52 protein-coding genes and 2 tRNA genes (2 of these 54 cut by a window edge) are annotated in these 56,903 nt (G+C 69.7%); 32 read left to right on the top strand and 22 right to left on the bottom strand.

Features of this window, described 5'->3' with window-relative positions:
- The 3 genes in view from LW840_RS02370 to LW840_RS02380 are tightly spaced (at most 45 nt apart) and all read right to left on the bottom strand, a layout consistent with a single transcriptional unit that may run on beyond the window.
- Positions 1 to 494: the 5' portion of a cation-translocating P-type ATPase gene (locus LW840_RS02370; RefSeq protein ID WP_291269940.1), read on the bottom strand. The gene continues 2,176 nt to the left of window position 1, outside the view; only the first 494 of its 2,670 coding nucleotides appear in the window; its start codon is at positions 492 to 494; the stop codon falls past the left edge of the window.
- A 45-nt stretch (positions 495 to 539) separates the two neighbouring features.
- Positions 540 to 2,399, bottom strand: coding sequence for a hypothetical protein (locus LW840_RS02375; protein WP_343213838.1), 1,860 nt, complete (start codon positions 2,397 to 2,399; stop codon positions 540 to 542).
- Positions 2,359 to 3,642, bottom strand: a complete 1,284-nt coding sequence (locus LW840_RS02380) for a hypothetical protein (protein WP_291268443.1) — start codon at positions 3,640 to 3,642, stop codon at positions 2,359 to 2,361. The genes LW840_RS02375 and LW840_RS02380 overlap by 41 nt, the downstream gene beginning before the upstream one ends.
- Positions 3,643 to 3,884: 242 nt before the next feature.
- Between LW840_RS02380 and LW840_RS02385 the strand changes: the two genes are divergently transcribed.
- Positions 3,885 to 4,178, top strand: coding sequence for a 4a-hydroxytetrahydrobiopterin dehydratase (locus LW840_RS02385; protein WP_291263318.1), 294 nt, complete (start codon positions 3,885 to 3,887; stop codon positions 4,176 to 4,178).
- Positions 4,179 to 4,187: 9 nt separating this feature from the next.
- Here LW840_RS02385 and LW840_RS02390 read toward each other — a convergent pair whose 3' ends face one another.
- From LW840_RS02390 to LW840_RS02420, 7 genes are all read right to left on the bottom strand, one after another.
- Positions 4,188 to 5,054: a DUF4097 family beta strand repeat-containing protein gene (locus LW840_RS02390; RefSeq protein WP_291276340.1), complete on the bottom strand. Its 867-nt coding sequence runs from the start codon at positions 5,052 to 5,054 to the stop codon at positions 4,188 to 4,190.
- A gap of 7 nt (positions 5,055 to 5,061) precedes the next feature.
- Complete coding sequence (locus tag LW840_RS02395) at positions 5,062 to 5,970, bottom strand: DUF4097 family beta strand repeat-containing protein (protein WP_291276341.1); 909 nt, start codon at positions 5,968 to 5,970, stop codon at positions 5,062 to 5,064.
- Positions 5,970 to 6,815, bottom strand: coding sequence for a hypothetical protein (locus LW840_RS02400; RefSeq protein WP_291268446.1), 846 nt, complete (start codon positions 6,813 to 6,815; stop codon positions 5,970 to 5,972). Before LW840_RS02400 ends, LW840_RS02395 begins: the two co-directional genes overlap by 1 nt.
- 10 nt (positions 6,816 to 6,825) lie before the next feature.
- Positions 6,826 to 7,389: a sigma-70 family RNA polymerase sigma factor gene (locus LW840_RS02405; protein WP_291268447.1), complete on the bottom strand. Its 564-nt coding sequence runs from the start codon at positions 7,387 to 7,389 to the stop codon at positions 6,826 to 6,828.
- A 77-nt stretch (positions 7,390 to 7,466) separates the two neighbouring features.
- Positions 7,467 to 8,114 carry an HAD-IA family hydrolase gene (locus LW840_RS02410; RefSeq protein WP_291276342.1) on the bottom strand — a complete coding sequence of 216 codons (648 nt, stop codon included), beginning with the start codon at positions 8,112 to 8,114 and terminating at the stop codon, positions 7,467 to 7,469.
- Positions 8,115 to 8,122: 8 nt separating this feature from the next.
- The gene (locus LW840_RS02415) at positions 8,123 to 10,741 is read right to left on the bottom strand and encodes a DEAD/DEAH box helicase (RefSeq protein ID WP_291273682.1); all 2,619 of its coding nucleotides are present in this window, start codon (positions 10,739 to 10,741) and stop codon (positions 8,123 to 8,125) included.
- Positions 10,734 to 14,186 (bottom strand): DNA methyltransferase, encoded by a 3,453-nt coding sequence (locus LW840_RS02420; RefSeq protein ID WP_291276343.1) that lies wholly within the window; start codon positions 14,184 to 14,186, stop codon positions 10,734 to 10,736. Before LW840_RS02420 ends, LW840_RS02415 begins: the two co-directional genes overlap by 8 nt.
- A 96-nt stretch (positions 14,187 to 14,282) precedes the next feature.
- Here LW840_RS02420 and chrA point away from each other — a divergent pair, with 96 nt between their 5' ends.
- The 16 genes from chrA to LW840_RS02500 all read left to right on the top strand — a co-directional run bounded on the left by chrA (position 14,283) and on the right by LW840_RS02500 (position 31,207).
- Positions 14,283 to 15,494: a chromate efflux transporter gene (gene chrA, locus LW840_RS02425; protein WP_291268450.1), complete on the top strand. Its 1,212-nt coding sequence runs from the start codon at positions 14,283 to 14,285 to the stop codon at positions 15,492 to 15,494.
- Between the two features lie 19 nt (positions 15,495 to 15,513).
- Positions 15,514 to 16,365: a D-amino-acid transaminase gene (locus tag LW840_RS02430; RefSeq protein WP_291263309.1), complete on the top strand. Its 852-nt coding sequence runs from the start codon at positions 15,514 to 15,516 to the stop codon at positions 16,363 to 16,365.
- A 31-nt stretch (positions 16,366 to 16,396) separates the two neighbouring features.
- Positions 16,397 to 16,792 carry a rhodanese-like domain-containing protein gene (locus LW840_RS02435; protein ID WP_291276344.1) on the top strand — a complete coding sequence of 132 codons (396 nt, stop codon included), beginning with the start codon at positions 16,397 to 16,399 and terminating at the stop codon, positions 16,790 to 16,792.
- Positions 16,793 to 16,809: 17 nt separating this feature from the next.
- Entirely contained in the window at positions 16,810 to 17,457 is a 648-nt protein-coding gene (locus tag LW840_RS02440; RefSeq protein WP_291263307.1) for a CoA pyrophosphatase, read from the top strand.
- A complete protein-coding gene (locus LW840_RS02445; protein WP_291276345.1) occupies positions 17,454 to 19,241 on the top strand; it encodes a gamma-glutamyltransferase in 1,788 nt (595 codons plus the stop codon). The genes LW840_RS02440 and LW840_RS02445 overlap by 4 nt, the downstream gene beginning before the upstream one ends.
- Before the next feature lie 551 nt (positions 19,242 to 19,792).
- Positions 19,793 to 21,172, top strand: coding sequence for an Nramp family divalent metal transporter (locus tag LW840_RS02450; protein WP_291276346.1), 1,380 nt, complete (start codon positions 19,793 to 19,795; stop codon positions 21,170 to 21,172).
- Positions 21,172 to 21,612, top strand: a complete 441-nt coding sequence (locus LW840_RS02455) for a universal stress protein (RefSeq protein ID WP_291266142.1) — start codon at positions 21,172 to 21,174, stop codon at positions 21,610 to 21,612. Before LW840_RS02450 ends, LW840_RS02455 begins: the two co-directional genes overlap by 1 nt.
- Positions 21,613 to 21,623: 11 nt before the next feature.
- Positions 21,624 to 22,424, top strand: a complete 801-nt coding sequence (locus LW840_RS02460) for a metal-dependent transcriptional regulator (protein WP_291276347.1) — start codon at positions 21,624 to 21,626, stop codon at positions 22,422 to 22,424.
- A 31-nt stretch (positions 22,425 to 22,455) separates the two neighbouring features.
- Positions 22,456 to 23,346, top strand: coding sequence for an ABC transporter permease (locus tag LW840_RS02465; protein WP_291276348.1), 891 nt, complete (start codon positions 22,456 to 22,458; stop codon positions 23,344 to 23,346).
- Between the two features lie 22 nt (positions 23,347 to 23,368).
- Positions 23,369 to 24,265, top strand: a complete 897-nt coding sequence (locus LW840_RS02470) for an ABC transporter permease (protein ID WP_291276349.1) — start codon at positions 23,369 to 23,371, stop codon at positions 24,263 to 24,265.
- Entirely contained in the window at positions 24,234 to 24,596 is a 363-nt protein-coding gene (locus LW840_RS02475; RefSeq protein ID WP_291276350.1) for an FtsX-like permease family protein, read from the top strand. The genes LW840_RS02470 and LW840_RS02475 overlap by 32 nt, the downstream gene beginning before the upstream one ends.
- A 1-nt stretch (position 24,597) precedes the next feature.
- Positions 24,598 to 25,320, top strand: coding sequence for an ABC transporter ATP-binding protein (locus LW840_RS02480; protein WP_291261967.1), 723 nt, complete (start codon positions 24,598 to 24,600; stop codon positions 25,318 to 25,320).
- 10 nt (positions 25,321 to 25,330) lie between these two features.
- Positions 25,331 to 26,845 (top strand): hypothetical protein, encoded by a 1,515-nt coding sequence (locus tag LW840_RS02485; RefSeq protein ID WP_291276351.1) that lies wholly within the window; start codon positions 25,331 to 25,333, stop codon positions 26,843 to 26,845.
- Positions 26,846 to 26,998: 153 nt separating this feature from the next.
- Entirely contained in the window at positions 26,999 to 27,823 is an 825-nt protein-coding gene (locus tag LW840_RS02490) for a DUF72 domain-containing protein (protein ID WP_291266137.1), read from the top strand.
- A 47-nt stretch (positions 27,824 to 27,870) separates the two neighbouring features.
- A complete protein-coding gene (glgB, locus tag LW840_RS02495) occupies positions 27,871 to 30,498 on the top strand; it encodes a 1,4-alpha-glucan branching protein GlgB (protein ID WP_291276352.1) in 2,628 nt (875 codons plus the stop codon).
- A complete protein-coding gene (locus tag LW840_RS02500; RefSeq protein ID WP_291266135.1) occupies positions 30,488 to 31,207 on the top strand; it encodes an SURF1 family protein in 720 nt (239 codons plus the stop codon). Before glgB ends, LW840_RS02500 begins: the two co-directional genes overlap by 11 nt.
- A gap of 85 nt (positions 31,208 to 31,292) precedes the next feature.
- Here the strand turns inward: LW840_RS02500 and LW840_RS02505 are convergent, their stop codons facing one another.
- The 4 genes from LW840_RS02505 to LW840_RS02520 form a co-directional block, all read right to left on the bottom strand.
- Entirely contained in the window at positions 31,293 to 32,303 is a 1,011-nt protein-coding gene (locus LW840_RS02505; RefSeq protein ID WP_291266134.1) for an NAD-dependent epimerase, read from the bottom strand.
- Positions 32,304 to 32,310: 7 nt separating this feature from the next.
- A complete protein-coding gene (locus LW840_RS02510; RefSeq protein ID WP_291276353.1) occupies positions 32,311 to 33,225 on the bottom strand; it encodes a DMT family transporter in 915 nt (304 codons plus the stop codon).
- A complete protein-coding gene (gene mgtE, locus LW840_RS02515; protein WP_291261974.1) occupies positions 33,222 to 34,634 on the bottom strand; it encodes a magnesium transporter in 1,413 nt (470 codons plus the stop codon). The genes LW840_RS02510 and mgtE overlap by 4 nt, the downstream gene beginning before the upstream one ends.
- Before the next feature lie 73 nt (positions 34,635 to 34,707).
- Entirely contained in the window at positions 34,708 to 34,947 is a 240-nt protein-coding gene (locus LW840_RS02520; RefSeq protein ID WP_291266132.1) for a hypothetical protein, read from the bottom strand.
- 75 nt (positions 34,948 to 35,022) lie between these two features.
- On the opposite strand from LW840_RS02520, the gene LW840_RS02525 reads away from it, so the two are divergent.
- The 5 genes from LW840_RS02525 to LW840_RS02545 are packed head-to-tail and all read left to right on the top strand — an operon-like array spanning position 35,023 to position 40,312.
- The gene (locus LW840_RS02525) at positions 35,023 to 35,943 is read left to right on the top strand and encodes an NAD(P)-dependent oxidoreductase (protein WP_291261976.1); all 921 of its coding nucleotides are present in this window, start codon (positions 35,023 to 35,025) and stop codon (positions 35,941 to 35,943) included.
- Positions 35,940 to 37,217 (top strand): cysteine desulfurase-like protein, encoded by a 1,278-nt coding sequence (locus LW840_RS02530; protein ID WP_291276354.1) that lies wholly within the window; start codon positions 35,940 to 35,942, stop codon positions 37,215 to 37,217. Before LW840_RS02525 ends, LW840_RS02530 begins: the two co-directional genes overlap by 4 nt.
- A complete protein-coding gene (locus LW840_RS02535) occupies positions 37,218 to 38,501 on the top strand; it encodes a hypothetical protein (RefSeq protein WP_291269956.1) in 1,284 nt (427 codons plus the stop codon). It abuts the gene before it with no gap.
- A complete protein-coding gene (locus tag LW840_RS02540) occupies positions 38,498 to 38,992 on the top strand; it encodes an acyl-CoA thioesterase (RefSeq protein WP_291261979.1) in 495 nt (164 codons plus the stop codon). Before LW840_RS02535 ends, LW840_RS02540 begins: the two co-directional genes overlap by 4 nt.
- Positions 38,993 to 39,040: 48 nt before the next feature.
- Positions 39,041 to 40,312, top strand: a complete 1,272-nt coding sequence (locus LW840_RS02545) for an MFS transporter (protein WP_291261980.1) — start codon at positions 39,041 to 39,043, stop codon at positions 40,310 to 40,312.
- Between the two features lie 236 nt (positions 40,313 to 40,548).
- Here LW840_RS02545 and rnz read toward each other — a convergent pair whose 3' ends face one another.
- Entirely contained in the window at positions 40,549 to 41,487 is a 939-nt protein-coding gene (gene rnz, locus LW840_RS02550) for a ribonuclease Z (protein ID WP_291261981.1), read from the bottom strand.
- 245 nt (positions 41,488 to 41,732) lie between these two features.
- Here rnz and LW840_RS02555 point away from each other — a divergent pair, with 245 nt between their 5' ends.
- Positions 41,733 to 42,092: a KGG domain-containing protein gene (locus LW840_RS02555; RefSeq protein WP_291261982.1), complete on the top strand. Its 360-nt coding sequence runs from the start codon at positions 41,733 to 41,735 to the stop codon at positions 42,090 to 42,092.
- Between the two features lie 112 nt (positions 42,093 to 42,204).
- Here the strand turns inward: LW840_RS02555 and LW840_RS02560 are convergent, their stop codons facing one another.
- Both LW840_RS02560 and LW840_RS02565 read right to left on the bottom strand, forming a co-directional pair.
- Positions 42,205 to 43,188 (bottom strand): threonine/serine dehydratase, encoded by a 984-nt coding sequence (locus tag LW840_RS02560; protein WP_291261983.1) that lies wholly within the window; start codon positions 43,186 to 43,188, stop codon positions 42,205 to 42,207.
- A 39-nt stretch (positions 43,189 to 43,227) separates the two neighbouring features.
- Positions 43,228 to 44,745 carry a deoxyribodipyrimidine photo-lyase gene (locus tag LW840_RS02565; protein WP_291267618.1) on the bottom strand — a complete coding sequence of 506 codons (1,518 nt, stop codon included), beginning with the start codon at positions 44,743 to 44,745 and terminating at the stop codon, positions 43,228 to 43,230.
- 156 nt (positions 44,746 to 44,901) lie between these two features.
- Between LW840_RS02565 and LW840_RS02570 the strand changes: the two genes are divergently transcribed.
- Positions 44,902 to 44,974 (top strand) — tRNA-Ala (locus LW840_RS02570).
- Between the two features lie 732 nt (positions 44,975 to 45,706).
- Here the strand turns inward: LW840_RS02570 and LW840_RS02575 are convergent.
- Positions 45,707 to 46,999: a hypothetical protein gene (locus LW840_RS02575; protein ID WP_291269959.1), complete on the bottom strand. Its 1,293-nt coding sequence runs from the start codon at positions 46,997 to 46,999 to the stop codon at positions 45,707 to 45,709.
- Positions 47,000 to 47,125: 126 nt separating this feature from the next.
- On the opposite strand from LW840_RS02575, the gene LW840_RS02580 reads away from it, so the two are divergent.
- From LW840_RS02580 to LW840_RS02590, 3 genes are all read left to right on the top strand, one after another.
- Positions 47,126 to 48,832 (top strand): glutamine--tRNA ligase/YqeY domain fusion protein, encoded by a 1,707-nt coding sequence (locus tag LW840_RS02580; protein WP_291276355.1) that lies wholly within the window; start codon positions 47,126 to 47,128, stop codon positions 48,830 to 48,832.
- A gap of 129 nt (positions 48,833 to 48,961) precedes the next feature.
- Positions 48,962 to 49,528, top strand: coding sequence for a Uma2 family endonuclease (locus LW840_RS02585; RefSeq protein ID WP_291276356.1), 567 nt, complete (start codon positions 48,962 to 48,964; stop codon positions 49,526 to 49,528).
- Between the two features lie 87 nt (positions 49,529 to 49,615).
- Positions 49,616 to 49,688: transfer RNA gene (locus LW840_RS02590), tRNA-Gln, on the top strand.
- Between the two features lie 95 nt (positions 49,689 to 49,783).
- Here LW840_RS02590 and LW840_RS02595 read toward each other — a convergent pair.
- Genes LW840_RS02595 through merB form a run of 3 tightly spaced genes read right to left on the bottom strand, consistent with a single transcriptional unit; the run spans position 49,784 to position 50,955 of the window.
- Positions 49,784 to 50,020, bottom strand: coding sequence for a DUF2442 domain-containing protein (locus tag LW840_RS02595; protein ID WP_291276357.1), 237 nt, complete (start codon positions 50,018 to 50,020; stop codon positions 49,784 to 49,786).
- Positions 50,021 to 50,030: 10 nt separating this feature from the next.
- Entirely contained in the window at positions 50,031 to 50,270 is a 240-nt protein-coding gene (locus LW840_RS02600; protein ID WP_291269925.1) for a DUF4160 domain-containing protein, read from the bottom strand.
- A gap of 16 nt (positions 50,271 to 50,286) precedes the next feature.
- Entirely contained in the window at positions 50,287 to 50,955 is a 669-nt protein-coding gene (merB, locus tag LW840_RS02605; RefSeq protein ID WP_291269926.1) for an organomercurial lyase, read from the bottom strand.
- 137 nt (positions 50,956 to 51,092) lie between these two features.
- On the opposite strand from merB, the gene LW840_RS02610 reads away from it, so the two are divergent.
- From LW840_RS02610 to LW840_RS02620, 3 genes are all read left to right on the top strand, one after another.
- Positions 51,093 to 51,530 (top strand): MarR family transcriptional regulator, encoded by a 438-nt coding sequence (locus LW840_RS02610; protein WP_291276358.1) that lies wholly within the window; start codon positions 51,093 to 51,095, stop codon positions 51,528 to 51,530.
- A 425-nt stretch (positions 51,531 to 51,955) separates the two neighbouring features.
- Positions 51,956 to 52,462 (top strand): hypothetical protein, encoded by a 507-nt coding sequence (locus LW840_RS02615; protein WP_291276359.1) that lies wholly within the window; start codon positions 51,956 to 51,958, stop codon positions 52,460 to 52,462.
- Positions 52,459 to 53,172, top strand: a complete 714-nt coding sequence (locus tag LW840_RS02620) for a hypothetical protein (protein ID WP_291276360.1) — start codon at positions 52,459 to 52,461, stop codon at positions 53,170 to 53,172. Before LW840_RS02615 ends, LW840_RS02620 begins: the two co-directional genes overlap by 4 nt.
- 236 nt (positions 53,173 to 53,408) lie before the next feature.
- On the opposite strand, the gene LW840_RS02625 is transcribed toward LW840_RS02620, so the two are convergent.
- Positions 53,409 to 53,795 (bottom strand): hypothetical protein, encoded by a 387-nt coding sequence (locus LW840_RS02625; RefSeq protein ID WP_291276361.1) that lies wholly within the window; start codon positions 53,793 to 53,795, stop codon positions 53,409 to 53,411.
- A 364-nt stretch (positions 53,796 to 54,159) separates the two neighbouring features.
- Here LW840_RS02625 and LW840_RS02630 point away from each other — a divergent pair, with 364 nt between their 5' ends.
- Together LW840_RS02630 and LW840_RS02635 are read left to right on the top strand one after the other, a co-directional pair.
- Positions 54,160 to 55,542, top strand: a complete 1,383-nt coding sequence (locus LW840_RS02630) for a TolC family protein (protein ID WP_291267882.1) — start codon at positions 54,160 to 54,162, stop codon at positions 55,540 to 55,542.
- Positions 55,539 to 56,903 carry the 5' portion of an efflux RND transporter periplasmic adaptor subunit gene (locus LW840_RS02635; RefSeq protein WP_291276362.1) on the top strand. 135 nt of this gene lie beyond the right edge of the window, so 1,365 of the gene's 1,500 nt are visible here — the first part of the coding sequence; its start codon is at positions 55,539 to 55,541; the stop codon falls past the right edge of the window. The genes LW840_RS02630 and LW840_RS02635 overlap by 4 nt, the downstream gene beginning before the upstream one ends.

The following is a 56,903-nucleotide window of genomic DNA, read 5'->3' on the forward strand; positions in this document are numbered from 1 at the left end:
CGCGCGCTGTCGATGAGGCGGACATCGGCGGGAACCACATTGCCCGCTTCCAGCAGCACGAGGTCGCCCGGGACCAGGTCGTGCGAGGGGACGGTGCGCTCCTCCCCCGCGCGCCGCACCCGTGCACTCGGCGCGGCCATGGCGCCGAGGGCCGCGAGTGCCTGCTCGGCGCGGTATTCCTGCACGAAGCCGAGGAGCGCATTGAGGATGACGATGGCGACGATGGCCACCGTATCCTCCGGGTCGCCGACCACGGCGGCAATGATGGCGGCACCGATGAGCACCAGCACCATGACGTCGGCGAACTGCGCGAGCAGCATGCGCAGGGGCCCACGTCGGGTGGCGGCGCGCAGGTTGTTGCTGCCGTACTCCTGCCGGCGGCGCGCCAGCTCGTCGGTGGTGAGCCCGCGGGCAGGGTCGACGCCCAGCAGGTTGGCGACGGCAGCGGGTGTCATGGTGTGCCACGGCCGTTCGAGTGGGCCGGGTGGGGTCATGCAATTCCCGCGTTGGAGGGCTTTCGCAATGATGGGAGCCGTGGGTCAGTCGTACCACCCCTGCAGGTACCAGCCGGTCTCGGTGTGGTACACCAGCAAATCACCGTCGGTGGGGGCGGTGCAGCGCCAGTAGTCGCGGGCGTAGCCATCGCCGCGCCACCAGTCGCCGCTGAGCCGTTCCGGGCCGTGGGCGGCGGCGAGGTCGATGCGGCGGCCGCGCCACCAGACGGCGCCGGGTATGCCGTGCGGGGCTTCGATGTCGACGGGGTCGGGGGCGGGGAGGAGGCGGAGGACGGCGGCGGGCGCCGGGGCGTTGGCCTGGGCCGCCGCGGGGGCAGCGGGCAGGGGCGCGGCGGCGAGGGTGAGGGCGTCGGCGGGCGCCCAGCGACCGGCTTCCTCGGGGCGGTGCGTGTCTCGGGCCTCGGGGTGCACCACGACGTCGCCGCGGTTGTCGGGGTCGAGCACGGCGCGCAGGCGGGCGAACACCGCGTCGGCATTCATGGCCGCATCGCGCCACGAGGGAATGAGCAGGTCGCCCTGGTCGGCGGCCAGCGGCGCCGTGGCGGGGATGCTCAGGGTCACCCCGATGACCGGCGCGGGGATGGGCCAGCGCTCGAGCAGGGCACGGCACTGATCGAAGAGCGGCTCGAGCCGCGCGAGGGGGCGCGCGGGGCGCACTTCCCGGGTGATGGTGCGCTGGGGGATGCCGAGCACTGACGCGGCCGTGCGCGCGGCTGACGCCGCAGGAAGAGGGGGCAGGTGGCGGGGAGCCGGGAGCAGGGGGCAGGGGGGATCGGCATCGGCCTGCGTCGTGCCACCTGCTCCCCGCTTCCGGTCTCCTGCTCGCTGCTTCCTGGTGTGGTCGGAGTCATCACTCGTCTCCGGCACGTGCACATGCCCGCGCAGTTCACTGCCGATCTCCTCGATGGGGTACTGCCGCCCGGCATCGAGGACGAGCGTGATGGCCACGGCGGCCACGGCGCGACCGTCGTGCACGCACTCCTGCAGGAGCCGTTGCAGCTGGGCGCGCAGTACGAAGAGAATGGGCTCGGCGCTTTCCACGGCCCCGGGCAACTCCACGCTCGCGCTGCGCGCGGCGTCGACACGCACGAGCCCCGGACGCCGCGGGTCGTCGCCACGCGCCAGCCGCCAGGCCGTGAGCCCCTCGGCCCCCCAGCGCTGCTCGACCTCCCCGGCGTCGAGGGCGGCGAGCGCCCCCACGGTGGTGAGGCCGAGCATGCGCAGGGCGTCGCGCACCTCGTCGCTCATGGGTACGAGCCCGAGCGGGGCGGGGGCGAGATAGCGGGCGCAGCCGCCGCGGGGAATCCGCGTGATTTCCGCAGGGAGGGGGCAGGAGGCAGGAGGCAGGGGGCCGGGAGCAGGGGGGAACGACGCAGAGGACAACGAGGTCTGCTCCCTGCTGCCTGCCTCCTGCCCCCTGCTCCCTGTTCCGGAGGGTCGTTCGGCACCGGAGTGCCGGCGCACCGGCGCCCACGTGGCCGCGCGCGCCGCCACACAGCTGTCGGCAATGGCCACACGCGCGTCGGGGTGCCACTGGCGCGCGATGGCGAGCAGGGTGCGCGCGAGTTGCTCCTCGCCGCCCAGCGCCTCGAAGCCGGTGGCCCCCACCCACCATAACCCCGGGGCGCTGCTGGCCGGGGTGACCTGAGGGCTGGCCGCCAGCAGCGCCGTGGTCGCGGTGAGCATGGCGTCGGCCACAGCGTGATCGTCCCACGGCCGCACCTCGAGCGCCGCACAGCGCGCTCTGGCGTCGGCAATGGTCATCCCCGCCCGCACACCGGCCCGTCCTGCTGCCAGCGAGACCACACGCAGGCGGGTGCCGTGGCTGAGCGCCCGTGGCAGTTCATCCCAATGCGGAAGGGGAGGCGGGGGCGGAGGTGGGATCGGGGCGCTCTTTCCGCGGGGCCGACTGCCCGCCGCCGCTGCCGAGGAGCGCCCCGGTGCGTTCCCGCGCCAACTCGCGGCGTCCCCGTCGGCCGAAGCCCGACTCGGCGGCGCGCCGTCGCCCGCGGGATGTGGCCCAGTCGCGGGTGCGCCGGTCGAGCTCCCGGTCGAGCTCCCGGTTGAGCCCGAGCCGGTCGTTGCCCTCGGCGTGGTCGTTCCCGAGGCGGTCACCGGGTTCATCGAGTCCAGCGGCAAGTCGAGCTGGATGTCCCGGAAGGTCAGTTCCGTACAGGTCGTGGCTGCCAACGCCGAGTCCGCCCCAGGTGACGGGGTGTTCGCTGCGCCGGGCGTCGTCGCCACCGTCGTCACTGTTGCCGCGGGCGGCCCAGGGATGACGCGCGCTGCGCGCCACCCCGCGCCGATCGGGAATCTCGGGATGCGTACACAGGCGACGCGCCAGGATGACGACACGGGGGACCTCGATGGAGGGAGAGCGGGTTCCGAGGCTGGCTCCTTTCTCGATCGTGAGCAGGGAGCAGGAGGCGGGGGGCAGGGAGCCGGGGGGCGGTGTCAGGGCGCGGGAAGCCGAGGGACGCCCTGCCGGAGCGCGCATGGATGGCGGAGGGCTCAGTGCCACCCGCACGCGCACCGTGCCGGCGAGCCGCTGGACCCGTGCTTCCCCGGGAGTGGCATGCTCCAGCACCACACAGGCGGCATCGCGTTCACGGGCGAGCTGTGCAAGGCGCACGCCGTGCACCCGGGAGAGGGGCGGCGCCCCGTCGAGCACGACCAGCCCGAAGACCCCGCTGCGCAGCAGCAGATCGGTGGTCCAGGCCGCCCGTTTGGCCTCGGGGAGGCGGATGACGACGAACCGCTCCCCCAGGTCGGCCCACGGGGCCGGGGCCAAGGTGCGGCCGGCATCGATCCAGGCCACCCAGGCCCCGCTCCCCAGCACCTGCGCCACCACCTGCCGCAGCAGCGCCGTCTTGCCCACCGCCAGCGGGCCGGTGAGCTCCGTGATACGCCCCCGGGGAATCCCGCCCCCCAACGCCCGGTCGAGTGCCGGCACCCCCGTGGACCAGGGCGCACCGGCCCGACGGCTACCCGCCACCACCCGGTGCACGTCGGCCTGCAGCGCCGGGGAAATGGTGGCCGGGAGCGCCTGCCCAGCCGATTCGGCCCCGACAGGTGGGGACTCCGCGTGAGGACGCAGCGCAGCGGACGACGGGGAGGTGCGTGACATGGCTGATACCGAACAAATGCCGAAAGTTCCGGGGCAGAAAAACCGCCGACTGAAGCGGCGGACCCGTTGTCAACAAAGTGTGCGCTGTCTGACAATTGCCGTGTTCATCCCTTCTTCCTCAGGGAGAACCATTCTTCCGGCGACGTCCCCGCGCAGCTCCGGCAGCAGGGCACCCGATATATTGGACCCTACCGAATATACTCCGAAGTCGCAAGTGGCGGGCGGGGGGTTACTCTACCAGCATGAGTTCCCTCCCCGTGCTTTCCGACATCGAGATCCAGCGCAGCCTGGGTGCCCTGCCCGGGTGGACCCGCAAGGGTGAGACGATCACGAAGAGCTACCACTTCGCGACCTTCCCCGCGGGTATCGCCTTCATTGCGAAGGTGGCCGACGTGGCCGAAGCGCAGCAGCATCACCCCGACGTGGACATTCGCTACACCAAGGTGACCTTCGCGCTGTCCACGCACGACAGCGGCGGCATCACCGCCAAGGACTTCACGCTCGCCGAAGCGATCGAGCGGCTCGCCGCCGAGTAGGACGGGCGCTCAGCTGCCCTTGCGCAGCGTGACCGATCCGTTGACGGTGCTCGCCCGCACGCGTGTCCGTCCGTCACCCACCGTGCCGCGCAGGCGGCGTGACGACAGCGTCCCCGACACCGTGATGGGGAAATCGGTGGACACGCGGCCGTTCACGGTGCTCAGCTCCAACTCGGCGCCGAAGCTGGCCGGCATCTCGAGGGTGATCGAGCCGTTCACCGTCTCGTACTGCAGCTCCTCGGCCCGCGCCAGTGATCCCATCGACACGCTGATGCTGCCGTTCACCGTCTTCGCGTAGACGGGCCCGCCCGCACTGCGCGCGCTGATGCTGCCGTTCACCGTCGTCGCCCGCACGGCGGTGGTCACGTCCCGCACCTCGATGCCGCCGTTCACCGTGGCGAGGTCCACGCGCGTCCCCTCCGGCACCTTCACCACGAAGCGCACCGAGACGTCGTTGCGATCGTTCCAGCGCATGCGCCGCTCCGACTTGATGCCGCTTTCGTCGCAGGTGGCGCCCTCGTTGTAGAGCGCGCAGATGACGATGTTGTCGCCCGACTTCTTCTGCTCGATGCGCACCATCTCCGGGTCGCCACGACGCCAGCGCTTCTCGCCCATGACTTCCACGCGGCCGTTGCTGCTGCGCTCCACCTGCACCCCCCCGTTCACGTTCTTGATGAACAGGGTGCCACCGGTGGGCACGCTCCCGGACCAGGTGAAGGCGGTTTCGCGATTGCCCTCCTGCGCGGCGAGTGCGGACGGCACGAGTGCGGACGGCGCGAGTGCGGATACCGAGAGCAGCGTGTACAGGACGCGGTGGGTGAGCGGACGCGAGACGACGAGTGCGGGCATGGAACGCTCCGGCAGTGAAAGGGTCATGACCTGATCAGAAGCGGAGCGCGCGCAGGAGGCGCACGCTACCGCTGAAGGTGGAGATGTCGATCTGGAGTCCGCGCGCGTCGCCCTTGGCGTCGCCCCCGAACTCGTACTGCTGTGCCCCGCGCCCCCGGTGTCCGCCGGTGACCGTGCCCGGGAGCATGGTGAGGGGGCCACCGGCGGAGAGTTCGCCGTTCACGGTGGAGTGCGAGAGCCGTCCGCGCGCCGCCTCGGGGAGCTGCAGCACCACGTCGCCCGAGTGCGTGTTCACCCGCACGCGTGCCGCCGCCCCGAGGCCCCCCTCCAGGCGCACGTCCCCCGACATCGACTCGGCGTCGAGTCGTGCAATGCCCGATCCACTCACCGTGACGTTGCCACTGGTGGTGTGCAGGGCGATATCGCCACGCGCGTCACGCAGGCGCAGCTCGCCGCTCACCGTGCCCACACGCAAGTGCGTCCCCCCGCTGATGGCCACGTTGCCCGAGATCGTTTCCACGATCACCCGCCCACCCACGTCCTCGAGCCGGACATCCCCGCTGGTGCTCTGCACCTCGACGCCGCCGCGAATGTCACGCACCGCCACGTCGGCCGAACGCGTGGAGACCACGATTCGCACCCCGCGGGGCAAGTCGATCTCGAGCGCGCCACGACTCGCCGACTCGCCCTGCGCCGTGAGCGTGAGCGAAACCCCGCTGCTGCGCAGCTGGTAGTCGCCGGTGGACCCGCGCACACTCCCGATGCTGCCGTCAATGCCGCGCACGGTCAGGCGACCGCTGCGCACGGTGACATCCACCACCGCGTCCGGCACCAAGCGCACGGAGGTGTCGCGCGACTGGGCCGCGAGGGCCGGCGTCGTGAGCGCCACCGCCAGCAGTGCCCGCAGCGCCGGCCGCCACGGAGTCCCGTGAGCGGCACGCATCAGAGCAACGCCACCCGGCGGAGCAGCTCGAGCTTGGCCTGCAGCGCCCGGTCGAGCTGCGACGACACCACCCCGCTGCGCGGATCGCGCGCGAGCGCCTGGCGGCTGTCGCTGATGGCCCGGTCGATGATGTCGAGATTGCGCCGCAACTCCGTCACGGTGCCGGGGTCGAGTTCGGTGAAGCGTTCATCCACGATGCGCCGCAGGGCGACGATCTCGCGTTCGAAGGTCACGTTGGGGTCGGCCGCATCGCGCTCGTCATCGGCAGCCGATGGGTCGGCATCGGCGGGCGCGGTGCGCATGATGGGCGCGCGCGCCGAGTTCACCCCGCTCACGCTGCTCATGGCGCCCACGGCAAAGGTTGTCGTCGCCTGGGGCAACTCCCCCGGGTCGCCGAGCGAGTCCGCCACCGGCGCCGGCGTCGCGACCATGCGCACCGGTTCGCTCGACCCTCGGCCGCGTGCGAGCTGCCACGTGACACCGGAACTCACCGCCACGAGCAGCGTGGCGGCCACCGCGGGCCACCGCCCGGAGTGCCAGGGCGCCGGCGCCGGGGCCAGTGGCATGACGGGTGCCTCGAGACGCGCCTCGATCTCCGCCCACAGGTCGCGCGGCGGCGAAAGGAGGGGCAGCGCCGCCGCACTGGCCACCACCTGCTCGATCTCGCGCACCATGGCGTCACACGCCGTACAGCCGGCGCGATGCGACGCCATCCACCGCTGCTCGGCGGGCTCCAGGTCGTGCTCGAGCCACGCGCCCAGCTGCGCCTCGAAGCGGTGACAGTCACGACGCTCGTTCCCGGCAGCTACCGGGGATGCGTGTGGCGGACGGATGTCGGTGGACATGGATGCGATCCTATCGGGTGAGCGCCGCACGCAGGAGCATGCGGGCCCGGTGCAACTGCGCCTTGCTGCCGCCCGGCGAAATGCCGAGCTGCTCGCCAATCTCTTCGTGCGTGAAGCCCTGCACATCGTGCAACACGAACACCGTGCGGGCCCCCCGGGGGAGCGCGGCAATCGCGCCCTCGAGGTCGAGGCGGTCGCCCACCGCCTCCGGACGCGATGGCGCCTGCTCGAGCGCGTCGTCCTCGGCGATGCGCCCGTCACGAATACCGGCCGACTTGCGGCGCGTGAGCACCACACTCACCGCCACCCGGTGCAGCCACGTCCCGAACGCCGCGTCCCCGCGAAAGCCCGGCAGTTTCTCCCACACCCGCACGAACACGTCCTGCGTCGCCTCCTCGGCGGCCACCCGATCTCCCAGCATCCGCACGCAGAGGGCAAACACGCGATCGGCATGCTCCCGGTACACCCGCTCGAAGGCCCGACGGTCACCGCGGGCAGCGGCGGCCACGTCGTCGCCACCGGGCGCCATCGCCGGGGGATTCAACGGTCGGGTTGGCAGCGAGAGTTCGCTCACGCACGGGGCAGACAGGGGTACTCCAGAAGCTCGACACCCGATTGGACGGCCTGTCGGGCGGAAGGGTTTGAAAGACCCTACTGGAAATCCCGCAGAAGGTTGCGCAGCTCGCCAAAGCCGCTCAGCCAGTAGTCCGGCGCCGCCACGGCGAGTTCGTCCCGGGTGAAGGGGCCCCACAGGGCCGCGGCGGTTTTCACCCCTGCCGCGCGTCCGGCGTGCATGTCGTGTGGCGAATCGCCCACGAAGAGGGCGGCGTTGGCGTTGGCGCCCAACCGCTCGAGCGCCAGCCACACCGGGTCGGGGAGGGGCTTGTGCCGGGTGGTCTCCTCGAAGGTGACGACGGCATCGAAGCTGTCCCCCAGCCCCACGTGGTCGAGCGACCGGCGGGTCATCCCCTTCCCCTTGCTGGTGACGATGGCGGTGGGATAGCCGGCCTCCCGCGCCCAGCGCAGGGTGGCGAGCACGTCGGGAAAGGGGGTGGTGAGCCGCTCGAGGTGGAGGTCCTGGTAATCGCGATAGCGCCCGACCATGGCCTCCACGTCGGCGGCATCGGTGCACCACGTGCTCAACTGGGTGCGCAATGGGGTGCCGATTCCCGCCACCCATTCGGCGGTGGTGGGCGCCCGGTCGCGCCCGGCAAAGGCGTACTGCATGCACTCCAGCAGCAGGCCAATGGAATCGATGAGGGTGCCGTCGAGATCGAAGAGCAGGGCAGGTCGGGGCATCCCCAACTCTAACCGCTGAGGCTCCGCTCATCCGCATCAGGGGTTGGGGAGCGAGCACGCCGCTGCGGAGAGTTGGAGGGCAGAGGCGCACGCACCGGCTCCTGCACCGACTCCTGCACCGGCTCCTGCACCGGCTCCTGCACCGGCTCCTGCACCGGCTCCTGCACCGGCTCACGCACCGGCGCCGCCCCCTCCACGACCGGTCGCGGCAACAGGACCAGGCAGGCGTCCACGTGTGCCCCTTGGTCCTCAACAGTCCACCTTCGGTTGCGGTCATGCCCGAAGCTCCGCACGAGTTCCGGAAACGCGCGCCACGCGCCCACGGCCTCTTCGTGAGTGGCTGCGCCGGCGCGCCAGCGCCGCAATGCCTGTTCGCATCCGGCGCCGGTGGCGGCGGCAATGCACGTTCGCGCCGCGGCGACTTCTGCCGCCCAGCGCCGGCGCTCGACGGCGCTCCAGCCTTGCAGCAGGGAACGCAGCCAGTTCAGGGTCTGCTGCTGCTCTGTACTGGGTCTCCCGACGCTCTCGTGCTCATGGTTGGCGGGCCGCTGACTGGTAGCGTCCGTTGCCAGCCCGCTCAGCCGACGCTGTCGCTCGTGCGCCAGCCAGCGTTGCACGGCGCGGGCAATGCGCCGGCGTACCGCGGGCCACGGCATTTCCGGTTCGGTGCACGTCCCCTGCGGTGCATGCGCGCCGGCCGGCAGTGGAGAGGGTGCTCGCCGGCAGCGTGGTGGCCAGCGCCCTTCTGCGAGGGCGAGCAGGGCATCGGGGCGTGCCGACACCCAGAGGCGCTGCGCGTGCAGCACGACAGCGAGCGCCTGCGGCCCGTGGGGTGTGCGCAGCAATACGAGTGCGCCGTGCAGTGCGCGCGGGGCGCCGCGCCAGCTCGCCCATCTCACCGGGTGTGCGTGTGGTACGCCGTGGTCTCCATGGGCGGGTGCGGGAGTCCATGTGGCGAGCAGTTCGAGCCAGCGGGTGTTGCGGTCGGGTGCCGAGCGGCGGGAGGTGCTGCCGACAAGCCGTGCGGCGAGTGCGGCCTTGTGTGCCACGCGCTGCTCGATGCGCAGGTGCTGTCGGATGTGCGGTGCGCAACGCAGGCGATACTCGTGGACAACGGCATGCGGGGACCCCAGCCGCAGCACGCGTCCGCTGCGTTGGGTGCGCCGCGCGTGGGTCCAGGGCAGATCGAGGTGCAGCACGACGCCGGCATCCTGCAGGTTCACGCCTTCGGCGATGAGGTCGGTGGCGAGCAGCAAGGTGACGCGTTGGTGGGCCGGGGGCGGCGGGCGGCCGTGGGCGCGCGGGGCGAAGGCCTCCAGGAGCGCCGTGCGTGTGATCGGTCCGCTGGCGATGCGTGCCTGCCGGCTGGTGAGGAGTCCCACGCCGGCAATGTCGGCGAGGGCGCGAAACAGGGCCTCCACGGTGCGGGTGTGCTGGGAGAAGGCCACGATGGGTACCTCGCCGTGGCATTGACGGATGCGCCGGATGTACGCGGCCCGCAGCCGGTCGGCGCGGGCGGTTGCGCGATGATGATCGCGCAAGGCGCGCAGCGCGGCGGCGTGACGCTCGAGCACCTCGATCATGGGCTGCGGTGGGTGCGGCGTGTCGAGTGCGTGTTCCACGAGCAGTTCGGGGAAGCCGAGCTGCATGTCGGTGGCCTCATCGCCCACGAGCCAGCTGGCGAGTTCGTGGGCGGTGGGATGCCGTCCTGAGTCGAGCGCCGAGCGGAGCGCGGCGGCGCGTTGCAATCGCCGGGTGATGGCATGGGTGAGCGCGGCGTCGCTGGAGCACCAGGCGCGGAGCAGTCCCAGCCTGATGAGTGCGCCGGTGGCGGCACCGTGGCGTGCGGGGAGTGGGGCGGGGAGTGCCAGCAGGCGATCGAGGGTGCCGGGGTGTTGGGCGATGGTGTGTGGGCGATGGACGCGCTGTGCCGGCGGCGCGGCGCGTGGTCCCCTTGCGGGGCTCTTGCCGGCCAGCCCGCCACCAGTCGTCCCGGCGTGCCCGGGTATCTCCTGAAGGCGATCGCGTCGCACGATGAGGGTGGCGAGGAGGTGGCGGGGAAGTGGGTTGGCGTGATGCCCGCGGAAGAGGGCGAAGAGCGCTTCGAGGTCGCGTGGGCGATTGTGGAGTGGTGTGGCGCTGAGCAGCAGCACCTCGCAGCCTGCGACGGCCTGTGCGACGTGCCGGTAGCGGGCGGTCTGCTCATTGCGCAGGGCGTGGGCTTCGTCGATGATGACGAGCACGCGCTGGTGCTGTGCCGACGAGCCCGTGGCCAGATCGGCGAAGGCGGGCAGTGGTTTCACCGAGGCCTGGTGCAGGGAATGCACGGTGATGGCGGCCTGCTGGCTGCGCAGCAGTGCGGCCTGCCACATGGTCACGAGCGTGGCGGGGGCGATGATGGTGCTGTGCGCATACTGCCGTGCCACGGCGAGCGCCGTAAAGGTCTTGCCGAGTCCGACGGCATCGGCGAGCAGGGCACCGCGGTGGCGTTCGAGCATGGCGAGCAGCCGTGCGGCCGCCTGGCGCTGGTGGGGCAGCAGTCGTACGTCGCCGAGGGCTTCGGGGGGGAGCGGTGGCAGCAGGGTGGTGGCGAAGCGGTGGCGGACAGCGCGCAGGCGGTCAGTCATGGTGGTGCCACTCCAGCAGTGGTGCCAGCAGGGTGGGGGCCAGCTGGTAGGCTTGCAGCACGGCGGCGTCGAGTGTGGCGCTGCTGATGGGCGCACGGTGTACCCGCTGCTGCTGCCGCAGCAGTTGTTCCCCCAGGGGGTGGAGCAGGTGTACGGCGCGGTTCCAGTCGGCGGGCACGGGGAGTGCGGCAACGGTCCAGCCGAGGAATCGTCGGAATCCGCCGCGCGCGGGTTCGGCGAGTGCGCCGAGCCAGGCGTTGGCGATGGAGGAGGAGAGGAGGGCATGCAGTGCGTGGCTGTCGGCGAGCGTGGGGAGTCGCATGACGTAGCAGCTGTTGAGCGGGACGGTGGGATCGCCGGCGGGGAGTACGGTGCAGCGCATGGTGCGGGCGATGTCGGCCCAGACGAGTCGTGGGCGATCGGTGCGGGCGGCTTCGGTGCGGAAGAGTGTCCACCACGGGTGGGTGCGTCGTGCATCGCGGCGCGCTTGCAGGGTGGGGCGCCATTGGGCGAGCCAGCGGGTGGCGGCGGGGGGCAGCGTTTTCAGTGGCCGTCCATCGTGGCCGTGTGTCCAGAGGACGCGCAGGTCCTGTGGGGAGGGTGTGTCGGTACGCGCAGCATGGGGTGCACCGGCGAGGCCGATGGTGTCGCCGCGGAGTGCGGGGCGCAGGAGGACGCGCTCGATGACGGCCTGTCGCGTGGGGCCGGAGAGCGCCGTGACGGTTGCGCCGTCGTCGTGGTGTTCGGTGGCGTGCACGACGAAGGCGGCGTTGCAGCCGCACTTGACGCCGAGGAGTGGGCGGCCGAGCGGCGTGTTGGCGAGCGCGGGTCCGGCGGCGCGGAGCTGTTCGAAGGCCGTGTGGGCGGCGGGTGGGAGCAGCAGCCAGGGTGCGCCGAGGTCGCCTTGCAGCGAGAGCGATTCGGCGCGGCGGTCGAACCAGCGCGTGTGGTGCGTGGTGACGGCGCAGCGGACGAGGGGCGGCGAGCTGTGGTGAGCGGCGGTGGACGGCGCGGTGGTATCGGGAGCGGCCTCGTGGGAAGGTGATGCGTGGCGGTGGGCGGGGGCGCCGTCTGTTCGGCGCGCCACCACGAGTGACGGGTAGGTGGCCGCATCGAAGAGCGCGGGCGCGTGGCTCCAGTCGTGCACGAGGCAGAGCTGCGTTTCCTCGAGGAGGAGGCGTCGGACGCCCCCGCCGGAGAGTGTGCGCCAGAGCTTGGCCGGAACGAGCAGGGCGAGCACACCGTGCGGGGCGAGCAGGTGCACACTGCGTTCGACGAAGGCGGCGGCGAGATCGGCCTGGGCACCGAAGCCGGCGCCGGCTCCGGCGCGAGTGGCGCCGGCCTGCCAGGTGGCGGCGCGCATGACGCGAAACTCGTGGCGCAGCCACTGGCGTTCGCTGGCGGGCAGCGCATGCGGGCGGACCCACGGCGGGTTGCCGATGACCAGTGAAAAGCCGTGGTGGGCGGCCACATCGGCGAACATGGACGCGAAGCGGAAGGGGAGGGCGGCGCCGAGGTGCAGGCGGTGTGTTTCGGCGGCCAGTTCGCGTGCGCGTTGACGCAGCGTGTCGAGGCGCAGGCGTTCGGCGCGTTGCGGGCGTCGGCGGTCGCCAAAGAGGTCGCGTCCGCGCAGCACGGTGAGCAGGGTGCGCCGTTCCCGCTGCAGCGCCTCCCGGCGGCGTGAGAGTTCGCTGACGGCGCGCCGGCGTTCTTCGCGGTCGAGCGTGTCGGCGAGGCGATGCTTGCGGGCGCCGGCGGCCTGCGCGTAGCGCTCGCGCAGGCGGGAGAGCGTGCGGGCGCTGGGGGCCGCGAACTGGAAGCTTCCGCCGGTGAGCGAATCCCCCACGCGGATGTGGTGATCGAGGTTGGGGAGTGGTGGAATGCGGTCCGGGTGTGTGGCCGGGCACTCGATGATCACGGAGAGCCAGAGGCGCAATTCACAGAGCCAGACCGCCATGGGCTGGCGGTCGACGCCGAAGATGGAGCGGGCGAGCAGGTCACGTCGGCGGGTGTGGGCGTCGCGCGGGTCGCCGAGGCGCGCGAGGAGGGTGTCGAGCTGTTCGAGGAGATGGACGAGGAAGGCGCCGGAGCCGCAGGCGGGATCGATCACCCGCAGCGCCTCGATGCGGGCGCGCAGTGCGTCGCGCTGATCGGGGGAAACGGCTGTGCTGGCGGCTGCGGCGGTTTCGCCAAGGAGGACGAGCGCCTCGGGGACATCCCGGAAGAGCGTGGTGAGCGCCGCGTGGACGGTGTGGCCGACCAGTGCGGGGGGCGTGTAGAACGAGCCGGAGCGTCGTCGCTCGCTGCTGGCCATGAGTCCTTCAAAGGCGCGCCCGAGCATTTCGGGGTCGACGGCGGCTTCGGACCATTGCACGGACTCTTCGTGCGCGGTGAAGCGGTGCCGGTCGATGACGGCGACGACGAGATGGGTGACGGCATCGTCGGCAAAGCGCCAGCGGTGCCACCGTCGTTCGAGTGCGGTGGGGGAAAAGAGTCCGCCGTTGAGAAAGGGGACGGCACCGAAGGCGCGTGCGGCGGCCGCGCGTTGGCGGGCCGGGGTGTTGAGGGTGCCGAAGAAGAGGGGGCGGAGCAGGCGATCATGGAGGCGCCCACCGGCTTCCAGCTGTTTCACCGTTTCCGTGAGCAGGAAGTCGCGCCGCTGGTCGAGCCATCCCTTCGCTTCGAGGAACGCGAGGAACAGGCATCGTGATGCGCAGAGCAGGGCGAGTTCGCGCCGTTCCTCGCGCGACGGGGCGCGCGGGTGGGCCCGGGCGGTGGTGGCGGCGAGTGCGGTATCGCCTGTGGCGTCGACGGCACGGCCGCGCGTCTGCTGGGGCGTGTGCAGCGACTGCGCGAGGGTGTCGACCGCCTGCTCGAGGGCGCGGTAGAAGCGTCCGCCGAGTGCATCACGCTGGAGGATGTCGGCAAAGCGGGCGTGTCGCAGCAGGTCGTCGGTCTCACCGACGGCGGCGAGGGTGCGCAGCGTTTCCGCATCGGAGTCAAGCACGCGCGTACACTCGACGCGGAGTGCGGTCACGCGGGTGGTACCCTGGGCCGGGGTGGCGATGGCGAGGCAGAGGGTGGTGCCATCGGCTCGCCGGTCGACGGTGAGCAGGCACCAGAGGCGATCGGGGGCGGACCGGCAGAGCGAGGCAGCAACTCGTCGGGTGCGTTCGCGGGCGTCGTGGAGGGGGAGTGCGTCTGCCGGCGGCGCCGCGAGGTCGGCGAGCAGGAGGCGCAGACTTCCCGTGCCCGTCGCGAGTTCGGCGCGCCGAGTGAGGGTGTCGAGACCGAGGGCGCGCCGGATGGCGGCATCGGCGGGTGCTGCGGGGCCGAAGCCCAGCACCTCACCGATCGCGCGCAGCGGCATGCACGGGTTGAGGGCCCCATCGGGGCGCGCGTCGGCACGCGCGAGCAGTCGGGCAGCAGAGCGGAGAGTGAGCACGGCGGCACGATGTCACCGGCGCGCGCGTGGTGTGTCACCCGAATCGTGCGCGCGTGCGCATTCCAACGCAGGGGCCGACGCTCCATCTTTCGCGCCATGCCGATGACTCCGGTACGCGAAGTGGCATTCGTCTTTACCCGCCTTGGGTTCACGGCGTTCGGCGGTCCGGCGGCGCACATCGCCGCGATGGATGACGAACTCGTCACTCGGCGCGCGTGGCTGTCGCGCGACGACTTCGCCGATCTCATCGGCGCGGCCAATCTCATTCCGGGCCCCAATTCCACCGAACTGGCGATCCATCTGGGGTATCGTCGTGCCGGCTGGCCCGGACTGGTGGTGGCCGGGTGCTGCTTCATCGCCCCGGCGGTGCTGCTGGTGTGGGGCATTGCGTGGGCGTACGTCGCCCTGGGTGCGCGCGTGGAGGTGCAGGCGCTGTTGCAGGGAATGCAGCCGGCGGTGCTGGCCGTGGTCGTGCAGGCCATCTGGCGGCTCAAGGGCAGCCTCGCGCGCACGCGGCTTGGCGTGGTGCTGGCCGTGTTGGCATTCCTGGGGTTGCTGCTGGGCGTGTCGGAGCTGGTGCTGCTGCTGGGGGCGTTGGTCGCGGCGCTGCTGTATTCGGCCGTCTCACGGCGTGACGCCACCGCGTCGGGCGCCGGGTTCGCCATCCTGCCGTGGCTGGGGTCGGGGAGTGTGACGCTTCCCCGGCCGGCGGTTCCGATCGGAGGGGCGGCCGCCGTGGGCAGTGCCGTGGGAGCTGCCGCATCGCTCTCCACGGGGGCGGTGTTCCTGAGCTTCGCGAAGATCGGCAGCGTGCTTTTCGGCAGCGGTTACGTGCTGCTCACCTTTCTGCGCGGTGAGTTCGTGACGCGACTGGGCGTCCTGTCTGAGGCGCAACTGCTGGACGCGATTGCCGTGGGGCAGGTGACGCCGGGGCCGGTCTTCTCGGCCGCGACCTTCGTGGGCTACCTGCTGGGCGGCCACGCCGGTGCCGCCGCGGCCACGGCCGGGATCTTTCTGCCGGCGTTCGTGGGTGTTGCCGTGACGGCGCCGCTGGTGGCGCGCCTGCGCCGGTCGCCGGTGCTGAGCCGCACCCTCGACGCGGTGAACGCCGTCACGCTGGCGTTCATGACGGGCGTGGTCCTGCTCATGGTACGCGGCGTCGTTCTTTCCCCGTGGTCGCTCGCTATCTTGGTGACGGCCACCCTGCTGCTGGTCCGCACCCGCCTTGGTGCCGGATGGGTGCTGTTCGGCGGTGCCCTGGCTGGACTTTCGCGTCTGCTGATCACCGGCGTCCCCGGTACTCCCTGACCTCACTCCCCTCCGCCCCGTGTCCCTGCGCACCTGCTGGATCAACGGCTCGTACGTCTCCGAAGCCGACGCCACAGTCTCCATCTTCGACCGCAGCGTGCTGTTCGGCGACGGCGTGTACGAGGTGGCGGCCGTGTTCAACGGGCGGCTGCTCGATGCCGACCGCCACCTCGTGCGCCTCGAGCGCTCCATGCGCGAGATCGCGCTGCCGAGCGCGTATCCCGTGGCCGAGCTGGAAGCGGTCATGCAGGAGCTGGCCACGCGGGGCGGCATCACCGAAGGGTTGGTGTACCTGCAGGTCACGCGCGGTGCGGCCGAACGCGACTTTGCCTTCCCGGCGCAGGTCACGCCCACGGTGTTCGCCTTCGCGCGCCCGAAGCGGCTGAGCGACGATCCCAACGCCAGCGGCGTGCGTGTGCACGTGGTCCCCGACATTCGCTGGCAGCGGTGCGACATCAAGAGCACGGCGATGCTGGCGCAGGTGCTGGCCAAGCAGGCGGCGCGACAGGCGGGCGCCTTCGAGGCCATGATGCACGAAGACGGACTCGTGACCGAAGGCGGCTCGAGCAACCTGTGGATCGTGCGCGAGGGGGTGGCGTACACTCGGCCGCTGTCGCACGACATTCTGGCCGGCATCACGCGGCACGTGTGCCTCGAGGTGGCCGACGACGCGAAGGTGCCGGTGGTCCAGCGCGCCTTCACGGTGGATCAGGCGCGCGCGGCCGACGAGTGCTTCATCACCAGCGCCACCAGCTTCGTCCTGCCCATCACGTCCATCGATGGCCATATGGTGGGAACGGGGGCCATGGGGCCGGTGACCAGTCGCATGCGCGCGGCGTATCTGGCGCGGGCGGAACGGCTCACCCGGTGACCACCGTCCGGCACGGTTCCCGTTATCTTTCGTGTCTGCCCCACCGTTTCCCCGCTCCGGAGTGTTCGCCATGAAGACCGCGCAGCAGCTGATCGCCGAGGCCAAGGCCGCCATCACCGAAGTCACGGCGCGCGAGGTGCAGGATGCCCTTGCCCACGGTGAGGCGCTCACGCTCATCGACATTCGCGAGCAGAACGAGTGGGCGTTGGGGCATGCGGCACCGGCGCAATACATCGGGCGCGGCGTGCTGGAAAGCCAGATCGAGGCCAAGGTGCCGCGCGATGCGCGGGTGGTGCTGATGTGCGCGAGCGGCAACCGGTCGGCGCTGGCCGCGGTCACGCTGCAGCAGATGGGCTACGGCAACGTGGCCTCGCTCGCCGGCGGATTCCGCGACTGGGTGGCGTCGGGCGGCGAGGTCGCCGGCTGACCCCGCGATTGCCGGCGGTGAACGACGCCGACGCCGCGGCGCGCCTGCACGAGGCGCTGCAGCACCCCACGGTGTCTGCCCTGGCCACGCGCCTGGCAGCCCGCAGTCCCGCGCAGGCCACGGCGCTCGACGACACGCGGCTTGCCGCCGTCGCCGCGGTGCTGCGGGTCGTCGATGGCGCGCCCGAACTGCTGTTCATCAAGCGGGCCGACCACGACGGCGATCCCTGGAGCGGGCACATGGCGTTTCCCGGTGGCCGTTACGAGGCGGCCGATGCGTCGCTGCAGGTCACGGCGCAGCGTGAAACGCTGGAGGAGCTGGCGCTCGACCTGCGGGCGGGGGTGTGGCTGGGGCAGCTGGATGACCTCGCCCCGCGCAATGCGGTGCTGCCGCCGTTGCTCATCCGCCCGTTCGTGGCGCTCGTAGCGGCCGACGTGACATTCCTGCCCAACGAGGAAGTCGCCGCCACGTTCTGGGTTCCGCTCGCCGTCCTCGCGCACGAGGACAGCCGCGGCGAACACGTGATGACCATCAATGGCACGCGGGCGCGCTTCCCCGGCTTTCGCGTGGAGCAGCACATCGTGTGGGGCCTGACCGAACGCATCGTGCAGCAGCTGCTGTCGCTGCTCGATCCTGAGCATCTCACCTTCGAGGACAGCGCGTGACCATCGTCTCCGTGAAGCGGGCAACTGCCGCTGCCAGTGTGGTGCTCCTGCTCGCCGCCTGTACCCGCTCGGCGCCGGTGCCCCTGGCGGCACCCATGGCGGGCAAGCGCGTGGAGGGCGATCGCGGGATGGTGGCGGCGTCCCACCCCGACGCGGCCGCAGCCGGCGCAGCCCTGCTGGGGCAGGGTGGTAACGCCATCGATGCGTACGTGGCCACGGCGTTTGCTCTCTCCGTCACCGACGTGTCGCAGACCGGGCTTGGTGGCGGTGGGGCGATGACCTTCTACGACGCGTCGGCGCGCCGGGTGCAGCACCTGAGCTTCTATCCACGCACCGGCGCCAATCCCGAGTGGGCGCGCCCCGACAGCTCGCGCGGCCGGGCGATGGGACGCGCCGCGGCGACGCCGGGCATGGTGGCCGGGTTGCTGGAGGCGCACGGCAATTGGGGCCGCCTGCCGCTCGCGCAGGTCATGGCGCCGGCCATCCGCCTCGCCCGCGACGGCTTCATCGTGTCCCCGTTGCTGGCGCGCACGATCGAGCGCTCGCGCGACAAGATGATGGCCGATTCGCTGGCGATGCGGCGGTTCATGCCGGGAGGCCGCGCGCTGCGGCCGGGGGAGCGGCTGGTGCAGCCCGAGCTGGCGAACACGCTGGAGCGCATTCGTGATGGCGGGCGTACCGCGTTCTACGGGGGAGACATCGCCGAGCGGTTGAGTGCCAAGGTGCAGGCGCGCGGCGGGCTGATCAGCGTGACCGACATGGAGCGTTATGTCGTGCTGACCGTGCGTCCGCTGTGCACCGCGTGGCGGCAGTACACGGTGCTTGGTGCGCCGCCGCCAATGGGTGGTGCCTCGGTGCTGGCGATGCTGCAGATGGCCGATCGGAGTGGGGTGGCCAACGCGGGGGGCTTCACGTCGCACCCCGAGGCGGTGGTGAAGATGGCCGACATCATGCGCCTTGCGGGTGCCGATGCGAACCGGTGGCGTGGTGATCCGGTGGCGCTGCGCGTGCCGGCGCGCGGCGCGTCGAGCGCCTCGTTTGCGGCCGTGCGGGCGGGGCTTGTCGGCGGCGCCTTGCCGGACACCGTGCCGGCCGGCGACGCACCGGCGTTTGACGGCATCGCGGTGGCGCCGGCGTGTGCGGGTTTCGACCCGTACCCCGCACAGCCGGTGTCGGCGACGGCGCCGGGCGAGGCGGGCGATATGCCAGCGGGACGGGAGCCGTCGGGTGAGGCGTCGCGCGAGGGAGAGAGCTTCACCTCGCACCTGTCGGTGGTGGACGGGCAGGGCAACGCCGTGTCGGCCACGACGACCGTGGGGGTGCTCTTCGGGTCGGGAGTCTACACCGACGGCTTCTGGCTCAATTCGTCGGCCTCGAACTTCGACGCACGGACGCGCGGCACCGAGCGGTACGCCAACAGCACGATGTCTCCCACGCTCGTGCTGGAGGGGAACGCCGTGCGTCTGGTGATCGGTGCGGCCGGGTCGCAGTACATCCAGCCCGCGATCGCGCAGGTGACGTTGCGCACTCTGGCGTTTGGCGAAGATCCCTGGACGGCAATCGCGGCGCCGCGCATTCACGCGTCGGCCGCGAGCACCGAGGTGGAAGTGGAGCCGGGATTCTCGTCGGAGGTGTATGCGGCGCTGGTACGGCGCGGCTATCGCCCGGAGAGTCGGGTGGCCGACATCACCTTTGGTGGCGTGCACGCGGTGTACGTGAGTCCGCGCGGTCGTCGCATTGGCGTGGCCGACCCGCGACGCGACGGGGTGGCGGCGCGGCAGTAGCCCCAGAGGGCCTCCCGTTTCTCCGGTTCTCCCATGGTCAGTGCTCGACGCTGGTGCGGCGGAACTGATGCGGGGAGAATCGGGGAACCGGAGAAAGGGGGAATCTCTGCTCAGTGCCCCGTGGTCCTCCCGTTTCTCCGGTTCTCCCATGGTCAGTTCCCCCCCGCTGGTGCGGCGGAACTGATGCGGGGAGAATCGGGGAACTGGACAAAGGGGGAATCTCTGCTCAGGTGCCCTGTGGTTCTCCCGTTTCTCCGGTTCTCCCATGGTCAGTTCCCCCCCGCTGGTGCGGCAGAACTGATGCGGGGAGAAACGGGGAACTGGAGAAAAGGGGAATCTCTGCTCAGGTGCCCCGTGGTCCTCCCGTTTCTCCGGTTCTCCCATGGTCAGTTCTCCCCCGCTGGTGCGGCGGAACTGCTGCGGGGAGAAACGGGGAACCGGAGAAAGGGGGAATCTCTGCTCAGTGCCCCCGCTTCTGCCGTGGCCCTGAGGCGGGAAAGCCGAGTCAAGCGGGTGCTTGCCTTTGGTTTAGTCGGTCCTAAATTTGCGGGATGGCCATACCAAATCCCGTTCCGCCGGCAGACGCGACGACCGGCGCCCCCGAGGTTGAACCCGGCTGGCGTCGCGCCCGGTTGGCGCCCTCGCTCTCCGAGGTGCACCGCTCCGTCGAGGTGCACGGCGCCACCTGGTTCCGCAAGCTGCTGGCCTTTGCCGGCCCCGGCTATCTGGTGGCGGTGGGGTACATGGACCCGGGCAACTGGGCCACCGATCTCGCTGGTGGGTCACGCTTCGGCTACGCGCTGTTGTCGGTCATCCTGCTCTCGAACCTCATGGCGGTGCTGCTGCAGGGGCTCGCCTCCAAGCTGGGCATCGTCACCGGACGCGATCTCGCGCAGGCCTGTCGGGATCACTATTCGCGGCGCACCGGGCTCGCACTCTGGGTGCTCTGTGAACTCGCCATCGCGGCCTGTGACCTGGCCGAGGTCATCGGCACCGCCATTGCCCTCAACCTGCTATTCGGCATCTCGCTGCCCGTGGGCATTGCCATCACGGCGTTCGACGTGATGATCGTGCTGTACCTGCAGAACAAGGGCTTCCGCCTGCTCGAGGCGCTGGTGATCGCGCTCATCGCGGTGGTGGGCGGCTGCTTCGTCTTCGAGCTGTTCATCTCGAAGCCCGACATCGGCGAGGTGGCGCGCGGCTTCGTGCCCACGACGGACATCATCACCAACCCCGAGATGCTGTACATCGCCATCGGCATTCTGGGCGCCACGGTGATGCCGCACAATCTGTACCTGCATTCGAGCATCGTGCAGACGCGCAAGTACGCCGAGAATACCGAGGGCAAGCGGGAGGCGGTGCGTTTCGCCTTCCTCGACAGCACCATCGCGCTCACCTTCGCGCTGTTCATCAACGCGGCCATCCTCATCGTGGCCGCCGCCACCTTCCACACGAGCGGCAACACCGAGGTGGCGGAGATCCAGGACGCCTACAAGCTGCTCTCACCGCTGCTGGGCGTGGGCGGTGCCAGCGCCGTCTTCGCCCTGGCGCTGCTGGCGTCGGGGCAGAACTCCACGCTCACCGGCACGCTGGCCGGGCAGATCGTCATGGAGGGATTCCTCGACCTCCGGCTGCGGCCGTGGCTGCGCCGGCTCATCACGCGCGCCATTGCCATCGTGCCGGCGGCCATCGTGGCGATACTTTATGGCGAGAGCGGCACGGCCAAGCTGCTGGTGCTGAGCCAGGTCATCCTCTCCCTGCAACTCTCCTTCGCCGTGTTCCCGCTGGTGCAGTTCACCTCCGACAAGGTGAAAATGGGCGCGTTCGTCAACTCCACGCCACTCAAGATCGCGGCCTATACCGTGGCCACGGTCATCGCGTCGCTCAACGTGTGGCTGCTCGCGCAGACCGTGCGCGGGTGGATGCGCTGATGTACCGCCGCATCCTGGTGCCCCTCGAGCACTCGTCGTACGATCGCGTCATCATCGACCACGTGCGCCAGCTCGCCCGCCTTTGCGGGTCGGCCATCGTGCTCATCCACGTGGCCGACGGCTGGGCCGCGCGCAACCAGCAGTCGCTCAAGCTGCGCGAATCGGAGGAGATGCGCGTCGATCGCGACTACATCGAGGGGCTCTGCGCCTGGCTGCGTGGCGAAGGGTTCGAGACCGAGTCCATTCTCGCCGGTGGCGACCCGGCCTCGGAGATCGCGAGCGCCGCCGATCGCGAGCAGTGCGACCTGATTGCCATGGCGACCCACGGGCACAAGGGGCTGCAGGACCTGCTCTACGGGACCACCGCCAACGGGGTCCGCCACCGGACCATGGTGCCGGTCCTCATGGTGCGGGGTCCCGTTGGCGGTCGCCCCCGCTGATCTTTCGCACCATGACTGCCCGCCCCGCCGACTCGCCCCCGCCGCTCACCGAACCGGTCGAGGACTATCTCAAGGCGATCTACGAACTCGAGATGCGCCACGGTGCGGCGGCCACCTCCGACGTGGCCAGCGCGCTCGACGTGGCACCGGCGTCGGTGACCGGGATGATCCGGCGGCTGGCCAGCCAGGGCTTTCTCGATCATGTGCCCTACAAGGGTGTGCAGCTCACGGCGCTGGGCCGGCAGGCGGCGCTGCGCACCATCCGCCGCCACCGCATTCTCGAGACGTACCTCACGCGGGTGCTGGGGTACCCGTGGGACCGCGTGCACGACGAGGCCGAGCGGCTCGAACATGCCGCGTCCGACGACCTCATCGCCCGCATGGCGGCGGCGCTGGGCAACCCCACGGCGGACCCGCACGGCGCCCCCATTCCCACGGCCGACGGCCACGTGGACGAGCGTACACACCGCACGCTGGCCGACCTCGAAGTGGGTGAATGCGCCCGCATGGTGCGCGTGAGCGACAAGGATCCCTCGCTGCTGCGCTACCTGGCCGAAATCTCGTTGCAGCCGGGGGCCGAGATCACGCTCGTGGCTCGCGCGCCCTTCGACGGCCCCATCACGCTGCGCATCGGTACCGACGAGTCGCTGGTGGGACCCAATCTGGCCGCGCAGGTGTTGGTGGAGTCAATGACGTCCTCCATGCCAGCCTCCGCTTCCGCTCGCCGCCCCGCGGCGCCCTCGTCACAGGCTCCTGCCGCCACCGTCGCGTCGGCGGGCGCGCGCCCCCGCTCCCGCAAACCGTCGCGCTGACCCGCCCGCTGTCGTGGCCAAAGGCGGACACATGACGCGTCGCCTGCTGTGGACGTGCACCCTCGTGCTCGCGGGGGGGACCGCGCTCACCGCCACCGCAACGAGTGCCCGGGCGCAGGGAGACACCATCCTGTCCCCCAGCTACGGACGACGTGCGCCGTCGGTGCGCGGTATCGCCGTGGATGCGCGCATGGCCGAGGATTTCGGCCTGCGCCCGGGATCGGTGGTGCGGCTGTCGGGCAAGCCGGGGATACCGGGAGACAGCGTCGCCGTTGCCGCCGTGTTCGAGCGCAAGGCCGACCCCGCCGAAGTGGCACGGCGCGAGTATCGCATTCGCGCCCACCTCGATCATCTGCAGCAGCTGCTCGAACTCGACGATCGGGTCGACCGTTTCGCCGTGGGCGTTCCCGACTCGGTACCCATCGATTCCGCCGTCGCCCGCATCAACCACGTGGCGTTCGGCTTTCGCGCGCACCAATCGGCCGAGGTGGCGGTGCAGAGCTCGCGCACCTTTCGGGTGGTGGAGCGCTTTCATCGCGCCATTGGCCTCATCACCGTAGTGGCCAGCGCGGTCTTTCTGCTCTGCCTGCTGTTGCTGAGCGTTGAGGAACGGCGGCGCGATATTGCGGCGCTGCGGCTCATGGGGATCTCGCAGGCCACGGTCGTGCGGGCCATCGTGATCGAGGCGGCGCTGGTCTCGGTGATCGGGAGCGTCATCGGTGCCGGGATCGGGTGGGTCGCCAGCCTCATCGTGAACGCGCACTTCCAGCAGGTGTACCGCACCCCGCTCCTGTTCGCGCTGCTCACGCCGGAAATCTTCGCCTTCGCCACGCTCACCAGCCTCGTGCTCGGCATCACCGCGGGCGCGGTGGCCGCCTGGCGACTGGTGCGCACCCCGCCGCTCACGCTGCTCGGCCGATGACGCCGCGTACCGGATACTGCCCATGAGCATGCGTGCCACGCTGGCCTTTGCCACCTTGCGCCGCAATCCCGCGCGCACCGTGCTGGCCGTGTTGGGCATCGCCGTGGCGGCCGCACTGCTGCTCGACATGGTCATGCTGGCCACGGGCATGCGGGAAAGCTTCCGTTCGCTGCTGCTCACCCGCGGCTACCAGCTGCGTGTGTCCCCCAAGGGGACGCTCCCCTTCGACAGCGAAGCCACCATTGATGGCGCGACGGCCATCGTGACGGCGTTGCGCGCCAATCCCGACATCCGCGCCGTCAGCCCGGGGCTGGGGGCCACGCTGGCGTTGCCAGGCACGCGTTTCCCGTCCGTTTTTTCGCTCGGCCTCGAATCCGATGTGCAGGGCGACTACGTACTCGAAGGCGGGCGCGACCTGCCGCCGCCGTCCGACACCACCGCCAGCGCGGCCGCACCCTTGCCGGCGGTGGTGAACCGCGCATTTCTGCTGCGCAGCGGCTTGCAGCTGGGCGACACCCTGACGGTGGCCTCCGGTGTCGACGCGCAGCTGCGCACCACGGCGCGCGCGCGCGTGGTGGTGCTGACCGGTGAAGGCCGGTTCTTCTACGTGCCCGCCGAAACGCCGGTCATGGCTCTGCCCCTCCGCGACCTTCGCACCCTGCTGGGGAGCGCCTACCGCGATCGCATGTCCGTGGCCATGGCCGAGAGCCGTCGTGGCGACTCGGCCAGCGTGGAAGCGGTGCGCCGCTGGATCGCGCAGACGCAACCGCGCGTGACCGCCATCAGCACCGAAACCGCCATTCGGCAGGTTGAGGAGCGCCTCTCGTACTTCCGGCAGCTCGCCTTCGTGCTCGGGGGCCATCAGCCTCGGCATCGGCTTTCTCCTCGTGGCCACGCTCGTCACGCTGTCGGTGAATGAGCGACGGGGAGAGATCGCCGTCTTGCGCGCCATTGGCACGCAGAAGGGGGGCGTACTGCGGCAGGTCTTTCTCGAGGGCTTCATGCTGAGCGGCACCGGCATCGCGGGGGGGCTGCTGCTGGGGCTCGTGACCGCACGCTGGCTCAACGGCATCCTGCGAGACTTCCCCGGGCTGCCGGCCGCGTTCGATTTCTTCCTCTGGAGCCCCGAGGCGGCGTGGAAGTCCCTGCTCCTGCTGCTGGTCTCCGGAACGCTCGCCGGGCTGTTGCCGGCGTGGCGCGCCGCCTCCATTCCCATCGTGCGCTCGTTGCGCGAGGATGCCGTTGGCTGACATGACGCACTCCACACCCGCGGGCTCACGTGGCGAGGTGGTGATCCGCTGCGAACAGGTGCAGCGCAGCTACCGCATGGGTGATGCCCTGGTGCAGGCGGTACGCGGCATCGATCTGGAGATCGCCCGCGGGGAGTTCGCCGCCATCACCGGACCATCCGGGTGCGGCAAGAGCACACTGCTGCATCTCCTGGGGGCCATCGATGCGCCGAGCAGCGGGCGCGTGCTCGTGAACGGCCGCGACACCGCGCAGCTGGGCGATACCGAGGCCACCGACTTCCGGCTGCGGCACATCGGCTTCGTGTTCCAGCGCTTCTACCTCATGCCCACGCTGTCGGCCCAGGAGAATGTGGAGTTGCCGCTGGCCGAAGCGGGGATGGACCGGCGTGCGCGCCGTGCGCGTGCCGCGGAGCTGCTGGGCTACGTGGGGCTGGGTGACCGTCGGGACCATCGCCCCACGCAGCTGTCGGGCGGTGAGCAGCAGCGCGTGGCCATTGCGCGTGCGCTCGCCAACCGCCCGGCGCTGGTGCTCGCCGACGAGCCCACGGGCGAGCTGGACGCCGCTACCGGCGAGCGTCTGCTCGAGCTGTTCGGGCAGTTGCATCGCGACGGCACGACGCTGGTGTTCGTCACCCACGACACCGTCGTGGCCAACCGCGCGCAGCGCGTGATTCGCCTGCTCGACGGCCGGGTGTCGTCGGACACACGCCACGGTTCCGCTTGAGCACCGTGCCATGAACCGCGAACGGCTGGGCACCTCGTGGCTGCTGGCGTGGCGCACGGTCACGTCACGTCCGTGGCGTGCGCTGTTGCTGTGCGGTGGATTCGGCGTCGGGGTGGGCGTCATGGTGGTGCTGCTCGCTGTCGGCGAGGCGATGGTGCGCCAGGCCAGTCAGGAGCGACTGGTGGGCGGCGGCCAGATCACGGTGCTGCCGGAGGGAATCGATCTGGAGGTGCTGACCACCGGCGGGCTGGGCGGGCTGTTCTTCTCCGTGCCCAACGCACGCTTCGTGTACCGGCAGGTGCTCAGCAATCCGCGGCTCGCCGATGCGGTCACGGTGGCGGCGCCGCAGATGGAGGGGAAGCTGCTCTATCTCACCACGCCGGATGGCGTGGAGCGGGCCGTTCGGGCCACCGGCGAAGTGCCGTCGGCCACGCGGGCGCTCGGGGCAATGCCCGTCATCGCCGAGGGGGTATGGGACGATGATGCCGGTGACCTGCGCTGGACGCGTCCCACGGTGGCGGAGCTGCGGCATGAGATCGACCGCTTTCATCGTCCCGGCGACGGGCTGGCCAATGCCGATTCGTGGGGCGAGTGGCACTACTTCAACGTGCTCTCCCCCGATGCCTCGCGGTGGGCCTTCATCACGTTCCTCGTGGGCGGTGATGTGCGTGGGGAGCGGTGGGGAGGCCAGCTGCTCGTCACGTTGCACGAGCGTGGGCGGGCGCCGCGGCGCTTCGTCACGAACGTCCCGCGGGAGCAGGTTCGCTTCAGTCGTCGCGATGCCGATGTGCGGATTGGCGAAGGGAGCGTCACGGTGCTTCCCGACGGGCGCTACGCCATTCGCTCGGTGGGCCGTGAGCAGGGCACGGGGGCGTCGCTCTCCCTCGACCTGGTGGTGTCACCAGTGCCGCGCGTGGAGTTTCCCGGTGCCACGTTGGTGAGCGGTGACTTCACGTCGGGCTATGCGGTGCCGGCGCTGCGCGCCACCGCCACCGGCAGCATCTGCGTCGCGGCGCGCTGTGACCGCTACACCGACGCGCAGGCGTATCACGATCACAACTGGGGAAGCTGGCGCGGCGTGACCTGGGAGTGGGGCGCCACGCGCGCCGGTGCCTACACCCTGCTGTACGGACGCGTCACGCCCGAAGACACGGCAGGTGGATCGTCGCCGCTCTTCGTGTACGTGACCGACGAGCGTGGCTTCGCGGCCTTGTTCCGACCCCGGGCGGTGCACTACGACGATGCCCGCGTGGTGAACACGGCGGAGGGGCCGCTGCGCGTGCCGGCCACCGCCGAACTGTTCGACGTGCGCGACGCGGATACGCTGCGGCTGCAGCTCACGATCGACGACGCGGTGGCGACCGACACGCGCACGGGGCTCGCCGAGCGTGGCGAGGGCGATTATGCGCGCGGCCTCGCCCGACCGTGGTTCGTGCAAATGGCGGGCGAGGCGCAGCTCAGCGGACGCATTCGCGGCACCGTGCTCAGCGGGCGCGGGCGCGGCTTCTTCGAAACGTACCGCTGAGCCGTCCTGCCGTGCGTGGTCCCGGAATGCCGGTGCGTCAGCTCACGCGCGGGGTCACGTACTCACGCGTTTCCGGAGCGAGACGCGCGGAGTCCAGCAATCGGTGTGGCGAAACGACACGACTGGCGCCGGAATTGTCGCATGCGGTGGCCCATGCGTGAGACGGAATCATGTCCGGCGATTCGTCTCGGTACGCAAGGGTGGAACTACCCCGCGTGGATCGGCCCCTTCTATCCCGCGCACACGCGGGCCGTGGACTTCCTGCGCACGTATGCGAAGGCGTTCGAGGTGGTGGAGATCGACTCCACTTTCTATGCCATTCCTCCGGTGCGCACCGTGCGCGGGTGGGCGTCGCGTGTACCCGAGCACTTCGTGTTCAGCTGCAAGCTGCCGCAGGCCATTACGCACGAGCGGCGCTTTCGCGACAGTCGTGGCCTGCTGGACGAGTTCGCGGATCGCATGCGCGAACTGGGCCCGCGGCTGGGGCCCATTCTCATCCAGTGCGCGCCGGACTTCCTGCCGGCGCAGGGGAAGCCCTTCGCCGAGTGGCTCGCGGCGTTGCCTCGCGACCTGCGCTTCGCCGTGGAGTTTCGGCATCCATCGTGGGTGCGGCGACGGGTGCTGTCACTCCTGCAGGAGCACGGGGTGGCACTGGCGCTCAGCGACGGGCGATGGATTCCCCGGGAGTGGCTGCTGGCGCTCTGCGCGCACCCCACCGCCGACTTCGCCTACCTGCGCTGGATGGGCCCCGATCGCGCGATCACCGACTACTCGCAGCTGCAGGTGGACCGTTCCGCCGAGCTCGATGCGTGGGCGCGCATGATGCCGGTGTTGCAGGGGCAGGTCCGCGAGATCTTCGGCTTCGTGAACAACCATTTCGCGGGCCATGCGCCCGCCTCGGTGCGCCTGCTGCAGACCCGCCTCGGGCTTCCGACGGTGGACCCGGTCCGGCTGGGGGACCAGGCGTCGCTCTTCTGACGCCACGGGGGCACTTGCGGGGCGGTCGCGCCGCCTAGATTCCAGACATGACGACGACCCAAGTGCCGCCCGTGCCCTCCGACGCCGCGCAGCGCCTCGTGCGTGGGGAATCCATGCATCCGCACGACGTGCTCGGGGCGCACGCGGCCACGGTGGATGGCGTGCAAGGCGTCGTGGTCCGCGCGTTCCTCCCCCATGCGGCCGCCGTCTCCGTGCTGGTGGGTGAGCACGAGGTCGTCATGGAGCGTGACGCCACGGGTCTCTTCGCGGCCTTCCTCTCCGATCGCCGCGTGCCGTTGCGCTACCGGCTCGTGGTCACCGCCGGGGAGGGGGAACGCATCACCATCGATGATCCCTACCGCTTCCTGCCAACGGTGGGCGAGGTCGATCTGCACCTCTTCAACGAGGGGCGGCACCTGCGCCTCTGGGAGAAGCTGGGATCGCATCCCATGGTGGTGGACGGGGTAGCCGGAACGGCCTTCGCGGTGTGGGCGCCCAATGCGGAGCGGGTGAGCGTGATCGGCACCTTCAATCGTTGGGACGGGCGCGCCCACACCATGCGCATGCTCGGCACGAGCGGCGTGTTCGAGCTGTTCGTGCCGGGGGTTGGCGCCGAGGCGTTGTACAAGTACGAGATCCGTACGCGCACGGGGGCTACGCGCGTGAAGACCGATCCGTACGCCCACAAGCTGGAGCAGGCCCCGGGGTTCGCGTCCATCGTGCAGGACCGCAGTGGCTATGTGTGGGGCGACGGCAGCTGGCTGGCACAACGCACCGAGAGCGAGCCGCTGCGCGAACCGATGCTGGTCTACGAGGTGCACCTGGGCTCGTGGTTGCGTGGCGATGACGGGCGCGTGCTCAGCTACGGCGAGATCGCGCCGAAGCTGGCGGAGCATGTGCGCCGCATGGGGTTCACGCACGTGGAGCTGCTTCCCGTGCAGGAGCATCCGTTCGGTGGCTCGTGGGGCTACCAGGTGGGCGGGTACTTCGCGCCCACCTCACGCTTCGGCACACCCGACGACTTCCGCCATCTGGTGGACACGCTGCACCAGGCGGGGATCGGCGTGCTGCTGGACTGGGTACCGGCGCATTTCCCCAAGGATGACTGGGCGCTGCGCCGATTCGATGGCACGGCCTGCTACGAGCACGAGGATCCGCGGCTGGGCGATCACCCCGAATGGGGCACGCACATCTTCAACTACGCGCGGCACGAGGTGCGCAACTTCCTCGTGGCGAACGCGCTGTACTGGATCGAGGAGTTCCACATTGACGGGCTGCGCGTGGATGCGGTGGCGTCCATGTTGTATCTCGATTACGGCCGCGAAGCGGGGCAGTGGCTGCGCAACCGTCATGGTGGCCGCGAGAACCTCGATGCCGTGGGATTCCTCAAGCAGCTCAATCATGCCGTGCAGTCGCTGCACCCCGGCGTGATCACGGTGGCCGAGGAGAGCACCGCGTGGCCCAAGGTCACGGCGCCGATCAGCGAGGGCGGACTGGGCTTCACCTTCAAGTGGAACATGGGGTGGATGCACGACACCCTCGACTACTTCCGGGTGGATCCCTTCTTCCGCAAGGGTGCGCACGACAAGATGACGTTCGCGATGTGGTACGAATACAGCGAACGGTTCGTGAATCCGCTGTCACACGACGAAGTGGTGCACCTCAAGAAGTCGCTGCTGGAGAAGATGCCGGGCGACGTGTGGCAGAAGCTGGCCAACGTGCGGGCGCTCATGGGCTATTCGGTGACGCGTCCCGGCAAGTCGCTTTTCTTCATGGGCATGGAGCTGGGCACGCACCACGAGTGGAATCACGACGCGAGCCTGGAGTGGCACCTGCTGGAAGACCCGCGCCGGCGCGGGCTGCTGGAGTACGTCTGTGCCCTGGGCGCACTCTACCGGCAGCTGCCCTGCCTGTGGCGCGGCGATCATGAGCCGAACGGTTATCGCTGGATCGATGTGGCCGATCGCGAGCAGTCGGTGTTTTCGTATGCGCGATTCGACGGCCTCGAGCATGCCGTGGTGGTGCTGAATCTCACGCCGGTGCCCCGTGCCGACTATCGGCTGGGGGCGCCAGCGCGCACCGGCTATCGCGTGGCGCTCAACTCCGATGCGCCCGAGTTCGGTGGCAGCGGGTACGCGGCCACGGTGTCGGCGTGCTCCGATGCGGTCCCGTACCACGGCTTCGAGCAGTCGTTCACGGTGTCGCTGCCACCGTTGAGCATGCTGGTGCTGGTGCCCGAGGCGCTGCCGCAGCCGGCGGCGTCCGATGCGCCGGCATTGGCCGAGGCGAAGTCCGAGCGCAAGCCCGCGAAGAGTAAGAGGCCCAAGGCGGAGAAGCCGCCGAAAGCAGCCAAGCCGCCGAAAGCAGAGAAGCCGCCCAAGGCAGAGAAGCCGCCGAAGGCAAAGAAGCCGCCCAAGGCAGAGAAGCCGCCGAAGGCAGGAAAGCCGCCGAAGGCAGAGAAGCGCTCGAAGGCGGGGGAGCCGCCGAAGGCAGAGAAGCCGCCGAAGGCCGTCAAGCCGGCGAAGGTGGAAGGGCGGCCCAGGGCGACCCCGGCGTCGAAGTCGGCGAGCGTGGGCACGCCATCCCCCTCGCCGGCTCCCGCCGCCACGCGGGCACGCACGCCGCGCCCGCGCCCGCGCCCGGCCCCTCCTGCTCCGCCGGCGCATGAGCAGTAAGGCGAAGACCATCGCGTTCGGCCTGCTCACGGCCGTGGCGGTGGGCGTGTGCGTGCGGCTTGGCCTCTGGCAGCTCGACCGGCTGCAGCAGCGACGCGCGCAGAACGCGATCGTGGCGTCGCGGGGCGCGGCCGACCCGCTGCCGCTGGCCGCGTTGCAGGGGCAGGACACGAGTGTCACGCATTGGCGGCGTGTGCGCATCGAGGCGGTAGCCGACTACGCCAACGAGCTGGTGCACGCCACGCGCACCCAGAACGGGTCGCCTGGTGTGCATCTGCTCACACCGGTGCGCCCACTCGACGGCAGCTGGGGGGATACCGCGATTCTCGTGTTGCGCGGCTATCTCTACGCCGCAGATGGCCGCACGGCCGATTTCGCCAAGGCGCGTGAGGCCGATACGCTGCGTCTGGACGCGGTGCTTACCTCGTTCCCGCCCAAGCGCGGCGGCCAGGCCACCATGCAATCGTCACCGCGGGCCATGCGACTGCTCGACCGCGATACGATCGGCACGCTGGTCGGCCGGCCGGTGGCGCCGTTCGTCCTGCTCGCCCTCGGCGACACCATCATGCAGGACATCACCCGCCCCACGCGCGTGCCGCCACCGGCCATCAACGATGGGCCGCACCTGTCGTACGCGCTGCAGTGGTTCTCCTTCGCCACGGTCTTCCTGGTGGGCTTCGTGGCCTTCGCCCGCACGCGGCGGCGCTGACCGCGCGGTGGCCACGCCACCGGGAATCACGATCCGTACCCGGTGGAGTCCGGGCGGCCAGTGCGAACGGCAGGTAGCGGGGGCGCTACGCGCCGTAGTACGCCCGGTACCACGCCACGAAGCGCGCGACGCCCGTTTCAATGGACGTCTTGGGCGCGAAGCCCACGTCCTGCTCCAGCGCCGCCACATCGGCGTAGGTGGCCGGCACGTCGCCCAGCTGCATGGGCAGCATGTTCTTCACCGCGGTGCGCCCCAGCGCCTGCTCGAGCGTGCCGATCAGGTGCATGAGTTCCACCGGATTGTTGTTGCCGATGTTGTAGATGCGGTACGGCGCCTTGCTCGTGGCGGGATCGGGGCAGTCGCTGTCCCACACCGTGTTGGGCGGGGCCGTATGGTCGCTCGTGCGAATCACCCCTTCCACGATGTCGTCGATGTAGGTGAAGTCGCGGCGCATCTGGCCGTGGTTGAACACGTCGATGGGGCGCCCTTCGAGGATGGCCTTCGTGAACAGGAAGAGGGCCATGTCCGGGCGTCCCCATGGGCCGTACACCGTGAAGAAGCGCAGCCCCGTGGTGGGCAGCCCGTACAGGTGGCTGTACGTGTGCGCCATGAGCTCGTTGGCCTTCTTCGTGGCCGCATACAGCGACAGCGGATGGTCCACGTTCTGGTGCACCGAGAAGGGCATCGCCGTGTTGGCCCCGTACACGCTCGACGAACTCGCGTAGGTGAGATGCTGCACGCCGTGATGGCGGCACCCTTCGAGGATGTGCAGGAACCCCACCAGGTTGCTGTCGATGTACGTGTGCGGATTGGTGAGGGAGTAGCGCACCCCCGCCTGCGCGGCCAGGTTGATGACCTTGTCGAACCGCTCGGTGGCGAAGAGTCGCTCGATGCCGGCGCGGTCGCCCAGGTCCAGCTTCACGAACGTGAACCCCGGCTGCCCCTGCAGTCGCGCGAGGCGCGCGGCCTTCAGCGTGGGGTCGTAGTAGTCGTTGACGTTGTCCAGCCCCACCACCGTGTCGCCGCGCGCCAGCAGGCGTTCGCTCGTGTGGTAGCCAATGAAGCCGGCCGCGCCGGTGACGAGAATCTTTGCCATCGTGGGATTATGACGATCGAGTTGGCGCGGACGCCACCGGACGTTGCAGCAGCAGCACGGCGGCCATGATGGCCGCGCCGCCCACCAGCGTGCCCGTGCCGACGGGCTGCGCCAGGAGCACCACCCCCAGCAGCGTCGTCCAGAAGGGTTCCACCGTGCTCGTGATGGCGGTGCGCACGTTGCCGAGGATGCGCAGCCCCGCCAGAAATCCCACGAAGGCGCCGGAGGCAAGCACGCCCTGCAGCACGCTCGCGCCCAGCGCCACCGCATCGGGTATGGCGAACAGCGTGCCCGACAGCATCGACCACGTGGCGAAACAGAGTGTCCCGCCCACGCAGATCGCGCGCGCGACATCGAGCCCGTCGCGCCCGCGCTGCAGCCCGCTGAGGACGGGGATGTACAGTGCGTAGACGAGCGCCCCCGACAGGATGACGGCCAACCCCACGGGCGAGAGGGACGCGGCGCTGGGTGCGCCCACCATGGCCACGATGCCGCCCAGTGCCAGTGCGAGTGCCAGCAGCCGCGACCCGTCGAGGGGCTCGAGACCACGCACCGCGGTGATCACGGTGACCCACGCGGGGTACGTGTAGAACAGGAAGCTGGCCGTGGCGGCGGGCAGCCAGCGCAGCGCCGCGAGCGCCAGTGTGGCCACGATGGCCTGTCCGCCGCCGGCCATGAGCAGCGTGCGCGGATGATACCAGGGGGAGAGCCCCGCCGCCGGCGCAGGCGGACGCCACCAGCCGTACGCCACCACCAGCGCCGCGCTGGCGAAATAGCGCCAGCTCTGGATACTCTCGAGCGCCATGCCACGCTCGGTGGCCACCACGGTGAGCGGCGAAATGGAGCCGAAACAACAGGCGCTGAACACCACCGCCAGCGTACCGCGCCAGATGGCGCGACGCGCCGCAGGCGATGCACTCACAGCAGCTTGCCGGCGAGGAACAGGTAGGCCACGCTGAAGTAGAGGCTGATCGCCGACACGTCCACGATGGTGGCCACGAACGGCGCCGACGCGCTGGCCGGGTCGAATCCGATGCGCTTGAGCAGGAAGGGCAGCATGGACCCGCTCAGTGAGCCGATGGTCACCACGGCCACCAGCGTCGTACCCACCGCCATGGCAATCCACCACGCATGCACGCCGTAGTCGTAGAGCCCGAGCATGTTCCACGCCACGATGCGGATCATGGCAATGACGCCGATGATGAACCCCAGGATGAGCCCGGCCGGCAACTCGCGCAGCACGATGCGCCACCAGTCGCCCAGGCGCACCTCGCCCAGCGCCATGGCGCGGATGATCAGTGACGTGGCCTGCGACCCCGAGTTGCCCCCCGAACTCATGACGAGTGGAATGAACTGCGAAAGGAACACGGCATCATCGAGGCTGTGCTCGTAGCGCGCCATGACCGAGGCGGTGAAGAACTCGCTCATGGCCAGAATGGCCAGCCAGCCACCGCGCTTGCGCACGTTCTGCCAGAGCGAGATCTGCATGTAGGGCTCCTCGAGCGCCTCCATGCCGCCGAATTTCTGCGCGTCCTCGGTCTGCTCTTCCTGGATGACGTCAATGACGTCGTCCACGGTGACCACGCCCAGCAGCCGCTTCTGCCCGTCCACCACCGGCAGCGCCACCAGGTCGTAGTTGGAGGTCACCTGCGACACCTCTTCCTGCGCGGTGTCCGGCGACACGCTCACCACTTCGGTCCATGCGTGCTCGCTGATGCGCGAGCCTTCCGGCGCCGCCAGCAGCTCGCGCAGCGACAGTACCCCGCGCAGCCGCCCCGCGTCGTCCACCGTGTAGATGGTGTACATGGCCTCGCGCCGGCCACCGCGCGCCATGGCGCGCACCGCCCGCAACGACTCTTCCACCGTGAGCGTCTCCAGCACGCTCACGAACTCGGTGGTCATGAGGCCACCGGCGGTGTACGGATCGTACTGGAGCAGTCGCTCCGTTTCGGCCTTCTCCGCCGGCTCGAGCTCCTGCAGGATCTCGTCGGCCGTCTCCTCGTCGAGCTCCTCGAGGGCGTCGGCGCGCTCGTCGGGGTCCATCTCGGCGACGATTTCCGCCGCCTCCCCCGCCGGCAGCTCCTCGAGCACCTGGGTGCGCAACTCCTCGTCGAGGTACTCCAGCACCTCGGCGGCGCGCTCGCGCGGCAGCGCGGCCAGGAACGCCCGCACCGCGGCCTCCGGCATGGCCTCCGCCACGTCGGCGAGGTCGGCCGGGTGCATCTCCTCCGTCTGCGGGCCGATGCTCTCCGGATGCTCCTCGAGCAGCTCGAGCAGGTCCGGCACGATCAGCGCCGCGAGCGGCCGGTCTTTGTCGGAACGAGGCGTCATGGGCGAAGCGGCGGCGGGTCGGGCGCAAGTTAGTGTGCGCCTCTCCGGGCGCAAAGCGACGTCCGCGGCCGGCCTACAGCACGGGCAACGCGCCTTTCTCCACCGTGATGTTCACCACCCGGACCCCGGCGTGGTCCAGACACGCGTCCAGCAGCTGCCGGTCGATGGGTCCATCGGTCTCCAGTACGGCCCCCTTCATGGACACCTCGGCGTGCTGCACCCCCGGGACGGCCGTCAGGGCCGTCCACACGGCGCGCACGGCGTGCACCGAAAGCAGCCCCTCGATCTGCACGTGGATGCGAAGTCGTGGCATCTTTCAATCTCGGCGCCACCCCACGGCTTCTCAACGGGGACCGGGTGCCGACTGGTTTCCCTCGAGCATGCTCCCATGCCACGTGTCGCGTTTCTCGGTCTCGGCGCCATTGGAACTCCCATGGCGCGCCATCTCGCCCGTCCCGATTTCGCCCTCGCCGTGTGGAACCGCACCACGGCCAAGGCCGAGGCGTTTGCGGCCGCGCACGACGCGCGCGCCGTGGCCACGCCGGCCGAGGCCGCCCGCGACCGTGACGTGGTCGTGACCTGCCTCCCCGTGTCGCGGGATGTCGAGTCGCTGCTCGCCGGCCCGGACGGCCTGCTGGCCACCATGCCGGCCGGCTCCGTCCTCGTGGACTGCACGTCAGGCGACGCCGCCACGTCTCGGCGGATCGCGGCCACCCTGGCCGAGCGCGGCATCGGCTTTCTCGACGCCCCCGTATCGGGCGGGGTGAGCGGGGCGGAGCAGGGGACGCTCACGGTCATGATTGGCGGTGATGCGGACACGCTGGCCCGCGTGCACCCTGTCATCGCGTGCTTCGGGAAGAAGATCGTGCACTGCGGCGCCGTGGGCGCCGGGGATGCGCTCAAGGCGGTGAACAACGCACTGCTGGCCATGCACATCTGGGGCACCGCCGAGGGGCTGGTGGCGCTGGAAAAGGCGGGGGTGAAGGCGGAGGTGGCGCTCGATGTGATCAACACCTCCAGCGGGCGCTCGAACGCCAGCATGCATCTCTTCCCCGAGCGGGTGCTCACGCGTGCCTTCCCGCGCACGTTCCGGCTGGCGCTGCTCGACAAGGACGTGGGCATTGCCGCCGAGCTGGCGCGCGAGCAGCGCCTTACCGCCCCGCTGCTGCAACTCACGGCGGAACTGTTCCGCATGGCCCATCACGAGCTGGGCGAGGAGGCCGATCATGTGGAAGCGGCCCGCGTGGTGGAGCGGCTGGGCGGCGCCATCATTGGTGGCACGGCGGCCACCGGGAGTGCCACCGCATGAGCGCCCCATCGGTTCCGTCGCACCTGTCCGACGGCAGCGCGAACGTGATTGCCAGCCTTGACGCCATTCGTGCCCAGTTTCCCGCCCTCGACCGTCGCGAGGGCGATCAGCTCGTGGCCTACTTCGACGGGCCGGGTGGCACGCAGGTGCCGCGCAGCGTGGCCGACGCCATGACGCACTACCTGCTGCACCATAACGCCAACACGCACTGGGCCTATCCCACCAGCGTGGAGACCGATGCCCTGCTCATGCAGGCGCGCGAAACGCTCGCCGACTTTCTGGGGGCGAGCGCGGGTGAGATCGCGTTCGGTGCCAACATGACCACGCTGCTCTTCCACGTGTCGCGGGCCATCGGTCGCGCTCTGCAGCCGGGCGACGAGATCATCGTGACCGAGCTCGATCACCATGCCAACATTGCGCCGTGGCAGGCACTGGCCAGGGAACGGGGGGCCGTACTGCGCTGGCTGCCGCTCGATCTCGACAGCTTCCGTCACGAGGCGGGCGCGTTCGAGCGATTGCTCAGTGAGCGCACGAAGGTGGTGGCGCTTGGTGCCGCCTCCAACATCCTGGGCACGGTGAGCGATGTGCCGCGCCTGGTGCAGCTCGCCCGCGCCGCCGGGGCCATCACGGTGGTCGATGCCGTGCACTATGCCCCGCACAACCTGGTCGACGTGCAGGCGCTGGGCGCCGACTTCGTGCTCTGCAGTGCCTACAAGTTCTACGGACCGCATGTGGGCGTGGTGTACGGCCGCGCCGAGGCGACCGCCGCCCTCGACCTGCCGCGTCTGGAACCCGCGCCCGACTGGGTCCCGGAGTGCCTGGAAACCGGTACGCAGAACCACGAGGGGATCGTGGGCGCCGCCGCCGCCGTGGAGTTCCTCGCCGGGATTGCCGGCGATGTCACGACCTCGCGCCGCGACCGGCTGGCCGTTGCCATGCACGGGTTGCACGAGCGCGGCGAGCAGCTGTTCGCCCAGCTGTGGGACGGTCTGGCGGCGATCGACGGGGTCACGCTGTACGGACCCCGCCCCGGTACGCCCCGCACGCCCACGCTGAGCTTCCGTGTGCGGGGGCACGACGCCGAGTCGGTGGCGCGCTTCCTTGCACCGCGCGGCGTGTATGTGTCGCACGGCGACTTCTACGCCACCACGGTGGCGCGTCGGTTGGGGTATGAGCAGGAGGGCTTCGTGCGCGCCGGCTGTGCCTGCTACACGAGCGGCACCGAGGTGGCGCGGCTCGTGGATGGCGTGCGTACACTGGTCCAGGGGCGCTGAATGCGCGTTCCGGTCGGTCGATTGCGGGGAGGGGCGCAGGCGGCATCACGCGCGGCCCGGGTGCTGGTGATGGGCGCCTCCACCGCCCTGGTCGTCGCCGCGTTGGCGGCATGTGGAGAGCCGGCGGCCCGCGGCCAGGCGCTGCCCGCGGCCGAGTTTCTCTTTGCGGCGGGTGACTCCACCTATTGGGTACGCAGCGGCGGCGAAGGGATGCGGGTGCGCAGCGCGCCCATCCTGCTCACCGACGTGGATGGGCGCCTCATCGAGGTGTTTCTCTCCGATGATGGCGCGGAGTATCCCAGCGCCTCGTTCGCCACGACCCGGTTGTGGGCGCGCGCCCTGCAGTCGCGCGACAGCACGCTGCTCTTTGCCGACAGCACGGTCATGCGCGAGCTGTCCGCGTGGCGCAAGGCCAACCCGCGTGAGCTCGAGATCGATCCCAACGACGACGACGCGCCCGATGACCCGCGGACCGTCGTGCACGACGGGATCGAGATCATCGATGTGCACGGCCCGTATCTCACTTTCGAGCACTTGCTCGACGCTGACATTGATGGTGGCCCGCCGCACCAGCATCGCGGGCGCCGCTACGTGGTGGATGTGCGCAGCGGGCATGTGAACAGCCTCGCTGAGCTGCTGGGTGCCGAGGAGGCGCGGGCGGTGATGCTGGCCGCGCAGGCATCGCTGGCGCAGCTCACCGACAGCATTCGCCAGGCTGGTGCCGCCGGTGACGAACGGGCGCAGGCCGCCGTGGAGACCCTTGGCAGTTTCGTCTTCGACAGCGGCAGCTTCGGCATCACCGATCTAGCCCGCGAACCGGCCGTCGCGTTCATGGTGCCGGGGCAGGCCACCGATGGCGAGGCGCTGGCGCTGTATCTGCCCCCCATCGGCGTGCGCGCGCCCACCTGGTGGCCGTCGGTGCGCGGCACGCTGCCGGAGTGGAGCGCTGATTCGTCGCGGGCGCGCTGGGAGCGCGGGGCCTATGATGTGACTGCCGTGCCCGCACAGGACGGGGACCTGCTGGGACTGTCGCTCAGTGCGCGTGGGGTCACGACCTCGCGGCGCGAGTGGCCGGTGGCCACGGTGGCTGCCCCGGTATACCAGCTCATTGCCCTCGAGCAGCCGCCGCTCGACAGCGCCGGCCGCGCGGCGCTCGCGCGCGCCTTCGACCGGTCCACGGCGCTCGATGGCCTCGTGCAGCGAGCCTCATACCGCCGCACGCCGCGCCGCCACGATGCCGTGCGCCTGCGCGTGCGCCGCGCCGCCTTCTCCGTCCAGCCATGACCGTCCGACCCGCCCGTCCCGTCGCCCACTCGCAGCACGAGACGAGTGAACTCATCATGCCGCAGGATGCCAACATCCTGGGCCATGCCTTCGGTGGCGCCATCATGGCCATGGTGGACAAGGCGGCGGCGGTCGCGGCCTTCCGTCATGCCCGCACGGCCTGCGTTACCGCCTCCATCGACCGGGTCGACTTCCGAGAGCCCATCCACGTGGGCGACCTCGTGACATGCAAGGCGTCGGTGAACTTCGTGGGCACGACGTCCATGGAGATCGGCGTGCGGGTGGAGGCCGAGGATCTCATCAACGGCACGAGGCGGCACACCAATACCTGCTACCTCACGTTCGTGGCTATCGACCGCAACGGGCGCCCGGTGCCCATCGCCACGGTGACGCCGGAAACCGAGGAGCAGCGGCGGCGCTATGACGCGGCGCAGGCCCGTCGCCGCCGCCGCCTCGAGGAGCGCCAGGACGAGGCCCGCGGCGCGTCGTAGGGAACGTGCCACGCCCGCGCGCGCGCGGATCTGCGACTATGTTGCCGCATGTCCGCTGACCAGATCGGCGAGGCGCGCGATACCTTCGCCGCGCTCCGCCTGCCCAATTTCCGTCGCTACATCCTCGCGCTGTTCACGCTCACCCTGGGCATACAGATCCAGGGGACGGTTGTCGGCTGGCAGGTCTACGATCTCACGAAGGATCCGCTGGCCCTCGGCCTGGTGGGGCTGGCGGAAGCGCTGCCGGCGATCAGCATGTCGCTGTTCGCCGGACATGTTGCCGATACGCACGACCGGCGCCGCATCGCCTTGGCGGCGCTGTCGATGCTGGTGGGGTGCTCGTTCGCGCTCTGGTGGCTGGGGCTTCCCACCCCCGTGGGCGACACGCCGCTCACGGCACCCGCACGCGTGCGCTCCATCTACGCCGTCATCGTGGTGAGCGGTGTGGCGCGCGCCTTTCTGCAGCCGGCGCGACAGGCGCTCAGCGCCGAGTTGGTTCCGCGTACGCTGTACAGCAATGCCGTCACGTGGCGCAGCGGCAGTTGGCAACTGGCCGCCGTGCTGGGGCCGGCGCTGGGCGGCCTGCTGTACGCAGCGGGTGGCATCACGCTCAGCTACGCCGTGGATGCGGTGCTCATGGCGTTCGCGGTACTGGTGCTCTTCTCCGTGCGCCATCGCTCGCCCCAGCGCGAGCGGCGCGATGAACCCGTGCGCGTGGCCATTCTCGGCGGGTTGCGTTTCGTCTTTCGCGATCCGCTGCTGCTGAGCGCCCTGTCACTCGACCTGTTCTCGGTGCTCTTTGGCGGTGCCGTGGCGCTGTTGCCGGTCTTTGCCGGCGAGATACTGCAGGCCGGCCCCACGGGGCTCGGGTTGCTGCGGGCGGCCCCCGCGGCGGGGGCGGTCGTGTCGAGCATCCTGCTTACGCGCTTCCCGCCGTTTGCGCATTCGGGGCGCAATCTGCTGCTCGCCGTAACCGGCTTCGGGCTGTGCACGATTGGCTTCGGGCTCAGCCGCAGCCTGCCGCTCTCCATGGCCTTCCTCGCGCTGGGCGGCGCGAGCGACATGGTCAGCGTGGTCATTCGCAGCCTCATGCTGCAGATGCGCACGCCCGAAGCGCTGCTGGGGCGCGTTTCCAGCGTGAATCAGATCTTCATTGGCAGCTCGAACGAAATCGGGGCGTTCGAGAGTGGCATCACTGCCCGGTGGTGGGGAGCGGTGACGGCGGTGGTGGTGGGTGGGGTGGCCACCCTAGGCGTGGCGGCCACCGTGGCGTGGCGGGTGCCGGCGCTGCGCACGCTGAAGTCGCTCAAGGGACACTGAGCGCGCCGATAGTCGGACGGTCGGACGGTCGGAGGTGGGATTGCCTGCCCGAAGTCGGAGGCCCGAAACGGCGGCCCGAGGTCTGAAACCCGAGTGGTGGCGGGCAGCGCCGCGCGCGCCACCACCACCCCTCCTCCTCCGGCCTCCGACTTCCGAACGCCGTTTCCCGACTCCGATTTCGGGCACTCATCCGACTTCCGATCTCCGGCCAATCCGGCCAATCCGACCGTCCGACCTTATCCGAACCGTACCTCCTCTTCGGTAAGCGCCAGCTCCACTTCGTACCCGTCCTTCGCCACCGTCGTATTGGCGAACACCAGCTTCGCTTCGCGCTCGAGTTCGCGCGCGTTTTGCGAGTAGCGCGCCGAGATGTGGGTGAGGGCGAGCCGCCGCGCGCCCGCGGCCTTGGCCACTTCGGCCGCTTCACGCGCCGTGCTGTGTCCTGTCTCCACCGCACGGGCCACTTCGTCGTCGGCGAAGGTGGCTTCGTGCACGAGCAGGTCGGCGTCGCGCGCTGCCTCAATGGTGTTGGCACAGGGGCGCGTATCGCCGGTAATGACCACGCGCCGACCGCGTCGCCGCTCGCCCACGAGCACCCCCGGATCGATCACGCGCCCGTCGTCGAGGGTGATCTGCTCGCCCCGGTGAATACGCCCCCACAGCGGCCCCTCGGGGATGCCAAGCTCCCGGGCCAGGTCGGGGTTGAAGCGGCCTTTCCGTTCCTCCTCGACCAAGGCGTAGCCCAGCGAGGTGGACGGCCCATGATCCACGGCGAAGGTGTCGATCCGGTACTCGCCGCGGGACAGCGTGGCACCGGCATCGAGCTCGGTGATGTCCACGGGAAACGTGGTGCGTTCGCCACCAAGACTGATGCACTGACGCAACACTCTTCCCGCGCCGCGGGGGGCCCAAAGCCGTAGCCGTTCGGTGCGCCCTTGCAGGGCCATCGTACGGATGAGTCCGGTAATCCCCAGAATGTGGTCGGAGTGCGTGTGCGTGAAGAACAGGTCTTCGAACGAAAAGGATACGCCGTAGCGCATCATCTGGCGCTGCGTGCCTTCGCCGCAGTCGAACAGCAGAGTGTGCCCTTCGCGAATGACGGCGAGTGACGGGACGCCTCGTTCCGCGGTGGGGCGGGAGGCGGCGGTTCCGAGAAAACGGACGAGCAGCGGCATGGGTCGAATATAGACCGGTGCCCCGCGGACTTCGGCAGGATGCCGGTGGCGTGACGGTGGGCTGACGGCCCCGGGTTTGCGTAGGCTGAGGGTGCCGGTATCGGGGCCGAAGTACGGCCCGAGGTTTGCAACATCGGTTGACGGTATTCACGGGGAAGTGCTGGCCGTGTGACGGTGCCCGACGCGGGGTGACCGGAGCGGCCCTCTTCCGCCACTGACATTCACTTCCGGAGGCCGGGGGGCGTATGACCGGAAAAAGCCGACGCGGGTTCGCGTCAATGGATCCCACGCGTCAGCGCGAGATCGCCAGCAAGGGTGGGCGCGCGGCCCACGAGAAGGGGACGGCGCACGAATGGTCGTCCGACGAAGCACGGGAAGCCGGGCGCAAGGGCGGTGTGACTGTCAGTCGCGACCGGGCCCACATGGCCGCCATTGGCCGTGAGGGTGGGGAATCCCGCAGTGCCGCGGCGCGTCAGGCACGCGTTGCGCGGGCAGGAGATCGTGAGATACCGCTGCAGGTGGCGCGGGACGGCGGGGCGTCGCCTGTGGTGTCCGACCGTCCTCGCCCAAGCATCACCCATGCCGACGAGTCGTCGGCGCGCTGACGGCACGGGGGCGTGGCATGACCGTCGCGCTCCCTCCAGTGGCGAACCGGGGCCGGGCCACCGCAGGGTGGGCCCGGCCCGTTGTACATCCGGCGTTGCGCCCGGCGGGCGGCTACCCCGGGTAGCGCGTCGTGAGCGCCTCGAGTCGGGACGGGTCGATGTTGCGACCGCTCACCACCGCCACCAACGGGCCGGCCGGCGCCGTGATGTCGCCATGGCGGAGGGCGGCTACGGTCACCGCCCCTGCCCCCTCCACTGCCATGCCGGTGGTGCGGTGCAGCCACGCGATCGTTTCTCCCAGTTGCTCTTCGGTCACGAGCAGCAGGTCGTCGGCGCAGGTGCGCCCAATGTGCAGCGCCTCATCGTCGATCTGTCCCGCCAGCCCGTCGGCCAGCGTGGGGGTGACGGGGGTGTCCACCACCCGTCCGGCGCGCACGCTGCGCGTCATGGCGGCGGTCTCCTCACTTTGCACGCCAATCACGCGCACGTGCGGCGCAAGCTGACGCAGCACGCCCCCCATGCCGCCCAGCAGACCACCACCGCCGGTGCAGATCAGCACCGTCTGCATGGCCGGCAGCTGCGCCAGCAGCTCGAGGGCCACCGTGCCCTGCCCGGCGAGCAGGTCGAGCCCCAGGCACGGGTTGATGAAGCGAATCCCTTCGCGTGCGGCGTGCGCCCTGGCCATCACCATGGCCACGTCGTAATCGGCCGCTTCGTCGTTTACCGTGGCACCCAGCGCCCGGATCCCGTCCTTCTTCACCTGCGGCGCGTTGGCCGGCACGTACAGCATGGCGGGCGCACCGAAGGCGCGCGCCGCATACGCCACGCCCAAGCCGTGGTTGCCGGCGCTCGAGGCCACCACGCCCCGCGCGCGTTCCTCCGCCGACAGGCCGGCCAGCACGTTGTACGCGCCGCGCACCTTGAACGAGCCGGTGGGATTCTCCAGCTCGAGCTTGAACCAGACGTCCACGCCCAGCGTCTGTGACAGCCCGTCGTGCCGCACGAGCCGGCTGGGTGGCAGAAACGAGCGCAGCCGTTCGGCGGCGGAGCGCACCGCCGAGACTGCGGGAATGATGGCCGGATCGAGTGGGTGCATGCAGGAATTGTAACGGTGCCCGCCACCCGATGCGTTCATTTACAGCAGTCGCGACCCCCGCACGCGGGCGATGTAGCCCTCCACATCGAACTTCATCTTCGCGCGATGCGTGACCATGGGGCGCAGCCCGCCCCACACCGGCTTGTTCCCCCACGGGCGATCCCAGAGCCCGAGGCACCACATGATGCCGCCCACGCTGTTGGGATCACGCCCGTCCAGCGCGTACTTGTCGTTGAGGTGAAACATCCAGGTGCGCGCCTGCTCGTAGCTCTCGGTCCAGAGCAGGATGGTCTTGCCCCAGAGCATGCGCGGATAGTTGTGGATGATCCCCTGCGTCACGAGTTCGTGCTGCGCGGCATTCCACAGGCGGTCACCGGTGCGCGCCTCCTCGAGTGTCTCGAGATCGTACCGCTGCGGGCGCGGATCGTTGACGTGTTCGGCCATGGTGCGCTGCACCCAGTCGGGGAGCGCACTCAGCTGGTCGAAGTGGCGCGTGCGGACGCACCAGTTGTAGCTCAGCTCACGCCACGTGGTGACCTGCTGCACGAAGGCCTCGAGGTCGGCCGCCGACGCGCCCACCGCCTCCCGCGCCGCCCGCGCCTCACGAATCACGCGCGCCGACGCGATGTGGCCGTAGTGCAGGTAGGGCGAGAGGCGCGAGGTGCCCTCGCCGTTGCCGGCCTCGTTGCGCTGGGTGTCGTAGTGCGTGAGCCCGTGCTGCAGGAACTGCGCAAAACGCGCCTGCGCCGCCACGCTGCCCCCTGGCTGCGCCACTGCGCCCACCAGGTGGTCGATCTCGCACGCCGCCACGACGCGCGCGATGTCGTCGTCGGTCATGGTGGCCAGCGGGAGCACCGTGAGCCCGCCCCCGGCGGCCACCGTGTCGCGCAACGAGGCCCGCAATGACTCGCTCACGGGCACCCGCGGCATCCCCTCCGCCACCGGTTCCAGCACCTGATCGAGCAGCTTCGCGATCTTGGGGCGAATGGTGCGCGCGGCAAACTCCGGTTTGGTGAAGGTGCCGCTGGGCACCGTGCACACGCTGTCGACGGCCAGCACCCGGCAGTTGACCCGCTCGCCAAAACGCTCGGTCCGTTCGCGCACGCCGGCGGTGGGGTAGAGGTCGGTGATCACGGCGTACGCGCGCGCCGCGAGCCGATCGAGCACGCGGCGGTCGTCGTCGCGCCGCGCCCGCAGCACGAACTGGTAGTGCAGTCCCAACTGCGCCGCGTGACGTGCCGTGTCGCGCGCCCCCTGCAGGATGAAGGTGTGATGGCGATCGCTGGCGTGCGGATAGGTGGGGTCGAGTCCCTGATGAATGACCAGCGGTCGCTGGACGCGATTGGCGGTGCGGATGGCTGCCCGCAGCGCCCAGTTCTCATCGAGGCGATGCGTGGACTGCATCCAGTACAGCACGTACTCGCCGTCGGGGTGATACGTCTTGCCGTTCACATCGAGGGTGCGCGGCACCAGCTGGTCGCGCACGTACTCCGACTCGAAGGCGTGCGCGCCCGCGGGGTTCGCCCCGTAGGGCAGGGAAGGATGGGCGCGATTCATCGTGCGGGTGAACGCCCCCAACGGTCCGGGAGTTGCCACCGGCGGCTTCGGCCGGCGCCGTTCCGCTTGACTTCCCCTTGCCACCCGCTACCTTCCCTTTCGTTACCCGATGGGCCCCGCGCCACAGGAGCGGGGCCTTTGTTGTCCGGGTCACTTGGGGCTGTAGCTCAGCTGGGAGAGCGCTGCATTCGCATTGCAGAGGTCAGGGGTTCGAGCCCCCTCAGCTCCATCTGCCGGAACCTTTTCAGGCTTCTGGGTTACGGAACGGGAACCGGTTCGTGACGAATCCGGCACTGGCGTGACGGTGGAACACCCTGCATCGTCCAGTGTACACAAGACAAGCCCGCCGCCGTTCGGTAGGACGGAGAGTTCCAATGACGGCGCGCGTGGCAGTTTTCGAACCCCGACAGCTTGGCTGGTCGGGGTTCTTTGCTTTCTCACCTCGGGGAGTCGGATGGGTCGGACTTTTCCGAAGTCGGACGTCGGACACCGGACACCGGATGCGTGCCCGAAATCGGAGGCCGGAACCGGCGGTCGGATGTCCGAGGCCGGAGTAGAGGCGTCCGGTACCCCTCTCCGACACGCCATCTGCCCTCCGACTTCCGGGCAGCTCAATCCGTCCTCCGACTTCCGACCGCCCGTTCGCGCCTCCGAATTCCGGCATCCATCGACATCCGCCCTCGGCGGAATCGGATTGGTCGGATTCCTCCGAGGTCGGATGTCGGACGCCGGATGCGTGCCCGAAATCGGATGCCGGAAACGGCGGTCGGATGTCCGAGGCCGGAGTGGAGGCGTCCGGCACCCCCTCGCCGATACCCAATCCGGCCTCCGCAATCCGGCCTCCGACTGCCGGCCTCTGGGCAGGTCAATCCGTCCTCCGACTTCCGACCGCCCGTTCGCGCCTCCGAATTCCGGCACCCATCCGACATCCGATCGTCCGACCATCCGACCATCCGAGCCGTTACCCCGCGAGAGCGGCCATGTCCGCCCGCATCGCCCGGAACAGCTCCACCAGGAACCGGTTCTCCTCCTCCTCCACGCTGCCGGCGAAATCGCTCATGGCGGTGAAGCCCAGGTTCCCCAGCCAGCGCATGATGGCGCTCTCCTTGACCGCCACATCGACCACGCGTTCGCTGATCGTTTGGCCGGCGGGGCCGGTGCGCAGCCCCAGCTTGAAGAACACGCCGTTCCCCTCGAAGGGGTGGCGGATGGCGCTGCTCAACAGCCGTTCGGCAATGAGCGGCAGGTGCCACTTGGGCTCGCGGGTGAAGCGCAGCTGCCAGGCCCGCTCGCGCGGCGTGTCCACGTGCACGAACTCGCCCACGAGATTCGATACCCCCACCGAGAAGAGCCCCAGCTTGGCCATGGCGTCCACGGTGAGGATGAGCGTGTCGGGCATGGGGCGCGCCGCCCCGACGAGCGGCTGCAGCGTGCCGTTGCGCGTACGGAAGCGTACGGTGAGTACGCGGTTCACCGCCTGCGCATCGAAGTAGTCGCCCGCCAGACGGTCGGAGAGACGAAACCGGTAGCGCGCGGGTTCCACGTACTTCTGCAGAAAGCGCGCGTAGGCGGGATAGCTGGCGGCGATGTCGCGCGCAGTGATGCGGATCTGCATGGCCACCAGCGTGGAGCCGTCGACCTGCGAGGTGGTCACGATGCTGTCGATGGTGAGCAATCGGCCGAGCGCCCCCACGGTACGCGGAAACGCATCGCGATAGTCGACGCGCATGGCGCTGCCGGGGCGTTCGGCGCTGGCGAAGAACGCGCGCGCCACATCGTTCAGTCGTTGCGGGGGCATGGTGCCCACATGGTGCTCCACTACGGTGTGCCAGAACCAGTCATGCTCCTGCCGCTGCGTCACCGCAATGCGGTGGCGCTGCTCTCCCAGCCGCGTGGGGAGCGGCGTGTCGCGCCGCGCCACGAACTGGAACTGGTTGTTCACCAGACTCGCCTGCCACTCGGCGACGCGGTCGGCGCCCGTGCGCGTGGTGCGCATAGCCGTCCAGATCGCGGTATCGTTGGCCAGCTTCGACGGCGCGAAGGCATAACGCGCAATGCGCATGCGCCCGTGCAGCACCTTGGGCTGCCGCGTCACGTTGGTGAAGCGCGCCTCGAACGCCCCCACGAGGCCGTCGAAATGCCGCTGCGCGCCGCGTGGGTCACCGTCGTGCGCCAGCGCGGCCGCCCGGCACCCGGCAAGCAACGGCAGGGTGAGGGCGGTGACGAGCAGGACGGATGCGGCGCGGCGGGGCATGGGGGGACGGGAGCAGGGAGCGGCGGGCAGGGGGCAGGGAGCGGGGACCAGGCAACCGATAGCGGGGCGACCGCCGATGTATACCCGCGAGGATTAGATTGACGGGTCCTCCTTACCCGTACATACGTGTCCGATTCTTCGATTTCCGACAACTCCTCGGCCCCGCGCCGTGACTTCATCCGCGACATGGTGGCGGACGATGTCGCGACCGGCCGTTTTGGTCGTGCCCCCGCCACCCGCTTCCCGCCGGAGCCCAACGGGTTCCTGCACATGGGGCACGCCAAGAGCATCTGCCTCAACTTCGGCATTGCCCAGGAGTTCGGCGGCACCTGCAACCTGCGCTTCGACGACACCAACCCGGCCACGGAAGACATCAGGTACGTGGAGGCCATTCAGCGCGACGTGCAGTGGCTGGGGTTCCAGTGGGACGGGCTCTACTATGCCTCCGACTATTTCGAGAAGCTGTACGAGATCGCCGAGCTGCTCGTGCGGCACGGCAAGGCGTATGTGGACGACCAGAACGAGGAGCAGATCCGCACCAACCGCGGCACGGTGACGAGTGCGGGCACTCCCAGTCCGTGGCGTGACCGCACGGTCGAGGAGAATCTCGACCTGCTGCGTCGCATGCGGGCGGGTGAGTTCCCCGACGGGGCAAAGGTGCTGCGCGCGAAGATCGACATGGCGCATCCCAACATGATCATGCGCGACCCGCTGTTGCTGCGCATTCGCCATGCGCATCACTATCGGCGCGGCAACGACTGGTGCATCTACCCGCTCTACGACTTTGCGCACGGGCTGAGTGACGCCATCGAAGGCATCACGCGCTCGCTCTGCACGCTCGAGTTCAAGGACGCGCGCGAGATCTACGACTGGCTCGTGCGGGAGGCGGGATTCGAGAATCCGCCCACGCAGATCGAGTTCGCGCGGCTCGAGCTGGATTACACCGTGCTCAGCAAGCGCAAGCTGCTGCGTCTCGTGAATGAGGGGCATGTGACGGGGTGGGACGATCCCCGCATGCCCACCATCGCCGGGCTGCGCCGCCGCGGCGTGCGCCCCGAGGCCATTCGCGCCTTCGCCGACGTGATCGGCGTGGCGCGCAAGGATGCGCGCGTGGAGATCGCCACCTTCGAGCATGCGGTGCGCAACGATCTCAACATGGAGGTGCCGCGCCGGCTGTGCGTGCTGAACCCGCTCAAGGTGGTGCTCACCAACTACCCCGAGGGGCAGGTCGAGCAGCTCGAGGCGCAGGACTATCCGCACGACGTGCCCAAGACGGGCAGCCGCACCGTGCCGTTCTCGCGCGAGCTGTACGTGGACCGTGACGACTTCATGGAAGACCCGCCGAAGAAGTTCTATCGGCTGGCGCCGGGTCGTGAGGTGCGCCTGCGCTTCGGCTATTTCATCACCTGTCAGGAGGTCGTGAAGAACGACGCGGGTGAGGTGGTGGAGTTGCGCTGCACTTACGACCCCGCCACGCGCAGCGGCAGTGCGCCCGACGGGCGCAAGGTGCAGGGCACCATTCACTGGGTGAGTGCGTCGCACGCGGCCGACGTGGAGGTGCGTCTCTACGACCGTCTCTTCGCGCAGCCCGACCCCGATGACGTGCCGGAGGGGCAGGACTTCCTGAGTGCACTCAACCCGCAGTCGCTCGTGGTCATCCAGCACGCCAAGGCCGAACCCGGTGTGCTCGACGATCCGCTCGGCTCGCGCTATCAGTTCGAGCGGGTGGGCTATTTCTACGCCGAGCCGGAGGGGAGCACGCCGGAGAAGCGGGTGTTCAACCGCATCGTGGGATTGCGCGACAGCTGGGCCAAGGAAGTGAAGAAGGGGTGACGCGGCCGCTGGCGTTCTGGTGATTCGATCAGCGTAACGGGGGTGACGGGGTTCCGTCGCCCCCGTGGCATGTTGGGGCATGATCCCGCCGAGTTGCGAAAATCGCCGAGGGCCGAGCAGACTATGGGTATGCCAATCGCGCAGGAACGTCGCTGGTCTGTGGAAGACGTCTGGGCGTTGCCGGACGACGGGAATCGCTACGAGACCGTGGATGGGGAGCTCCTCGTGAGCCCCATGCCTCGGTTCGTGCACCAGCGGGCAGTGACTCGGCTGGGGGCGGTGCTCATCGAGTACGTCGATCGACAGCATATTGGCGAGCTGATGTTTTCTCCGTACGATGTCGTCCTCGACCCCTTCACGCTGCTGCAGCCCGACGTGCTGGTCATTCGTCCGGTAGGGATTGAGGTGGTGCGTGGCGAAGCCCCGCCGCCGGCGCCCTTTCTGGCCATCGAGGTGCTATCGCCCACCACGGCCCGTGCCGATCGGATACGGAAGCGGCCGCGCTACCAGCGGGCAGGCATCGAGTGCTGGCTGGTGGATCTCGACTCGGAGCTGGTGGAACGCTGGACGGCCGAGTCGGAGCGGCCGGAGGTGTGCACGGAGCGGTTGGTGTGGCAACCGGCTGGTGCCGGGGCACCGTTCTCCCTCGACGTGGCGGCGTTCATGCGTGAAGTCGTCGGCCCCCGCGCGGAGTGAGGGCATCTGGAGGCGTCGCCCCTTCCACTTGGGTCCGGGCGGCGTATATTTGACGGCTCATCGGTCCACTGGGCCGGTGAAGCCAGCTGCCCCTTAGCTCAACTGGCAGAGCGTCTGACTCTGGATCAGAAGGTTCCTGGTTCGACCCCAGGAGGGGCAATTGCAAGCGCCGCCGTCACTTACGTGATGGCGGCGTTTGTGTTTTGGGGGTGGCTGGAGGGGATTCCCCGTTCCAGCCAATCAGAGACTTCCGAGTTACGTACCCGTCGCGGGGGCAGCGTCCGCCCTCGATACCAGAGGGAAGTCCGCCGGTCGTCGGATCGAGCGGACGGACAGATCCACGTCCAACTGCGGCCAGTAGAGATGATCCGCGCTCGGCCGCTCGACGTTGGTCAACGCGTCGATGGTGGCCTGCCGGAACCACGGAAAGTCCTCGAAGCGCACGAGCAGTTCCTCGTCGCCCAGCAACAGCCAGAAGCCGTGCCGGGACACGTGCGTGACCTCAGGCGCCGAAGTGGCGAAGCCAGGCATCGCGTATCTCTCCTGTGTGACGTTCGACGACGTCCTGCGCATCAGCGAGTTGGCGGGCCGAGAGCCCGACCGAGTCGGCCAAGGCAATTTCGGGCTGAAGCCAGAACTTGGCCTCGCCATCCGGATGCGACACATGCACGTGCATGCGGGGTTCCTCACGCGAGAAGAAGAACAGGCGGAAGGGCCCCTCGCGCAGGACGGTTGGTGACATGACCTCAAATATAGCGCTACGCCAAGCTCCAGAATGGCGACGTGAACCCGTGACGCTGAAAGACGCCGGCGATTTCGTCCGCGGAGCGCTTCCGCCACGGCGCACGCACATAGTCGCCGTACCACTCGCGGGCGAACGCCCACATCTGCGGCAGTGGAACGACCGCTCCCTTCGGTAACGCATGTCGGACACACCAGTCGTCCACTTCCCGCTCCGTGCGAAACGGCTGAAAGCTCGCGCACGCATGAATCACGTTGTCCCACCAATGGCGCGGCGGCGTGGACAGGTGGAAAAGCAGCGCTCGCTCGAGCACCTCACCAGAGCGTACGTGCACGACTACGGGTTCGCGCTCGCCACCCAGTCGGGTGGAGATGTCTGCGTCGGCGCCCACGGCGGCGGCGATGCCGAGACCACAGTAGAGGCAGTTGGCCCACCAACCGCGCTCACCGATTTCGACCCAGCACGAGCCGGGCGACAGGGCGAACGGAGGGACGGCCCACGGTCGCGTCGTGTTCGGATGGAGCAGCAACGCGTGGGCGTTGTGGAGCGCGCGCAATCCGCGTTCGACGTCTGCGGCGGAGCATGTCAGCAATGCTGCCAACTCGGCGTTTGACGGCGCATAGCCACGGGCGGCGATCTCGCGCGTGAGTGCGCCGCGAACGCGCAGGTCGAAGTCTGTCAGCATGCTATTCCGTGCTCTCTCGCGAGTAGCGCTTGTTGTTGCGTGGGATTCACGCTCGGAGACGACACGTTGAATATTCAGTGTAGGTACACATAAAGCAAGCCGTAGCGGCGCGGACCTCCTGACACCACTGTTCCTCAATGTCTCGAACTCTCTGCAACCATCTCGCGCTGCGGCAAACGATGCGGCTCGTCGGGCAGTTGTATGACGCCGAACTCGCGCCGAGTGGACTCAAAACGACGCAGTTCTCCATGCTGACGATCTTGGCGCGTGAGGGACCGTTGACCGTCCACGCGCTCGCTCAGCATATGCTGGTGGATCGCACCACACTCACCCGCAATCTTCAGCCGCTGGAGAGGGAGGGCTGGCTGGAGATGGCCACAGGGAAGGATCGGCGGCAACGCGTGATTTCCCTGACCGCGGCGGGTCGCGCGAAGCGGAAAGAGGCCCACCCTCTGTGGGGGCGTGCGCAGCGCCGGTTCGAGGAGGCGGTGGGCGGCGGGAAGGCCGAAGCGCTCCGGGAGGAGCTGGCGCGCATCAATGAGGCCGTCGCGCCATTGCTCCGTGAAACCGCCTAGCCGTGCTGGTCGCAGAGGGATATGAGCTCCAGGCGCCCAGAGCCGTTCGGCCCCTTCTGGCAGGTGATTCGCGATTGGGAGGCCGTGGTCGGTCACCCAGCTGGACCCCGACATGTGAAAGATTCTGTGTACTCGGGTCGGGCTCTTCTTGGTAGAAATGCCAAGTCGTTCGTGAGAATTGCCAACTTCGGCGGCAAAACTGCGCGTACCAGTCGACTCTGGATCAGAAGGTTCCTGGTTCGATCCCAGGAGGGGCAATTGCAAGCGCAGCCGTCACTTACGAGTGATGGCGGCGTTTGTGTTTAGCCAGGCCAATGGACGGGATTCCTCGTTCACGACCGACAGGAATGCAAGTCTCTTCCTGGTTGCCCGTTGACACCGTGTGCCGATGTGTCCAGTGTTCATGAACACTGGACAAGGAGCCAATGGTGCCGCTCAAGCCCGCTGATGTGGCCGTCGCCCTTCAATTGTGGCTGACCCCCGACGCACCGTACCGCGCGTTGGCCGAGGCCGTGGGGATCTCGCACGGGGAGGCGCATAACGCCGTGCAGCGCCTGCAGGCTGCGCGGCTGCTTCGCGCGGGCTCACGGTCCGTGAAGGCGGAGGCCTTGCTCGAGTTTCTGTTCGGCGGCGTTCCGTATGCGTTTGCGGCCACGCCTGGGGCCAAGGTGCGTGGTGTGCCCACGGCGCACGCCGCGCCGCCACTGTCCGTCGATTTCACCGGGGCTGACGCCTATGTGTGGCCTTCAGCGGAGGGGCGCGTTCGCGGGGAAACGCTTGAGCCATTGTATGCGGGAGCCGTGCACACCGTAATCAGGAATCCGGCACTGTACGAGCTCCTTGCATTGGTGGACGCACTACGCGCCGGGCGCGCGCGCGAGCGCCAGCGGGCCCGTGAGCATCTCCGGCAGCGGCTTGGTGCGGCAGCATGATCGTTCATCTCGATCATCCCAATACGCAGCAGGTTCGGCGCGCGGCCATCGCTCTCGGCGACCTCCTCAACGAGGTCGTATTCGTTGGCGGTCTGATGATACCGTTCTTCATCTCCGACCGCGGCCTCCATCGCATGCGCCCGACCGACGACGTTGATGTCGTGGTCGAGTGCCGCACCAGACAGGCCTATCACCAGTTCGCACAGCGACTGCAAGTACTCGGATTTCGCCCCGATCAATCACCAGGGGCTCCGGTCTGTCGTTATCGAATGGCTGATGGGCTCGTGCTCGACGCCATGCCGCTCGACGGAGAGATCCTCGGCTTCAGCAACCGGTGGTATCCACTGGTCATGGACACCGCAGTCTCCGTGGACCTGTCCAACGGCATTGCAATCCGCGCCGCACACCCGGTGGCGCTGCTCGCGACCAAATGGGAGGCGTTCTTCGACCGTGGTAGCGACGATCCGTTCGGTAGCCACGATCTCGAGGATGTCCTGATGCTCGTCGCCGGTCGCGCCGAACTCGCGTACGAGCTCCAGTCGCTCTCGTTGGACGCGCGCACGTTCATTGCCGAATCCGTCCAGAAGCTGTTGGGGGCACCGTGGTTCGACGACGTGCTCGAAGGAACGTTCCCTGATGCGCAGCGGCTGCCGAAAGTGCTCGTGGGAATTCGTGAGAGAATCTCGGGGCTTGTCCCGCAAACCTCGTAGGCAACTGGGAACTCTTGAGGCGCGTACGCCCCTGCCCGCCAGCTTCAGTCAGAAATCCGTTCGCGCAGAGCGCCCGTTTGCCCGAACCGACCAGCGTCGTGGGAGCAACCGCAATTCGGTGCCCAAGTCCGACTTTCCGGACCGACTCTGGATCAGAAGGTTCCTGGTTCGATCCCAGAGGGGCAATCGTAAACGCCACCGTCACTTGCGTGATGGCGGCGTGCGTGCTGCGCGGGTCACCGGGCGCGAGCTCTTCCGCGTGGGTCCGCGTGAGTCCGCGATTCCGTGGTGCTGTTCCGGGCCCACGCGAAGCGGTCGGGCGGCGCCTGCGGTCGGCCGTGTACATTACCGCTGTGTCCCGATCCGTCTGGTCCCGCTGGACCATCCTGCTGCTGGCGCTGGTGGCCAGCCTCGCGTCGCCCGCTGTTGCCGTGGCGCACGGGGTCGCGCACGCGCATGAGGCAGAGGCACATGGCGTCGCCCACGTGGATGGCGGACGCCGCGAAGCGCCGGCCCACGACCACGACCACGACCACGACCGCGACCACGACCACGACCACGACCACGACCACGACCACGACCGCGACCACGACCTCGCGCACGACCGCGACCACGACGGGCATTCGCATCATCACGCCCGTCTTGAGCCGGTCGCTGGGGGCAGGGCGGAGGTCGGCGATGACGCGGCATCGGTGCCGGTGACCTGTGTCCCACCCGCGCGTGTGCTGCCACTGGCGGTACACGCGCAGCCGCCGTTGACGCGATGGGACACGGTCGCCCTCGCGCGCCCCGCCCCCGATACGGGGCCTCCGCCCGCTCTGCGAGCCCCTCCGACCTGCTGACGTCGACGCCACGCGTCGTGCGCCCACCGCGCACGCCCGCGTGACGCGTACACGGTCGCGCCCTGCGTGACCGCCCCCCGAGGGACGCGGCTCGTGCATACGGCCGGTGTCGCCCTGCCCTCGGGAACGTCAGCCCTTCGTGCTCGTGGTCTCGTCGTTGATCTGGCGCCGGCATGTCCCTGCCGCAGCGCTCCTCTGTGTGGGGCTCCAAACGTCGCTGCTGCCGGCACAGGACAGCGCGGCCGCCCGCTCCCCCGCCACCCTGCTCTCGCTACGCGACGCGCGCGCCGCCGCCCTGCGGCTCGATCCCGCCGTGCGCGTCGCGCAGGAAGCGGTCGCCGCCGCCGCGGGCCGCGAGCGCCAGGCTGCCGCGCTTGCCAATCCCGTCCTCGCCTACGGGCGTGAACAGACCTCACGCGGTCGTCAGGCCAACGCGCAGGACATCGCGCAGATCGAGTGGCCCGTAGATCTGGCAGGGCAACGTTCCGCCCGCGTGGCTGCCGCGCGCTTTCGGCGGGAGGCCGCCGAGGCGCGTCTCGCGGCGGCGCGACATGCGCTCGACGCGGAGCTGGTGCGCGCCTACATCGACGCCATGAGCGCGGCGCACCGCGTGCAGCTGCTCGATGGTGCGTATCGCACGGCCAGCGAGGCCCGCCGCGTGAGCGACGAACGGGTACGTGCCGGCGACGTGGCGGGGTATGCGGGCCGTCGACTGCGTCTCGAGGAGGGACGCTACGCCGCGCGCCTGGCGGACGTGGTCGTGCAGGCCCGCGCCACACGGGAGCGGCTGGCGCTGTTGACCGGAGTACCGGCAGAACGGGTGGCCGTCCCCACCCTGGCCACCGCGGACAGCACGGGAACCGCCTTTGGTGCCCTGCTGGACACGGTGCTCGCGCGCGCGACGGTGCCGCTCGCGCTGACGGCCAACCACGCCGACTCGCTGGTGGCACGGGCGCTCGCGACGCGCGCCGACCTGCTTGGTGCGCAGCGCGATGCGCAGGCAGGGCTCGCCGATGCACGACTCGCGGCACGCGAACGGCTTCCCCTGCCGGCCATCTCGGCGGGCTACAAGGGGGAGCACGTGCAGAGTGGCGCCAACGCCGCGGGGGTCTCGCTGTACGGCTTCGTTGCCGGCTTCACCGTACCGTTGCCGCTGCTCGACCGGCGCGGCGGGGCGGTGGCCGCCGCCGACGCCACCGCGCGCCAGATCAACGCCGAGGCCGATGCCGTGCAGCGTCGGATCACGCGCGAAGTGCTCGACGCCCTCAGCAGCCTGCGCAGCGCCGAAGCGGAGCGCGCGGTGCTGCAGCCGTTCACCGGCGCCGAATCGCGACTGGCGCTGCGCGCCGTGCAGGCGGCCTACGCCGAAGGGGAGATCACCCTCACCGAGTGGCTGGAAGCGGTACGCGCCTGGCAGGAAACGGAACTCGCACTGCTGTCGCTCACGACGAACATCGTCCTGCGCCGCGCGGAGCTCGCGCGCGCGGTTGGCCTCTCGCTCTTTTCCTCCACCGACTCGACCCGATGACCGGCCGCATTCTCTTCCTGGCCTTCGCCGTCGTGGGCGCGGCCGCCTGTGGTGGTACGAAGCCCGCCGACAACGACGCGGCGACCGCCGACGAACCGGCCGGCGGCGCCATCACCTTGTGGACCGACAGCACGGAGCTCTTCATGGAGCATCCCGCGCTGATCGTGGGCGCGCCCGACAAGTTCGCGGTGCACCTCACCGACCTCACCGACTTCGCGCCCCTGCGCAGCGGCCGCATCACCCTCACCTTCATGCCGCGCGGCGGCGGCGCGCCCCTGGTGGTGGTACAGGACACCCCGCGCGCGCCGGGCATCTACGGCCCCAGCCCCACCTTCACCGCGGCCGGGGTCTACGATCTGGTGATTCGCGTGGAGAGCCCGCAGGCGCGCGACAGCATCGTCGTGCCGGGGCTCACCGTGTACGCGAACGCGGCGGCCGCGCCGCGCGACTCCGGCGGCGCCGAGAGTGGTATCTCCTTCCTCAAGGAGCAGGCGTGGAAGACGCCGGGCTTCCGCTCGGCCTTTGCCACGGCGGGTGAGCTTGCGGGCTCCTTCGAGGCGCCCGGGGTGATCGAAGCCGCCGCGGGACGTTTCGCACAGGTGAGCGCACCCATTGCGGGACTCGTGGATGCGTCGGGGGTGGCCAATGCCCCTGCGCCCGGCATGCGCGTATCACGCGGGCAGACCTTGGCACTGCTCGCGCCGTCGCTGGGCGACGCGGGCAGCGCCGCCTACGCCGAAGCGCGCGCCCGACTGCGCGAGGCGGAGGATGAGCACGCGCGGGCCGTGCGCCTGTATGCCGTGGAAGCCGTCCCGCAGCGGCGGGTGCACGAGGCCGAGATTCGCCTCGCGGCCGCGCGCGAAGCACTGGCCGGGTACGGCGGAGGCGAGCTCTCCGCGAGCGGACGCGTGGCGGTGCGGTCGCCCGTGGCCGGCGTGATCGCCGACCGCCGCGTCACCCCCGGCAGCCGCGTGGAGGCGGGAACGCTGCTCTTCACCGTCGTCGACCCCTCGGTCGTGTGGCTGCGCGTGAATGTGCCGGCGGCGCAGGCGGCCAACGTGTCGCGCACCGCCGGCGTGGAGTTTCTGGTGGAAGGCTCGGAGCGCGTCTACGTGGCGCGTCGCGTCGTCTCACTCGGCAGCGTGATCGACAGCCTGTCGCGGTCGGTGCCCTTGCTGCTCGAGGTGGCCAATACCGACGGCACGCTCAAGGTGGGGGCTGCGGCACGGGTGTCGGTGCGGACCGGGCAGCGCGAAGCCGGCGTGACCATGCCGGCATCGGCCGTGCTCGATGAGGATGGACGTCCCATCGCGTACGTACAGCTGGAAGGCGAGACGTTCGAGCGGCGCACGCTCGAGCTG

Source organism: Gemmatimonas sp., from assembly GCF_021298855.1.
Taxonomy (GTDB): Bacteria; Gemmatimonadota; Gemmatimonadetes; order Gemmatimonadales; family Gemmatimonadaceae; genus Gemmatimonas.

Bases quoted from the DNA above. Each gene is read 5' to 3' on its own strand.
- LW840_RS02380 (WP_291268443.1), bottom strand. From the start codon at position 3,642: ATGTCACGCACCTCCCCGTCGTCCGCTGCGCTGCGTCCTCACGCGGAG.
- LW840_RS02385 (WP_291263318.1), top strand. From the start codon at position 3,885: ATGAGTTCCCTCCCCGTGCTTTCCGACATCGAGATCCAGCGCAGCCTG.
- LW840_RS02390 (WP_291276340.1), bottom strand. From the start codon at position 5,054: ATGACCCTTTCACTGCCGGAGCGTTCCATGCCCGCACTCGTCGTCTCG.
- LW840_RS02395 (WP_291276341.1), bottom strand. From the start codon at position 5,970: ATGCGTGCCGCTCACGGGACTCCGTGGCGGCCGGCGCTGCGGGCACTG.
- LW840_RS02400 (WP_291268446.1), bottom strand. From the start codon at position 6,815: ATGTCCACCGACATCCGTCCGCCACACGCATCCCCGGTAGCTGCCGGG.
- LW840_RS02410 (WP_291276342.1), bottom strand. From the start codon at position 8,114: ATGCCCCGACCTGCCCTGCTCTTCGATCTCGACGGCACCCTCATCGAT.
- LW840_RS02415 (WP_291273682.1), bottom strand. From the start codon at position 10,741: ATGACTGACCGCCTGCGCGCTGTCCGCCACCGCTTCGCCACCACCCTG.
- chrA (WP_291268450.1), top strand. From the start codon at position 14,283: ATGCCGATGACTCCGGTACGCGAAGTGGCATTCGTCTTTACCCGCCTT.
- LW840_RS02450 (WP_291276346.1), top strand. From the start codon at position 19,793: ATGGCCATACCAAATCCCGTTCCGCCGGCAGACGCGACGACCGGCGCC.
- LW840_RS02455 (WP_291266142.1), top strand. From the start codon at position 21,172: ATGTACCGCCGCATCCTGGTGCCCCTCGAGCACTCGTCGTACGATCGC.
- LW840_RS02460 (WP_291276347.1), top strand. From the start codon at position 21,624: ATGACTGCCCGCCCCGCCGACTCGCCCCCGCCGCTCACCGAACCGGTC.
- LW840_RS02465 (WP_291276348.1), top strand. From the start codon at position 22,456: ATGACGCGTCGCCTGCTGTGGACGTGCACCCTCGTGCTCGCGGGGGGG.
- LW840_RS02470 (WP_291276349.1), top strand. From the start codon at position 23,369: ATGAGCATGCGTGCCACGCTGGCCTTTGCCACCTTGCGCCGCAATCCC.
- LW840_RS02480 (WP_291261967.1), top strand. From the start codon at position 24,598: ATGACGCACTCCACACCCGCGGGCTCACGTGGCGAGGTGGTGATCCGC.
- LW840_RS02485 (WP_291276351.1), top strand. From the start codon at position 25,331: ATGAACCGCGAACGGCTGGGCACCTCGTGGCTGCTGGCGTGGCGCACG.
- LW840_RS02490 (WP_291266137.1), top strand. From the start codon at position 26,999: ATGCGTGAGACGGAATCATGTCCGGCGATTCGTCTCGGTACGCAAGGG.
- glgB (WP_291276352.1), top strand. From the start codon at position 27,871: ATGACGACGACCCAAGTGCCGCCCGTGCCCTCCGACGCCGCGCAGCGC.
- LW840_RS02500 (WP_291266135.1), top strand. From the start codon at position 30,488: ATGAGCAGTAAGGCGAAGACCATCGCGTTCGGCCTGCTCACGGCCGTG.
- LW840_RS02505 (WP_291266134.1), bottom strand. From the start codon at position 32,303: ATGGCAAAGATTCTCGTCACCGGCGCGGCCGGCTTCATTGGCTACCAC.
- mgtE (WP_291261974.1), bottom strand. From the start codon at position 34,634: ATGACGCCTCGTTCCGACAAAGACCGGCCGCTCGCGGCGCTGATCGTG.
- LW840_RS02520 (WP_291266132.1), bottom strand. From the start codon at position 34,947: ATGCCACGACTTCGCATCCACGTGCAGATCGAGGGGCTGCTTTCGGTG.
- LW840_RS02525 (WP_291261976.1), top strand. From the start codon at position 35,023: ATGCCACGTGTCGCGTTTCTCGGTCTCGGCGCCATTGGAACTCCCATG.
- LW840_RS02530 (WP_291276354.1), top strand. From the start codon at position 35,940: ATGAGCGCCCCATCGGTTCCGTCGCACCTGTCCGACGGCAGCGCGAAC.
- LW840_RS02535 (WP_291269956.1), top strand. From the start codon at position 37,218: ATGCGCGTTCCGGTCGGTCGATTGCGGGGAGGGGCGCAGGCGGCATCA.
- LW840_RS02540 (WP_291261979.1), top strand. From the start codon at position 38,498: ATGACCGTCCGACCCGCCCGTCCCGTCGCCCACTCGCAGCACGAGACG.
- LW840_RS02545 (WP_291261980.1), top strand. From the start codon at position 39,041: ATGTCCGCTGACCAGATCGGCGAGGCGCGCGATACCTTCGCCGCGCTC.
- rnz (WP_291261981.1), bottom strand. From the start codon at position 41,487: ATGCCGCTGCTCGTCCGTTTTCTCGGAACCGCCGCCTCCCGCCCCACC.
- LW840_RS02555 (WP_291261982.1), top strand. From the start codon at position 41,733: ATGACCGGAAAAAGCCGACGCGGGTTCGCGTCAATGGATCCCACGCGT.
- LW840_RS02560 (WP_291261983.1), bottom strand. From the start codon at position 43,188: ATGCACCCACTCGATCCGGCCATCATTCCCGCAGTCTCGGCGGTGCGC.
- LW840_RS02565 (WP_291267618.1), bottom strand. From the start codon at position 44,745: ATGAATCGCGCCCATCCTTCCCTGCCCTACGGGGCGAACCCCGCGGGC.
- LW840_RS02575 (WP_291269959.1), bottom strand. From the start codon at position 46,999: ATGCCCCGCCGCGCCGCATCCGTCCTGCTCGTCACCGCCCTCACCCTG.
- LW840_RS02585 (WP_291276356.1), top strand. From the start codon at position 48,962: ATGCCAATCGCGCAGGAACGTCGCTGGTCTGTGGAAGACGTCTGGGCG.
- LW840_RS02600 (WP_291269925.1), bottom strand. From the start codon at position 50,270: ATGTCACCAACCGTCCTGCGCGAGGGGCCCTTCCGCCTGTTCTTCTTC.
- merB (WP_291269926.1), bottom strand. From the start codon at position 50,955: ATGCTGACAGACTTCGACCTGCGCGTTCGCGGCGCACTCACGCGCGAG.
- LW840_RS02610 (WP_291276358.1), top strand. From the start codon at position 51,093: ATGTCTCGAACTCTCTGCAACCATCTCGCGCTGCGGCAAACGATGCGG.
- LW840_RS02615 (WP_291276359.1), top strand. From the start codon at position 51,956: ATGGTGCCGCTCAAGCCCGCTGATGTGGCCGTCGCCCTTCAATTGTGG.
- LW840_RS02620 (WP_291276360.1), top strand. From the start codon at position 52,459: ATGATCGTTCATCTCGATCATCCCAATACGCAGCAGGTTCGGCGCGCG.
- LW840_RS02625 (WP_291276361.1), bottom strand. From the start codon at position 53,795: ATGCCCGTCGTGGTCGCGGTCGTGCGCGAGGTCGTGGTCGCGGTCGTG.